At 47.2% G+C, this 57,671-nt stretch carries 52 protein-coding genes (1 of these 52 only partly in view); 16 read left to right on the top strand and 36 right to left on the bottom strand.

The features are described from left to right. The 12 genes from ebgA to ABN764_RS07785 all read right to left on the bottom strand — a co-directional run. Window positions 1–1,890: the 5' portion of a beta-galactosidase subunit alpha gene (gene ebgA / locus ABN764_RS07730; protein WP_446671480.1), read on the bottom strand. It extends 1,185 nt beyond the left edge of the window; the window shows 1,890 of its 3,075 coding nt (coding positions 1–1,890); its start codon is at window positions 1,888–1,890; the stop codon falls past the left edge of the window. A gap of 327 nt (window positions 1,891–2,217) precedes the next feature. Next, window positions 2,218–2,793 carry a putative ABC transporter permease gene (locus tag ABN764_RS07735; RefSeq protein ID WP_174807626.1) on the bottom strand — a complete coding sequence of 192 codons (576 nt, stop codon included), beginning with the start codon at window positions 2,791–2,793 and terminating at the stop codon, window positions 2,218–2,220. Window positions 2,794–2,886: 93 nt separating this feature from the next. Beyond that, window positions 2,887–3,540: a hypothetical protein gene (locus tag ABN764_RS07740; RefSeq protein ID WP_072729155.1), complete on the bottom strand. Its 654-nt coding sequence runs from the start codon at window positions 3,538–3,540 to the stop codon at window positions 2,887–2,889. A gap of 267 nt (window positions 3,541–3,807) precedes the next feature. Next, window positions 3,808–4,908, bottom strand: a complete 1,101-nt coding sequence (locus ABN764_RS07745; RefSeq protein WP_446671481.1) for an AI-2E family transporter — start codon at window positions 4,906–4,908, stop codon at window positions 3,808–3,810. Between the two features lie 130 nt (window positions 4,909–5,038). Then, window positions 5,039–5,437, bottom strand: coding sequence for a DoxX family protein (locus tag ABN764_RS07750; protein ID WP_174807625.1), 399 nt, complete (start codon window positions 5,435–5,437; stop codon window positions 5,039–5,041). Window positions 5,438–5,534: 97 nt separating this feature from the next. After that, window positions 5,535–6,383, bottom strand: a complete 849-nt coding sequence (locus tag ABN764_RS07755) for a M56 family metallopeptidase (RefSeq protein ID WP_021262303.1) — start codon at window positions 6,381–6,383, stop codon at window positions 5,535–5,537. 3 nt (window positions 6,384–6,386) lie between these two features. Further along, window positions 6,387–6,800, bottom strand: a complete 414-nt coding sequence (locus tag ABN764_RS07760; protein WP_021257316.1) for a BlaI/MecI/CopY family transcriptional regulator — start codon at window positions 6,798–6,800, stop codon at window positions 6,387–6,389. 77 nt (window positions 6,801–6,877) lie between these two features. Further along, on the bottom strand, window positions 6,878–8,329 hold the full coding sequence (gene cls, locus ABN764_RS07765) for a cardiolipin synthase (protein ID WP_446671482.1): 1,452 nt from the start codon (window positions 8,327–8,329) through the stop codon (window positions 6,878–6,880). Between the two features lie 74 nt (window positions 8,330–8,403). Further along, on the bottom strand, window positions 8,404–9,669 hold the full coding sequence (locus ABN764_RS07770) for a GerAB/ArcD/ProY family transporter (RefSeq protein WP_446671483.1): 1,266 nt from the start codon (window positions 9,667–9,669) through the stop codon (window positions 8,404–8,406). 54 nt (window positions 9,670–9,723) lie between these two features. Then, complete coding sequence (locus tag ABN764_RS07775; protein WP_021257319.1) at window positions 9,724–9,942, bottom strand: hypothetical protein; 219 nt, start codon at window positions 9,940–9,942, stop codon at window positions 9,724–9,726. A gap of 5 nt (window positions 9,943–9,947) precedes the next feature. Continuing rightward, window positions 9,948–11,153, bottom strand: a complete 1,206-nt coding sequence (locus ABN764_RS07780) for a Ger(x)C family spore germination protein (RefSeq protein ID WP_446671484.1) — start codon at window positions 11,151–11,153, stop codon at window positions 9,948–9,950. Between the two features lie 36 nt (window positions 11,154–11,189). Further along, on the bottom strand, window positions 11,190–13,535 hold the full coding sequence (locus ABN764_RS07785) for a spore germination protein (RefSeq protein WP_446671485.1): 2,346 nt from the start codon (window positions 13,533–13,535) through the stop codon (window positions 11,190–11,192). A gap of 252 nt (window positions 13,536–13,787) precedes the next feature. Between ABN764_RS07785 and ABN764_RS07790 the strand changes: the two genes are divergently transcribed. Both ABN764_RS07790 and ABN764_RS07795 read left to right on the top strand, forming a co-directional pair. Further along, complete coding sequence (locus ABN764_RS07790) at window positions 13,788–14,330, top strand: cob(I)yrinic acid a,c-diamide adenosyltransferase (protein ID WP_072729162.1); 543 nt, start codon at window positions 13,788–13,790, stop codon at window positions 14,328–14,330. A 312-nt stretch (window positions 14,331–14,642) separates the two neighbouring features. Further along, a complete protein-coding gene (locus ABN764_RS07795; RefSeq protein ID WP_446671486.1) occupies window positions 14,643–16,262 on the top strand; it encodes a PTS sugar transporter in 1,620 nt (539 codons plus the stop codon). A 163-nt stretch (window positions 16,263–16,425) separates the two neighbouring features. On the opposite strand, the gene ABN764_RS07800 is transcribed toward ABN764_RS07795, so the two are convergent. From ABN764_RS07800 to ABN764_RS07850, 11 genes are all read right to left on the bottom strand, one after another. Next, window positions 16,426–17,652 carry a multidrug effflux MFS transporter gene (locus ABN764_RS07800; protein ID WP_446671487.1) on the bottom strand — a complete coding sequence of 409 codons (1,227 nt, stop codon included), beginning with the start codon at window positions 17,650–17,652 and terminating at the stop codon, window positions 16,426–16,428. Between the two features lie 255 nt (window positions 17,653–17,907). Next, window positions 17,908–19,437 carry an alkyl hydroperoxide reductase subunit F gene (gene ahpF, locus ABN764_RS07805; RefSeq protein WP_021257325.1) on the bottom strand — a complete coding sequence of 510 codons (1,530 nt, stop codon included), beginning with the start codon at window positions 19,435–19,437 and terminating at the stop codon, window positions 17,908–17,910. Window positions 19,438–19,451: 14 nt separating this feature from the next. After that, window positions 19,452–20,015 (bottom strand): alkyl hydroperoxide reductase subunit C, encoded by a 564-nt coding sequence (gene ahpC, locus ABN764_RS07810; RefSeq protein ID WP_021257326.1) that lies wholly within the window; start codon window positions 20,013–20,015, stop codon window positions 19,452–19,454. 479 nt (window positions 20,016–20,494) lie between these two features. Next, the gene (gene cydC, locus ABN764_RS07815; RefSeq protein WP_446671488.1) at window positions 20,495–22,258 is read right to left on the bottom strand and encodes a thiol reductant ABC exporter subunit CydC; all 1,764 of its coding nucleotides are present in this window, start codon (window positions 22,256–22,258) and stop codon (window positions 20,495–20,497) included. Then, window positions 22,255–23,985: a thiol reductant ABC exporter subunit CydD gene (gene cydD / locus ABN764_RS07820; protein WP_446671489.1), complete on the bottom strand. Its 1,731-nt coding sequence runs from the start codon at window positions 23,983–23,985 to the stop codon at window positions 22,255–22,257. The genes cydC and cydD overlap by 4 nt, the downstream gene beginning before the upstream one ends. Next, entirely contained in the window at window positions 23,985–25,001 is a 1,017-nt protein-coding gene (cydB, locus tag ABN764_RS07825; RefSeq protein WP_072729168.1) for a cytochrome d ubiquinol oxidase subunit II, read from the bottom strand. The genes cydD and cydB overlap by 1 nt, the downstream gene beginning before the upstream one ends. Next, window positions 24,988–26,391 (bottom strand): cytochrome ubiquinol oxidase subunit I, encoded by a 1,404-nt coding sequence (locus ABN764_RS07830; RefSeq protein WP_446671490.1) that lies wholly within the window; start codon window positions 26,389–26,391, stop codon window positions 24,988–24,990. Before ABN764_RS07830 ends, cydB begins: the two co-directional genes overlap by 14 nt. Window positions 26,392–26,764: 373 nt before the next feature. Continuing rightward, window positions 26,765–27,454 (bottom strand): ABC-2 transporter permease family protein, encoded by a 690-nt coding sequence (locus ABN764_RS07835; protein WP_446671491.1) that lies wholly within the window; start codon window positions 27,452–27,454, stop codon window positions 26,765–26,767. Then, on the bottom strand, window positions 27,447–28,370 hold the full coding sequence (locus ABN764_RS07840) for an ABC transporter ATP-binding protein (protein WP_446671492.1): 924 nt from the start codon (window positions 28,368–28,370) through the stop codon (window positions 27,447–27,449). Before ABN764_RS07840 ends, ABN764_RS07835 begins: the two co-directional genes overlap by 8 nt. A 247-nt stretch (window positions 28,371–28,617) precedes the next feature. Then, window positions 28,618–29,553 carry a sensor histidine kinase gene (locus ABN764_RS07845; RefSeq protein WP_446671642.1) on the bottom strand — a complete coding sequence of 312 codons (936 nt, stop codon included), beginning with the start codon at window positions 29,551–29,553 and terminating at the stop codon, window positions 28,618–28,620. Window positions 29,554–29,562: 9 nt separating this feature from the next. Continuing rightward, entirely contained in the window at window positions 29,563–30,267 is a 705-nt protein-coding gene (locus ABN764_RS07850) for a response regulator transcription factor (RefSeq protein ID WP_142544928.1), read from the bottom strand. 317 nt (window positions 30,268–30,584) lie between these two features. Between ABN764_RS07850 and ABN764_RS07855 the strand changes: the two genes are divergently transcribed. Continuing rightward, a complete protein-coding gene (locus ABN764_RS07855) occupies window positions 30,585–31,793 on the top strand; it encodes an MGDG synthase family glycosyltransferase (protein ID WP_446671493.1) in 1,209 nt (402 codons plus the stop codon). Window positions 31,794–32,039: 246 nt separating this feature from the next. On the opposite strand, the gene ABN764_RS07860 is transcribed toward ABN764_RS07855, so the two are convergent. Continuing rightward, window positions 32,040–32,369 carry a hypothetical protein gene (locus ABN764_RS07860; RefSeq protein ID WP_446671494.1) on the bottom strand — a complete coding sequence of 110 codons (330 nt, stop codon included), beginning with the start codon at window positions 32,367–32,369 and terminating at the stop codon, window positions 32,040–32,042. 41 nt (window positions 32,370–32,410) lie between these two features. Between ABN764_RS07860 and ABN764_RS07865 the strand changes: the two genes are divergently transcribed. The 6 genes from ABN764_RS07865 (at window position 32,411) to ABN764_RS07890 (ending at window position 36,390) form a co-directional block, all read left to right on the top strand. Further along, on the top strand, window positions 32,411–32,782 hold the full coding sequence (locus ABN764_RS07865) for a hypothetical protein (protein ID WP_446671495.1): 372 nt from the start codon (window positions 32,411–32,413) through the stop codon (window positions 32,780–32,782). 101 nt (window positions 32,783–32,883) lie between these two features. Next, window positions 32,884–33,015: a DUF4023 family protein gene (locus ABN764_RS07870; protein WP_021257338.1), complete on the top strand. Its 132-nt coding sequence runs from the start codon at window positions 32,884–32,886 to the stop codon at window positions 33,013–33,015. 262 nt (window positions 33,016–33,277) lie between these two features. Then, the gene (locus ABN764_RS07875) at window positions 33,278–33,991 is read left to right on the top strand and encodes a GNAT family N-acetyltransferase (RefSeq protein ID WP_446671496.1); all 714 of its coding nucleotides are present in this window, start codon (window positions 33,278–33,280) and stop codon (window positions 33,989–33,991) included. 113 nt (window positions 33,992–34,104) lie between these two features. Beyond that, a complete protein-coding gene (locus ABN764_RS07880) occupies window positions 34,105–34,650 on the top strand; it encodes a PadR family transcriptional regulator (protein ID WP_174809070.1) in 546 nt (181 codons plus the stop codon). After that, a complete protein-coding gene (locus ABN764_RS07885; RefSeq protein ID WP_446671497.1) occupies window positions 34,634–35,842 on the top strand; it encodes a cytochrome P450 in 1,209 nt (402 codons plus the stop codon). Before ABN764_RS07880 ends, ABN764_RS07885 begins: the two co-directional genes overlap by 17 nt. A gap of 179 nt (window positions 35,843–36,021) precedes the next feature. Beyond that, entirely contained in the window at window positions 36,022–36,390 is a 369-nt protein-coding gene (locus ABN764_RS07890; RefSeq protein ID WP_174809072.1) for an MmcQ/YjbR family DNA-binding protein, read from the top strand. Window positions 36,391–36,502: 112 nt separating this feature from the next. Here ABN764_RS07890 and ABN764_RS07895 read toward each other — a convergent pair whose 3' ends face one another. Continuing rightward, entirely contained in the window at window positions 36,503–37,450 is a 948-nt protein-coding gene (locus tag ABN764_RS07895; protein ID WP_446671498.1) for a prenyltransferase, read from the bottom strand. Window positions 37,451–38,135: 685 nt separating this feature from the next. Between ABN764_RS07895 and qoxA the strand changes: the two genes are divergently transcribed. The 4 genes from qoxA to qoxD are packed head-to-tail and all read left to right on the top strand — an operon-like array spanning window position 38,136 to window position 41,965. Further along, the gene (gene qoxA / locus ABN764_RS07900) at window positions 38,136–39,110 is read left to right on the top strand and encodes a cytochrome aa3 quinol oxidase subunit II (RefSeq protein WP_021260887.1); all 975 of its coding nucleotides are present in this window, start codon (window positions 38,136–38,138) and stop codon (window positions 39,108–39,110) included. 29 nt (window positions 39,111–39,139) lie between these two features. Continuing rightward, complete coding sequence (gene qoxB, locus ABN764_RS07905) at window positions 39,140–41,083, top strand: cytochrome aa3 quinol oxidase subunit I (RefSeq protein ID WP_021257345.1); 1,944 nt, start codon at window positions 39,140–39,142, stop codon at window positions 41,081–41,083. Then, window positions 41,080–41,676 carry a cytochrome aa3 quinol oxidase subunit III gene (gene qoxC, locus ABN764_RS07910; protein WP_446671499.1) on the top strand — a complete coding sequence of 199 codons (597 nt, stop codon included), beginning with the start codon at window positions 41,080–41,082 and terminating at the stop codon, window positions 41,674–41,676. The genes qoxB and qoxC overlap by 4 nt, the downstream gene beginning before the upstream one ends. A 1-nt stretch (window position 41,677) precedes the next feature. Beyond that, window positions 41,678–41,965, top strand: a complete 288-nt coding sequence (gene qoxD / locus ABN764_RS07915) for a cytochrome aa3 quinol oxidase subunit IV (RefSeq protein WP_005545125.1) — start codon at window positions 41,678–41,680, stop codon at window positions 41,963–41,965. Between the two features lie 189 nt (window positions 41,966–42,154). On the opposite strand, the gene ABN764_RS07920 is transcribed toward qoxD, so the two are convergent. The 5 genes from ABN764_RS07920 to ABN764_RS07940 form a co-directional block, all read right to left on the bottom strand. Continuing rightward, entirely contained in the window at window positions 42,155–42,463 is a 309-nt protein-coding gene (locus ABN764_RS07920) for a hypothetical protein (RefSeq protein WP_065292333.1), read from the bottom strand. 318 nt (window positions 42,464–42,781) lie between these two features. Then, complete coding sequence (locus ABN764_RS07925; protein WP_446671500.1) at window positions 42,782–44,332, bottom strand: extracellular solute-binding protein; 1,551 nt, start codon at window positions 44,330–44,332, stop codon at window positions 42,782–42,784. Window positions 44,333–44,361: 29 nt separating this feature from the next. Next, entirely contained in the window at window positions 44,362–45,228 is an 867-nt protein-coding gene (locus tag ABN764_RS07930; RefSeq protein WP_021257349.1) for a carbohydrate ABC transporter permease, read from the bottom strand. A gap of 12 nt (window positions 45,229–45,240) precedes the next feature. Next, a complete protein-coding gene (locus ABN764_RS07935; RefSeq protein WP_174809354.1) occupies window positions 45,241–46,176 on the bottom strand; it encodes an ABC transporter permease in 936 nt (311 codons plus the stop codon). A 181-nt stretch (window positions 46,177–46,357) separates the two neighbouring features. Further along, window positions 46,358–48,544 carry a helix-turn-helix transcriptional regulator gene (locus ABN764_RS07940; RefSeq protein WP_446671501.1) on the bottom strand — a complete coding sequence of 729 codons (2,187 nt, stop codon included), beginning with the start codon at window positions 48,542–48,544 and terminating at the stop codon, window positions 46,358–46,360. A gap of 251 nt (window positions 48,545–48,795) precedes the next feature. On the opposite strand from ABN764_RS07940, the gene ABN764_RS07945 reads away from it, so the two are divergent. Together ABN764_RS07945 and ABN764_RS07950 are read left to right on the top strand one after the other, a co-directional pair. Next, window positions 48,796–49,923, top strand: a complete 1,128-nt coding sequence (locus tag ABN764_RS07945; protein ID WP_446671502.1) for a stalk domain-containing protein — start codon at window positions 48,796–48,798, stop codon at window positions 49,921–49,923. Between the two features lie 145 nt (window positions 49,924–50,068). Further along, window positions 50,069–51,196 carry an ATP-binding protein gene (locus tag ABN764_RS07950; protein WP_446671503.1) on the top strand — a complete coding sequence of 376 codons (1,128 nt, stop codon included), beginning with the start codon at window positions 50,069–50,071 and terminating at the stop codon, window positions 51,194–51,196. A gap of 111 nt (window positions 51,197–51,307) precedes the next feature. Here ABN764_RS07950 and ABN764_RS07955 read toward each other — a convergent pair whose 3' ends face one another. Together ABN764_RS07955 and ABN764_RS07960 are read right to left on the bottom strand one after the other, a co-directional pair. Beyond that, a complete protein-coding gene (locus ABN764_RS07955; protein WP_446671504.1) occupies window positions 51,308–51,622 on the bottom strand; it encodes a DMT family transporter in 315 nt (104 codons plus the stop codon). A 1-nt stretch (window position 51,623) separates the two neighbouring features. Next, window positions 51,624–51,887, bottom strand: a complete 264-nt coding sequence (locus ABN764_RS07960) for an SMR family transporter (RefSeq protein WP_446671643.1) — start codon at window positions 51,885–51,887, stop codon at window positions 51,624–51,626. A gap of 237 nt (window positions 51,888–52,124) precedes the next feature. On the opposite strand from ABN764_RS07960, the gene ABN764_RS07965 reads away from it, so the two are divergent. Next, the gene (locus ABN764_RS07965) at window positions 52,125–53,450 is read left to right on the top strand and encodes a PepSY-associated TM helix domain-containing protein (RefSeq protein WP_446671505.1); all 1,326 of its coding nucleotides are present in this window, start codon (window positions 52,125–52,127) and stop codon (window positions 53,448–53,450) included. Between the two features lie 417 nt (window positions 53,451–53,867). Here ABN764_RS07965 and ABN764_RS07970 read toward each other — a convergent pair whose 3' ends face one another. The 4 genes from ABN764_RS07970 to ABN764_RS07985 form a co-directional block, all read right to left on the bottom strand. Continuing rightward, window positions 53,868–54,296: a threonine/serine exporter family protein gene (locus ABN764_RS07970; RefSeq protein WP_021257356.1), complete on the bottom strand. Its 429-nt coding sequence runs from the start codon at window positions 54,294–54,296 to the stop codon at window positions 53,868–53,870. Window positions 54,297–54,355: 59 nt separating this feature from the next. Then, window positions 54,356–55,114 (bottom strand): threonine/serine exporter family protein, encoded by a 759-nt coding sequence (locus ABN764_RS07975; protein WP_021257357.1) that lies wholly within the window; start codon window positions 55,112–55,114, stop codon window positions 54,356–54,358. Between the two features lie 224 nt (window positions 55,115–55,338). Next, on the bottom strand, window positions 55,339–56,628 hold the full coding sequence (locus ABN764_RS07980) for a sensor histidine kinase (RefSeq protein ID WP_268624200.1): 1,290 nt from the start codon (window positions 56,626–56,628) through the stop codon (window positions 55,339–55,341). Between the two features lie 23 nt (window positions 56,629–56,651). Further along, entirely contained in the window at window positions 56,652–57,347 is a 696-nt protein-coding gene (locus ABN764_RS07985; RefSeq protein ID WP_065292353.1) for a response regulator transcription factor, read from the bottom strand. Window positions 57,348–57,671: the final 324 nt, after the last annotated feature.

Raw genomic sequence — 57,671 nt, forward strand, 5'->3', positions numbered from 1 at the left:
CAATTGATCTAGCGATGCAAAATCGTACTTGTTGCTGACACGGATCAAGCCGCGCTGCAAATCAACCTCATGCGTATGAACAGGCTCAATGACCTTCTTATATTCCAGTAATCCCGGTGAAGGGGTACGATCAGGCATGACAAGTCCGTCAATACAGAAAGCTCCATTCGTCGGATCGTCACCGAAGTCTCCGCCATAACGGTAATAGACGCGGCCCTGCTCATCGATCGTCTGGATGCCATGATCACACCATTCCCAGACGAATCCGCCTTGCAGCTTATCATGTGCGTAGAATAGATCTTGATACTCCTGCATATTGCCTGGGCCATTGCCCATCGCATGAGCGTACTCGCACAAAATATGCGGCTTTGTAGAGTTCTCAATAATATACTGCATCGTCTTCCGCTCCGGATGATCCAGCCACGTATACATCGTCGAGTACACGTCCGCAATATCCGTATCTCTGTCCCCTTCATAGTGAACGAGGCGTGTCGGATCCATTTCCTTCACACGGAGACCCATCGCTCTGAAGTTGCGGCCATAGCCTGATTCGTTGCCAAGCGACCACATGATAATACAGGGATGATTCTTATCCCGCTCAATCATGCGCTCAATACGATCGACGTATGCTTTCTCCCATGCCGGATCATCCGTAATCCAATTAAAGTTGTCTGTCAGCTCGAAGCCGTGGCACTCCAGATCCGTCTCATCGATCACATACATGCCATACACATTGCACAGCTCATATAAGCAAGGCGAATTCGGATAATGCGCCGTACGGATCGCATTAATATTGTGCTGCTTCATGAGGCGAATATCCTTCTCGATATCATCGCGCGATACAACACGTCCTGTAATCGGATGCGCATCATGACGGTTAACACCCTTCAGCTTGATGGCAATCCCATTGACTGTGAATGTGTCCCCCTTCAATTCAACGGCACGGAAGCCCACCTGCTGTGGAATGACCTCAATGACCTCATCCCCGTCAGTTAAGGTGAAGAGAAGGGTATATAAGTACGGCGTCTCTGCACTCCATAAATTCGGAGCTGCAATTGGGACAGCAGTCGCGATGCGTTCGCCCGCAGGCATATCGCCGCAGGCTACCCGTTGTCCAACTGCATCAAGCAGCTCGTAAGACAGCGTGTGTCCCTGCTTCGCACCACGAATATCTGCGCTCAGGCGCAGGATCGCATTCGTAAAAGTAGAATCCAGCTCTGTGACCACTGTAAAGTCTTCAATCCCCGCAAGCGGCTGGGCATACAATTCGACATCACGAAATATACCGCTAAGCCACCACATGTCCTGATCTTCAATGTACGTTCCATCCGACCATTGATACACGCGGACACACACTTCATTCTGCCCTGCTTCTACATAGCTTGTAATATCAAATTCACTCAGCAGTCTTGCCCCCTTGCTGTAACCGACTTCCTGCCCGTTCACCCATACATGGAATGCGGAATCAACGCCATGGAATCGCAAAATCACCTGCTGATTGTCCAGCCATTGCGGGCTAATCGCAAAGCTGCGCTTATATATTCCTGTCGGGTTGTCTGTCGGCACATAAGGCGGATTAATCGGGAAGTTGTACCATAGATCCGAGTAATGCATATTGCCATAACCCTCAAGCTGCCAGTTGCTCGGCACCGTAATGTCGTCCCAGTTCGAGCAATCAAATGATGGCCGCTCGAATCCCGGCGGCGAATACTCAGGCGCTTCCAAATAAGCGAACTTCCATGTACCATTCAAGCTCTTCCATTGATGCGCATACTTCGGCTCGTCTAGCAAGGCTAGTTGTCGATTCGGATAGGAGCGAAAGTACACTCTCCCTTTCATACGGTTACAATTTGTAACAGCCACATTTTCCCACTGCTTCATCACACGCATAGTATGGCCTCCTGCCCACAGGGATTCCTCACAAGAACGATGTCCATTTCCATCCGCTTCACCATTCGTTCTGTATGAGATGTTGGATGAATCACATCTTCACTTTCTAATAAAATTTTACCTGAGCTTAGTAAAATTCACAATCGTTTTAGTAAAATATTTTACTGATCATTTATTTTTTTACTAACTATTGCATCGTGTTAGTAAAACTTTTAGTAAATACATGTTTTCCCTTTAAAATGGGTAATATCAACAAAAAGAAGAGCGGAGACGTTTTGTCTCCGCTCTCGCAACCTTGATTTTACTATTATTTTACCTAAGTTTTACTCAACTTCGACTGTCTGCCATCGACTTTCCTTCACGTCTTCGCGACCATACGGTCCACGCCATGTCCACCCAGAAATAAATGACGAACATCGGGCATACCATATTCCAGATTGCTGAAATTCGCACGTAGCCAGCCTCTAGCAAGGGATGCAGTCCGTACACAACCGCTAGCGATAAAAACATCCAGCATAGTGAAAAGGATAGACAAACATGGCCTTGAAGCTGTATCCGATATGAAGAATAGTCCCACCATTTGCGATAAAATACCTTCTCCAGCATTAAGCCGCTCACATATTCAACAGCCGTCGGAATGACGAAGCTCAGCAGCAGAATGAGGATCCAATTGCCACCTTTTTCGACATAAGGAAGCAAGAGAAGGGGAGCAACTCCATACATAGGTTTGAATGGCCCTTGCAGGAATCCCTCCTTCCAGAAACGGCCCGTTGTTAACTTACTGTATATGTTCTCAAGCAGCCACCCTCCGAACGAGTAGACCATAAAATAAAAAACGGCAGCCAATGCATCATTGGCTGCCGCTCCTGTAACTTGCAGCGGAACTGGCACATGTGCCACCATAACGCATAACCTCCTTATGCCTGCATCAGCGGCATATCTCAAGCTACACGTAGTATGGTTGTATTCCGCACCACATATTCCCTGTTGTCTCGATTATTCAACGATAATAAGGCTAGCGTGCGACTGTCCTGGAAGGGAGAAAGTCATTGCCAGAGAGTGGAAGGCCTTCACTTTCTGCCCTTCCTTCAAATCCGCCAATTTCAAAGCTACACCTTGCTTGTCCATAATGTATGTTTCTTTCGAGATATTCAAAACGACGTCATTATTGATATTGCCATCATTATCTACATCGACATGAACACGACCATTTACATCGCCTTCTGTCTTCGTTACGCTAAGCACTTTGCCTTCCTTAGCCGTTGTTTCGCCTTTGACAACAATTTTCTCGGCTCCGACTGTTCCCGGGAAGGTCATGAGCATAATCGGTCCAAATTGAACCTCAACAATTGCACCCTCTTTCAAGGCATCTTTGCTGAGCGTCTGTCCCTTCTCGTTCACGATAACCGTGTTGTCTTGTACATTAATATGCAAATATTGTTGACCACGGAGAACAAATTTACTTCCGTTCCCCGACTCAATAATTCCTTGTGATGTCACATGTTCTTCTGGCAATGTCGAGCCCTCCTCTACAGGGTGAGACGATACGACATGACCTTGAATGGCCTCAGCAGCTACTGCTCCAGCGAATGGTACGCTAAGTACCGCCATAATTGATGCAATTGCCAAGCCTTTGTTCCATTTTTTCATTTTAAATTCCTCCTCTAATCTCATGTTGTTGGGGCACACCTATGTACCTACTTCTTGATGCCTTACGATTATTCGGTTTGTCTTCATAGACGGAGGAAGTATGCATAATGTTGCATAAAAAATAATTTGAATATGTATTCAATCCTATATGTGTCTTGCTTATTTCCAGTCTGCCCCTACTAGATTTACCGCTAGCATATAAAAAGGTGCCAGAGGGAGAGCACACGCCCCCCCTTTGGCACCTTTTTCCTTATTATCTGTTCGTTCTTACTGTTCACCAATACGACGTTGAATAAATGAATCCACCGCCGTCTTAAGCACTGCGACAACTGGGACGGCAATGAACATACCCAAAATGCCGAACATAGCGCCTCCAATAATAATCGCAAAGATAATCCAAATGGGACCTATCCCCACTTTATTGCCCACAATTTTCGGACCGATATAATAACCGTCGAACTGTTGGACGATGAAAATAAACAACGTAATCCATAGCGTCTGTTCTGGTGATACAAACAACGTAATGATACCGACGAACAACATCCCCATAAATGGACCGAAGTACGGGATCACATTCGTTATGGCCACGAGCAGAGCAGACAACAGCGCATATGGCGCTTGAATAATTAGGAGTCCAATGAATACGATGCTGCCTACGACCGTTGCATCCAAAATGACCCCTACAAAATATTGCGAGAAAATCATGTCCATTTTTCTCACGAAATCAATGACGCCTTCAGCCCGTTCCTTCTTAAGCAGGCCGTGCAAAGTGCGCTTCGCGCCTGTCCCGATCTTCTCCTTGTCCTTCAGCAAGTAGATCGAGACGATAAAGCCGATAACGAGATTCAACAGCGCAGACGTAAAGGTAAACAAGCTGGACAGCAAATTATTCAGCATCAGCTTCAAGAAGTCACTAATTTGACTGGAGACAGAGCTGAAATGCTCGCTAATGCTGCTCGAGATTCCGGATTGAATGAACCATTCCTTACTCATGACATTGGCCTGCAGCCATATCTTCGTACTCTCCATATAGATCGGCATATCAGCCAGCAATGTGCTTACACTCTCAATCACCCGCGGTGTAATAACCGTAATCAGCAGTACAATAATGCCGAAAAACAAGGTATACACGGCTATAATACTAACGAATCGCCTCGATTTTGTCCTAGCTAGCAGTCTCTTCTCCAATAGATTGACAAGTGGGCGAAGAAGGTAGGCAATAAAACAAGCGATAAAAAACGGTGTAAGCATAGACAATAAGGCTACGACTCCACTAAGCACATAAGCAATATTGTCGATGAGCTTGTACACTATCACTGCAATGGTGAATAGCCCCAAATAGCGCAGTGTTCTTCGATTCTTAAGCATGTCATCCCCCTGTTTGCGAATTCATACACGTATTACTTAGTATAGCGATTTTCACAAGAAATGAAATAAATATGAAAAAAAGCATTTCCCCATCGACATCATCGATGAGAAAATGCTTCATATTGCGCTCTTATTGAGCTGCTTTACCGCGGCGGAACAATACACGGTCTAGCGAGTAGTCCGCGCCTCCACTTACAACCAAGTACAACGACATGGCTGCAAGCGCAACATCCAATTCATAGCCGCCTACGAAGCCCATTTGCAGCTTCACCGTGAAGATAGCCATAAGCATAATGACGGTAAACGCCGCCCCAATCCATCTTGTACCAAGACCAACGATGAGCAAAAGGCCTCCAATCAATTCAGTAGCCGCGACAACATACCCCATGAATCCCGGAATACCCAGACTTTCGAAGAAGCCTGCTGTATTGTCGAGACCCCCTTGGAACTTATCCAGCCCGTGAATGAAGAAAATAATCCCTAACGCAAGCCTGATGAACAATGTACCTAATCCTTGATTTACTGACATAATAGAACGCCTCCTATTAACATAATATGTGTTAGTATGGTTGATTCATGAACCTTTAATTAAAACTACGCATTGTAGTGTAAAACTCTAAAAAAAATTAAGGCATAGCAGCAAAGAACAATAAACATAATGCAAGCAATACTTGCAGTGACACAATAGCCGGCGTAAACGGCAGCTTCATCGGAATATCTGTATCTGGCTCCAACAGCTGGCGAATCCGGTAATTAATCGATGTATCTGCGAATGAGACGTACGCAAATGGCATGCGCGGCGCCTTGCCTTGCTTCAACATCTTGAGCAATGCGCTCCCTAAGTGTGCCGATGTTCCGAGACGTCCAATGGCATAATGATCGGCCAGTACTTCACGGATGATGTTATACTGCTGCTTCGACCATCTCATAATTGGCATATACCACATGACCGAAGCGAGAAGAGACAGAATGAACATCCGCAATGGATCTCGGTGCATCTGATGGAAAGCCTCATGATGGACAACAGCTTCCAGCTCATCGTCATCAAGCATTTCCATTAAGCCGGTCGATACAACCACGATTGGCAACCATAGCCCCATCGTGAAGGCGATCGGGGAAGCATGCTCGACAATCATCATTCGCTGCTTGCCTTCATAGAACCGACTATTCATCTGAAGCGTCAGCTCCTGACTGCGATACGCATGCAGCTTCCAGTATGCTTTGCGAGACAGCCACATCTGCCGGATGAACAGGATCAGTACGCTAATAAGCGTACAGAACACATAGGCATCAAGCACGTACACGAACTTGGACAATCCGTAGTTCTGCATGAGCGTGGAGCACGCCTCGACGAGATTGAAGTGCAGTTCCCATCCGGCAAGCACCTTCATCGCATATAGTACCATTTGACAGAACAACACGGCTGCAATTAGAAGCATCGAACTGAAAATGAACGTAGATCGATTTTTCCACATTGTCTATTTATCCTTTTTCAATTGCTTGATTTTTTGTTCCAATTTGTCCAGCAGCCCCTCATCTACATCCTCCAAGGCATCCAGCATGTGATTCACGACAAGCGGACCGAATTCATCCATCAGCTCATGCGTTAATTCCTTGGACTGCGTATCGAGGAAGGCATCCCGACACAATACTGGTCGGAATAAGGAAGAACGCCCCTCCGTGCGCTTGACCAGGACTCCCTTATCCACGAGTCGGTTCATGACCGTCATGACGGTGTTGAAGTTGACGCACTTCTCTGCCTCAAGCTTCTTCTGCACGTCCTTAATCGTCATTTCAGAACCTTCCCACAGGACAGACATAACCTTGGCCTCCAGCGGCCCGAAGAACCGGTTCAATCCACTCTCGTGGAATTTGAAGTTATGAATTTTCATCGTGGAATTCCTCCCACTACAAATTGTAGTGTGATTGCAACTCGATGTCAAGTATGTCCATAATTAGGTATTACACATTATAATATCGGCGACACCAGCCGTGCGATGGATTCTACAAATCGGTGACGGATTGACCGCTTCTGGTACGTATCCCAATTTAACGCGATAGACTCCTTCATATCCTGCTCGAACAACTTGTCGAGCTCTCCCGCTACCGCTTTGTCATAGAGGAAGGCATTAACTTCGAAGTTCAAGCTGAAGCTGCGATGATCCAGATTCGCCGTACCAACCGTAGCAGCCCATCCATCTACAACCATCGTCTTGGCATGCAGGAAACCCTTCTCATACCAATAGCACTTAGCACCAGCACGAAGCAATTCACCAAGATACGCATTTGATGCCCATTGTACCAACTGACTGTCCCCCTTCTTCGGAATCATGATGCATACATCAACCCCAGATTGTACGGCAACCTTTAACGCGATGAGCACACTATCATCTGGCACGAGATACGGTGTCTGCACATAGATGCGATCCTTGGCTTCAAATATTAGCTTAAGCAGTCCATTTCGGATTTGCTGCTTATCTGAATCCGGACCGCTGGATACAATTTGAACGGCCGTATTCCCTGTATGAACTGGTGTTGGAAAGTATCTTTCATTAAAGGCCAGATACTGTTCAGACGCGATGGACCAATCAAGCAAGAACTGGCCCTGAAGGCGATGAACAGCCCCTCCTTGCAGCTCAAGATGAGTATCGCGCCAATGTCCAATCTTCGGATCGAGTCCGACGTACTCATCACCGATATTAAATCCGCCAACAAACCCAACTTTGCCATCCATAACCGCGATTTTTCGGTGATTGCGATAGTTGACACGCAAATTAAGATACGGGATCCGCGATGGGAAGAAGCGGAATACTTCTCCGCCTGCTTCACGCAGAGCTGCAAGATCCCTATCCTTCAAGGCAGGCGATCCAATATCGTCATACAGCAGCCTTACCTCGACACCATTCGCAGCGCGCTCCGTCAACGCGTCAATGATTCTGCGTCCGGTCGCATCCCCAGCAAGCTTGTAATACAGCAAATGGACATGATCTTCAGCATTTTGAATTCGATCAACTAGCCGATCCATCATCTCGTCCCCGTCTGCAATGACATTCACCTTGTTGTCCTGTGTTAAAGGAGAGTAGCTGCTTACCAAGTTCATATAAATAAGCGGTTCATAGTATTTCACGCCATCATCCTGATATTCGAAGGTTCCCTCCCGAATTCGCCGCACTTGAGCTGCAATTTCATCTCGAACAAGACGTTCATTCCGAGGCTTGATTCGATAGACCTTCCGTCGAGCCAGATTCTGACCGAACAAAATATAGAATAGGAATCCGATGAATGGGAGCAGCAAGAGGAGCATTAACCATGCCCACGTCCCCCCTACATTGCGTCTCTCTAGAAAAATAACGATTGCCGCAAATAATAAATTAATTATCGGTATCCATATCGCCGCCAGCTCCAATAGATGTGTCCACATAAATAAGCCGCTCCTGTTCCTTAAGATGACTCCATTGTACCATGAGAGAGGTGTATGCTCAGTCATTCATGTACTTAGCGTTCAGGAGGAGATGTTCGTCCACTGCTTGGCCGAAGAGCAGTAGGAGCATCATCCATGGGCACATCACTTCCGCCTCCTTTATCAATGAAGGTGGATCCGTTCTCAATCGCATCCCCTTGCTCTTTGCATGATTCATTCTGAGGAGCACTCTCTTCTTGCTGTGTCTTCGCCTGAGCGTTGGATCGGTACGTATCAACTAACAGCAGGAGCAAGGGCAGGACAAGCCCGGGCAGAAGCGCATAGGTCGCCCAATGATCGAGCAGTTTGCTAAGATAGGAAGAATTCGGGATGAATAAGATCGACCAGCTGACCGTGATCATCCCTAGCGGAATGATGAGGAAGCGGTGTTCAGCTAGCTTCAAGGATTGGGCGAGGCCTACCGCGGTCGCATACAGAAGCAGCGCCATTCGGAAGTAGGTCGTCAAAAACCAAATGACCGCCATCACCGCCTCGATCCGCTCCAAGAAATTACCGATGCTGATTTTTTTGGCCAGCGCATAGGTCGGATACATATGCCGTGCCGTACTATCGGCTCCAAGGGTCAATATAGACAATAACGTTGTAATGATCAGGAACGCCCCGCCAATTATGCATCCCCACAGTAAAGCATTTGCCACTTTGCCTTGGTTCTTAACTGAAGGAAGAATCAGCAGCAAGATTGCCATGTCGAGGAAAGGAAAGCTGAAGAAGGTCAATCCCCCGCGAATGACCGGCACAAATCCACGTTCGAGAACCGGCAACAACTGCTTCACTTCAACTTGCGGCATTACAAACAAAATAAAGCAAATAAATAGAAGCAGTACCCATGGGAAAAATATCTCAGCTCCTCGCGCAAACACTTCAATTCCAAGATAGGCACCGAAAATGATGATGAACATAAAAACAATATGAGTCGCCACAGCCGGTGTCTCCGGCATAATCTGCATCGTTATGAAATCGCCGATATCCCGCAGGGTAAGCGCCGCTGTGGTAAGTGCAAATCCGATAATGAAGCAAAGCGAAGCTGCCTTGCCGAGCACCTTGCCAAGGATCAACTCACAATATTCTGCTATCGATTGTCCCGGGTATCTTCGGCATAGGGCGGAGTACAGGGGGACGACGAGCAGGCCAAGAACTAAGGACAATAGAGCGGATAGCCATCCATCCTGCCGGGCTTCTTCCGCTAGGCTCGATGGGATAATCAAGATCGCACTTCCGATAATAAATAGTGCCGTCAAGATTGTCAGCTGACGAATACTTATGATGGATTGATCCTTCATCCGCCCTATCACCTCCTTGATGCAGCATCTCACTAGCTTGCTTGTCGTTATTTACTACAGAAATCGCCTCAAAGGCTTAAACACCATCATGATCCAATCCATAGGATTCGGTATCCTCATTTTCATCCCAAGGATGATACCAAACCCAGCAGCGATGAGCAGCATGATCAGCAGCACCCAGCGTTCCTTGGATAATTGCTGCCGCTTCATACGAGAGGATTCAGACAGGAAGGTGATCGCCGCGATTACAATTGAGCCAATACTGATCCACATCTCCCCTACTCCTTCACGTCACGTAAGAATGAGTTGCCAATTGTCCCTGTCCGTACGATCTTCAGATCCACTTGAATGTTGACAGGTAGCTCCTTGAACAGTTCCGACCACCGTTCCTTATGCTGATTCCAGTAACCCGGGTATGCCCGGTGGACAGCTTCGCCGAATCCGAATATATCTGCACCTACTGCCTGCGCTCGCTGCAGTGATTTGGTTGAATGGCTAATCATCACTTGTTCTGCCGCCTGCTCCAATTGATGTAAGGTAGACTGCTGGCTAGTATCCATTTCGCATTCAACATCCGCAACATTAGCCTCTGTTCGTATGAAGACGTTGATTTCTGGTCGATTATTCGTAACCTTTGCCTTCACCTTGGTCTTGGAATGAATAACCTCCACCCCCGCCTTCCCCCCAGACTTGCAGGGAATTTGAACATAGGTGTTCTGCAAATTATCTGTCAGGTTGCTGTATCCCTTGCTCTCCACCTCGTTCATCCATCCCATGAGCTTGTCGCCCTTGAAGATAGCTATGCCTGAATACTTTAATAGCGCCTGAGTCTCGATTAGCTCTACATTCTTCTTCTTTTTCCCTGCCTCACGATCCCCTTGAATCAATATACCTGTCAGCACTGCATCCTTCCCGTAACTGGTCATATTCGTTATCAAATCATCCAACCGAACACCAACCGTCGGTGCCCATGTCTTATCCGACACCTCTAGCGACTTATACATTTTATTGGCAGGTATTTTATCGAGCGGCGTATAGAAGTTCAATATATCCCTCGCCGTAGTCCCCTTAGCAACCACGAGATAAAAATCAGTACGCAGCTCTTGATCACGCGATAAGAAATCAAGCGGCTTGCTGATGCCCTCACGCGCCATTTCTTCTCCAAAAACAAAAATTCGCAGATGCGAGAAATACACCTTGCGAGGTGTAATCGTGGTCATGCGTCGTATCGCTTGGAACACCGTACTTCCCTTTGCGCTATACAGCGTTACAGGCGCTCTGTCGCCGCTAGGCTTGCGTGCCGACACCCCGCTTGGATCCACAACCTGTACAAATACCTCATACTGTCCATTGTCCGCTTTATCAATTCCCATTCCTACCGCAATGGCCAAATCATTCATCTCACGCCGATTCCAACAGCCGGAGACGAGCAGACCAAGCAGCAGAAGTAACAAGCAGCTGAGGAGAACGGATCTCCGCTTCATGACTGACGCCCCCCTTTTTTTCACTTGATGGTGTTGTTATTTTGTTGGCTTGGGCTTAGCTTGTTCCGGAGGCTGCTGCCGATTCTTATTGTTCGGGCTCATATAGCTTGGTCTTGTCCGCATTGCCCACTGCGGGAGCCGAAAGATTGTGTCTTTCTGATCTTTGATAATGATGGGTGCCAGCGGACTCATATAAGGGACACCAAAGGAGCGCAGGCTGCACAAGTGGAGCACAATGGCGACCAGACCGATGCATACCCCGAACAGCCCAAAAGATGCAGCGAGCAGCATGAGTGGAAAGCGAAGCATACGGAACGCATTCGACATGCTGTATGCAGGAAATACGAAGCTGCAAATCGCCGTCGTCGACACAACGATGACCATCGCAGCAGAGACGATACCCGCATCGACCGCAGCTTGTCCAATGACGAGCGTTCCCACAACTGACACTGCTGGCCCAATCATTCTTGGCATTCGGATTCCTGCTTCCCGAAGCAGCTCGAATAGAATCTCCATCATAATCGCCTCGATGACAGCAGGGAAAGGGATCCCTTCCCGCTGTGCCGCCAAGCTGATCAGCAGCTGCGTTGGAAGCATCTCCTGGTGGAATGTCGTAATTGCAACATATAGTGATGGCCCTAACAGTGCGATGAAGATACCGATATAGCGAAGGATACGAACTAGACTGCTGATGTCCGATCGGAAGAAGTAATCCTCAGCCGCATGGAGGAAAGATACGAATAGCGCAGGAACTACAAGCACGGATGGTGTGCCATCTACGAGAATCGCAATCTTCCCTTCCAGCAGCTCTGCTGCAATGACATCTGGGCGTTCTGTATTGTACACGGTTGGGAAGGGCGTGAACGTCTTGTCCTGAATCAATTCTTCGATGTATCCACTCTCCAGAATGCCGTCAATATCGACTCGAGCCATACGGTCTCGTACCTCTTGTACGACCTTGTCATTGGCGATCCCTTGAATGAACATAATTGCGACATTCGTTTGTGTGAGACGACCGAACGACTTCGTCTCCACGCGTAAATCCTGATGCTTGATCCTTCTCCGAACCAGTGATGTATTCGTTCGTAGTGTCTCAGAGAACGCCTCACGAGAACCTCGAACAGATGGTTCTGTTGTTGCCTCTACTACACCGCGATCCTTCCATCCCTGTGTGCAGGCCGACAATCCCGTTGTATAACCATCCAGGAGCAATACTGTATTGCCGGACAGCACCCCTTGGAATACATCGTCGAAGCAGGTAACAGGCTCAATTTTCCCCACTGCAAGCACTCGCTCTTGCAATAGATTAATCATATCTGAAGACCCACCCGCCCCAGGCTGCGTGCCTTGTTGCGAACCTTGTTGCATTCCTTGTTGCAAACCTTGCTGCGAGCTTTGTTGCGTGCCTTGTTGTGAACCTTGTTGCGTACTTTGTTGCAAACCTTGTTGCGTGCCTTGTTGTGAACCTTGTTGCGTGTCTTGTTGCGAACCTTGTTGCGAACCTTGTTGTGAACCTTGTTGCGAACCTTGTTGCGAACCTTGTTGCGAGCCTTGCTGCGCACCCTGTTGCCAGCTTTGTTGCGGGTCTTGTTGCATGCCTTGCTGCGAGCCTTGTTGCGGGCTCTGCTGCGAGCCTTGCTGCGAGCTTTGTTGCGTGCCTTGTTGCATGCCTTGTTGCAAACCTTGTTGCGTGCCTTGTTGTGAACCTTGTTGCATGCCCTGTTGCGTTCCTTGTTGCATGCCTTGTTGCGTGCCTTGTTGCGTGCCTTGTTGCATGCCTTGTTGCAAACCTTGTTGCGTGCCTTGTTGTGAACCTTGTTGCATGCCCTGTTGCGTTCCTTGTTGCATGCCCTGTTGCGTTCCTTGTTGCATGCCCTGTTGCGTTCCTTGTTGCGTGCCTTGTTGCGTTCCTTGTTGTATGCCTTGTTGCGTGCCTTGTTGCGTACTTTGTTGCGTACCTTGTTGTGAGTCTTGTTGCATGCCTTGTTGCGAACCTTGTTGTGAGTCTTGTTGCATGCCTTGTTGCGAACCTTGTACTCCGCTAGTGGAAGCAAAAGTTGGTGCATATCCAGACCATGCAGCCCCCGATCCTCCCGACCAATCCGGCGTACCGTTTGCGCCCATGGAGCCTTGTGATGCAGCCGAATCTGATTGTTGCGTGGAATTATCACCTTGCAAAACTTGGCTGTCACCCAAGAGCGACTCCATCATAAAGTCGATAATAATCGCCTGATCGACTAGTCCATCCGTATATATTAATGCGATTCTTTGCTCGCCCTTGCCCCCGACTCGCAATTCACGAATCACAATATCAGAGCTATTGCCGAGCTTCGTCCGAATATAATCCAGATTGCGTTGTAAGCTTGCTTGCAGCTGATCCATAGACGTCCTTCCTCACTTCTGCAGTTGATCGCATGCCTGCTTGTTGTGCTGCTGGCTTTCCGCCGACAGCCATAGATTCTGTTTTCCAGTATTGCCGTGCGTTCAGCCAGATAAACCGCCAGTCGGTTCATCCCCTCCCTCTTAGTCGACAGGCCTTCCCCTCAGTGATACTATGGGAGTAATATATGCTACCAAGATTATGCCAGCACGCTGGAAAGATGCATGCCGGCTCATACAGGAGGGACAGCCAACATGGCGACACGAACCAGAGGAATGACGCTCGTATATACAGGTGATGGCAAAGGGAAGACGACAGCAGCAGTCGGGCTATGCGTCAGAGCGGTTGGACATGGCTTCAAGGTACTGATGCTCCAGTTCATCAAGAGTCCCAAGCGCTCTTACGGAGAACAGGCTTCGTTGGAGAAGCTGGGTGTTGAAGTAAGACAGCTGGGGATCGGATTTACTTGGCTGAAGACACCGGAGGAGCACCGTGAAGCATTCAAGCAGGCATGGGCGATTGCGAAGCAGGAAATCCAGTCTGGTGATTATGATCTCATCGTACTGGATGAATTGAACAACGCACTTGCAATTACAAGCTTCCCGATTGATGATGTTCTGCCAAGGGCTGAGATCATCGAAGTAATTAAGAATCGTCACGAGCATCTGAACATCGTGATAACAGGACGTTCAGCTTGTCCGGAAATCATGGAAATTGCAGATCTCGTATCGGAAATTCAGCCCGTGAAGCATTACTACGAAGAAGGCATTCCTGCCGTGCTGGGACTTGAATTTTAATTCATTCTATCTATCTCTCGATTATTCCCTTCATTAAGGCTGCATGTCCCTACGATCTCTACCTGGAGACAAGCAGCCTTATTCTATTACCTGCGTCCCTCTTAGCAAACCGCGGCAACACTCCGATGACCCTGACTTACTTTCCAACATTCCTCATTGCACAATTTGCCTATTTTTTTATTGAAATGAGGCTAATTATTCCTCTTTTTTCCATGCCATATAGATTGTTACTTCAACCATTTACCACTTTACTATAATATAGAAAAAAAAAGATGGAACAGCTTCTTTCCACCGCAGACAGGAGGATCGTTTATGGCAAAAACAATCGCAATCATCGGAAGCAGCGGAGGCAACCTATATAACTTAGGAGGCAAAGACCCTCTTAAACTGCTCCAAGAACTTGTCATCCAATTGGAGAGTGCTGGGATCGGCTGTGGAGCGATTCAGTTCGTTGGCGCAGACGCATCAATGGACAACGCCAAAGGCTCTACGCAGGCTGCCCTGTATGGCTGGGATGAGTCGCTCCAGACTCCGAAGCCACTTGCAGAAGGATCACTAGATGAGATCAATCAGGTTGCCACGCAATTGGATCAAGATATTGCGGCGCAAATTCGCCAGGGTCGTATTGGCGCACTCATTATGATGAGTGCAGATCCTACCCGCACCAACGCATATGCCGTGGAAGCAGCGATAGATATGAATCTGCCGATCACAGGAACTGGCGGCACGTCCATGGCTCTCACCAGTGCCAAGGGAGCGAATGTGCTGGCCGTGTCTGGCACGACCGGAACGACGAATCGTACAAGAGCAGTCACGTTCGTGACCACACTATGTCAGCATTGGGGATTGACCTATCGGCCAATTATCGGCGCAACTGCTGATGCCTCATCTGGCAGAACAGGAGAGGGCTCACCTTGGAGACGCATTAGCATACGCGGCATTATGCTCGCCTCTCTGCCCGGCTTTATTGCGATGGCACTGCTGCTTGCCTTAAGCAAAATCCCTGCTCTGGCCGGACTTAGCGAGATATTCGACATTATGATTAAAGCACTCCCTATCATTCTGGCAGCTATTGCAGCGAAGCAAATCTCGGATCTCGATGAGGTATCCATCGTCTCAGGTATCATCGCCGGAGTCATGTCCGTCGAGGGCGGCATTATTGGAGGAATCATTGGGGGGATTGGGGCTGGACTGCTCGGGCATGTTCTCTTTCGTAAATGTGTACAGTGGCGCTTCCCTGCTACAACTGTCAACATTGTCGCCGGCGGACTCTCCGGTTTAATTTCTGGGCTTATCGTCTATTTCATGGTTGCTCCGATCGCCCTTCAAGCCGGTGAAGGTATTCGCTGGCTGCTGGAAGCAGCTGTATCTACAAGCTCAATACTAGCCGGACTGCTCGCTGGACTGCTCATATGGCCTGCCATTCTAGGCGGTGTATATCATGCAGCCATCCTGCCCATTGTCCTGCTCGAAATGGAGCGGACCGGTAATAGCTTCCTTGGAGCCGTAGACATGGCTGGACTTGTCATGGTGTCTGCCGGTATCACGTTAGCGAATATAATTGCCCCTCGCGATAAGGGAGAAGCAGCCGTCGCCGTACCTGGCTTTCTGATTAATATCGGGTTCGGCACATTCGTAGAAGCAGCGTATCCGTTCATGTTCTCGAACAAATTCATCTTCGGCGGTGCTATCATATCCGCAGGACTGGGCGGCTTATTGGTCGGAATGTTCGAAGTACAAGGCACCGCATACGTTCCTTCGTTCATGGCGCCTCTGTTATCCAATAACATGACTGGATTCATCGTTGCGATGGTCGGGAGCCTCTTATCTGCCTTCATGATTACTTTGACCGTCAACCAACTGTCACGCAGATCCAAGCGGCTTGAGCATGTGACCAAGCAAGAGGTACATACCGACAATCTTGCCGGATAAGCCAAGCATTCATATCACAACCTTCAACCCATCATCAAACTAAAAAGCGCTGGAGACTTCGCGAACCATTCCGCTTGCTCCAGCGCTTCTGTATGTGGACATACATATAAATAAAAGTTACATGATATGAGTTCAACTGTGCACAAGATACAAGTCTATGACGTTACCGCTTGCGAATCATGAACAAGTAGCTCATTACCGCGCCAAGTCCGCAGCACGCAATAACAACACCCATCGGAACGGCTGTATGGCTGCCAGCAATGCCGACAAGCGGAGCAGCAAGCGAGCCTGCAATGAAGGACATCAAGCCCAGCATAGCCGATGCGCTGCCCGCTCTCTCCCCTTGGCTCTGCATCGCTAGAGAGAAGCCTGCCGTATTGACCACCCCTGTACTCGATACAACAATGAACAGGGCGATGACAACTGCAATTAACGGTGCCTGCAGCAGTATCGCAGCTAAGAGCAGCAGACCACCGCTAACGGTTTGAACAATTCCTGCAATGAAGAGCCGCTTCTCATGGAAGCGAGACGCCAAGCGGCCCGTAATTTGTGTCGCAATGATGAGCCCAAGGCCATTGAGTGCGAAAAACAGGCTGTATGCTTGCGGGGATGCGCCGTAAATTTCCTGCAGCACAAAGGGTGATCCCGATATATAACCGAACATCGCAGCGAAAACGAAGCCTTGTGTGCAGGCATATCCCATGAACTCACGATCAGATAGCAGTGTACGGAAGGTTGCCATCGTCGTGCGCAGACCGCCGGTAGAACGGCGCTCAGGCTGAAGTGTCTCCGGCAAACCGAACCATGCGGCGATCATCATAAGCAGACCGAGCAAGCCGAGCACGATAAACACCCCATGCCAAGTCGTAAACTGAAGCAACTGTCCGCCAGCAATCGGGGCTAATATCGGCGCCAACCCGTTAATAAGCATGAGCAGCGAGAAGAACTTCGTCAATTCACTGCCGGAATACATATCGCGCACCATGGCACGGGCAATGACAATGCCTCCAGACCCAGCCATGCCCTGAATGAAGCGGAGGGCAATCAGGCCCCCTATGGACGGAACAACAGCACATAGAAGAGAAGCTATCACGTAAATGGCGAGTGAGAGGATCAGCGGCTTCCGGCGCCCTCTTGCGTCACTGAGGGGTCCCAGCATCAACTGACCAAAAGCTAAGCCCATGAGACAGGCAGTTAAGCTCAATTGCGCGAAGGAAGTGCTCGTCTGCAAGTCACTCGCCAACATCGGCAAAGAAGGCAGATACATATCAATTGACAACGGACCAATCGCTGTCATCGATCCAAGAATAACGGCCATGGACAGCCTCTGCTTCCGAGTAGGTGCAGACATGGCTGAGGCCGTATTACTGTGTTGCACAGGTATACTCATAGATGGTTTTTCAATTCCTTTCTTCAATCGTAATCACGGCTGCAACCAACAATACAAGATGTGTCAATTTCAACCTACATACATGTAACCATTATAGTTACAACATTACAACGAATCAACCCTAAATCCTGTAAAGCTCTCTGTCCCGTATTGATAGGCAAATAACAACAGCCCCCACTTCATGTAAGAAATGAGGGCCGCCGCTCGCTTGACCTGCCACGAGGCAAGAAGCGTATCTATTCATGATGATATCAATTAATTGCGAATGAGATAATCGAATGCACCCAATGCTGCTGTAGCACCAGATCCCATCGAGATGATGATCTGCTTGTATGGGCTATTCGTACAATCGCCGGCTGCAAATACACCAGGTACGCTTGTTGCACCATGGCTGTCTACTACGATTTCACCCATGCGAGTGCGCTCAACGGTATCAGCTAACCAGTCTGTGTTCGGCACAAGACCGATTTGTACGAATACGCCTTGCAGCTCAACATGCTTCGTCTCACCTGTAGCGCGATCGATATAGGAAATGCCGTCAACCTTGTCTGTACCGGTAATTTCAGATGTTTGCACGTTCTTCAATACCGTTACATTCGGTAGGCTGTACAAGCGGTCTTGCAATACAGCGTCGGCTTTCAGTTCTGGAGCGAACTCAAGTACCGTCACATGTTTTACAATACCCGCAAGATCGATTGCTGCCTCTATGCCAGAGTTGCCGCCGCCAATGACTGCCACATCCTTGCCTGTGAACAGAGGTCCATCACAATGCGGGCAGTAAGCTACCCCTTTGTTCTTGAACTCTGCTTCACCAGGGACGCCTACGTTCCGCCAACGAGCACCTGTCGATACGATGACGGTCTTACTTTTCAGTACAGCACCGTTTTCGAGTTCAATTTCGATAAGGTCCTTCTTCTCCAAGCGTTTTGCACGCTGAAGCTTCATGACATCGATATTATACTCTTTCACTTGATTTTCAATATTCGCTACGAGCTGAGGACCTTCCGTGTATTTCACACTGATAAAATTCTCAATGCCGAGCGTATCGTTGACCTGACCACCGAAGCGCTCTGCAACGATACCTGTGCGGATCCCTTTGCGTGCTGCGTAAATCGCCGCACTTGCACCTGATGGTCCACCGCCAATAACAAGAACATCGAATGGCTCTTTATTATCGAACTCGGATGCATCTGGAGCAGTACCAAGCTTAGCCAGAATTTCTTCAACGGTCATACGTCCGCCGCCGAAGAATTCGCCGTTCAGGTATACGCTAGGCACAGACATAACGTCCTTGCTCTCTACCTCTTCCTTGAATACGGCACCATCAATCATCGTGTGCGAAATGCCAGGGTTGAGGATGCTCATCAAGTTCAGCGCCTGAACAACATCCGGACAGTTATGGCAGCTCAGGCTGATATAAGTTTCAAACTTATATTCGCCGCGAATGTTATTAATTTGATCAATCACACTCTGCTCTACCTTAGGAGCTCTACCGCTCACTTGCAGCAAAGCCAATACCAAAGAGGTAAACTCATGTCCGAGCGGAGTACCGGCAAAAGTAACGCCTGTATCTTCACCTACACGGTTCACACTAAAGCTAGGAGTGCGGGACAACTGTGTCTTCTCCACAGTAATCCGAGACGACATGCCAGCGAGTTCCTCCACCAAGGACAGCATCTCCGAAGACGCATCATCAGAGCCAGCGCTGACCTTGAGAACAATATCTCCCTCAAGAAGCTGGAGATATTGTTCTAGTTGTGCTTTGATATCTTGATCTAATGCCATTGTAAGGACACTCCTTAGATTTTACCCACGAGGTCAAGGCTTGGCTTCAATGTTTTGCCGCCTTCTTGCCATTTCGCTGGGCAAACTTCACCTGGATTGTTGCGAACATATTGTGCCGCTTTGATCTTGTTGATAAGAGCACTTGCATCACGACCGATGCCGCCAGCGTTGATTTCAGCTGCTTGAATGATTCCATCTGGGTCGATAATGAACGTACCGCGGTCTGCAAGACCTGCTTCTTCGATCAATACGTCGAAGTTGCGGGATACGATATGGGATGGGTCGCCGATCATAATATATTCAACTTTGCCGATAGCCTGGGAGCTTTCATGCCAAGCTTTGTGCGTGAAGTGTGTATCTGTGGATACGGAGTATACTTCAACACCCAATTTCTTCAGCTCTGCATATTGGTTTTGCAAGTCTTCAAGCTCAGTAGGGCAGACAAATGTGAAGTCAGCTGGATAGAAGCATACTACGCTCCATTTACCTTTGAAGTTCTCTTCTGTAACTTCGATGAATTGACCTTTTTGGAATGCATTTGCTTTGAATGGTAGTACTTCTTTTCCGATAAGTGACATAGTTACTATCTCCTCTACTTTGATTTATGGTTTATTTAGAGCATGTCGGTAACAACACACTCGGTAACACACTTTATAATAATTATTATTAACTAAACGATTCAATCTGTCAAGCTATTTTATAATAATTATAATATGAAAATGATATTCTTTCTCAATTAGGTCATAATTCAGACATACCTTCTTCATTATGCTGTTAAATAAGGCGAAGTATTCATTTCTCATTCTTAGGTGAATGCCGAGCTGCAGTTCAATGCTACTTATTTATTACCCTAATTGAACCGTTAGCAATCTCCTTCATTAGAAATTCGATTACCCTGTCCATCTTCCTTCCTGTTTACGAAAAACATCGGGAACGATAGCAAAGAAAGTACTCATATTGAAAAAATAGCACCAGAGTCTCACCCTGATGCTATCCTGACCTTTTCTATTTCTTCTATATAGAAGCATAAAAAACAAAACCTCAAACGCTATGAAGATTACAGTAACCCTTTGCCTGGGCGATCTAAATGATACAAGTTGCGGTAACGCGGATATTGCTCCATAAGCTCGGCATGCGTACCGCGCATTTCCACCTGACCATTTTCGATAAAGACGATCTCATCCATCTGTTCGACACCAACAAGATGGTGGGTAATCCAGATGAGCGATTTGCCCTTCATCGTCTCGAACATGGTCGCCAGCAGCTCCCGCTCCGTCTTCGGATCGAGACCAACTGTCGGCTCATCGAGGATGACGACTGGCGTATGCTGAAGCAGTACGCGCGCCAGCGCGATGCGCTGCCGTTCACCACCTGAGAAGCGCTGTCCGGTCTCCATCATCGCCGTATCATACCCTCTCGGAAGCGAAGCAATAAGTGTATCCAGCTTCACTTGTTCCGCTACCTGACGAATCTCTTCATCCGAGGCACTGCGCCGTCCTAGACGAATATTGTTCGCTACTGTCGTATCGAATAGATGTGGACGTTGATTTAGCACAGACAGAATCTCTGGGATATGCTCACCATACTCGTCAGCGCGAACATTATTGATCATGACGCTGCCAGACTCCGGCATAAGCGCACCTTGAATTAAGGTAGACAATGTGGACTTACCGGCACCGCTTCGTCCGATAAGCGCAATCTTCTTGCCTTGCGGCACATCAAGTGATACCCCATCAATCGTTAAGGATGCTGAGCCTGTATGACGGAAGCTGACTTGATCCAAACGGATATGGGCAGACTCACGCACTTGCTGCAGCAGCTCTGGCTTCACATTCGCTGCGCTGCCAGCAGTTTGCTCAACAGGCGCCTCTCCCATGCTCGACAGGCGTTCCAACGAATCTTCATACTGAGGAAGCTTCTCTACCGCTTCCGATACCGGCAGGAAAGCGTCCATCAACGGGAACACCACAAGACCGAACGCCGCAATCATGACGGCAGGCATATTCCCATCAGCCGCTTGGCCGCCGGCCCAGTACACCATCGTAATGACCGTCAAGCCGACGACAGATTGTGCGATTAGCGTTCTCCACCGCGCCCACATCCGTAAATCTCGGTCTATACGAGCCACTCGCGCCTCATCTGCTTCATAGGAGTCGACAAATTGAGAAGCGCGTCCGCTAATGACCCAGTCGCTCATACCAAGTACCGCATCCGTCAGCTTCCGATATAGCCCGCTGCGCTCCTGCTTCATTAGGCGGTGCTTCCGACGTGTGAACCATAGCGATATCCATGGCAGAATGAAGACGAGTACGGCAATATACAGTGCCATCAGCAGTGCGAACGGAAGATCGAACCAGCCGAGGGCTGCGATCCCTGCCGCATACATTACAATCGCGACAATGCTTGGAAAAATAGTACGTACATAGACATTTTGCAAATGTTCAATATCATCTGCCAGCACGCCCAGCACATCGCCTGTACGGAATCGGGAGCGAATAAACAAAGCTTGCGGCTCCAAAATCCGGTACAGACGAACGCGCATCTTCGATAAGATGCGAAGCACGGCATCATGGCCTACAAGCCGTTCTACATAATGCACGACGGCTCTGCCAATACCAAATGTGCGCACGAGAACAATCGGCACATACACCATGAGAATGTTCTCTGGACGCGCTGCGGATTTGGATATCAAGAATCCGGAGGTGAACATGAGCGCACTCGCGCACAGTACTGTCAGCATGCCGAGGAAAATAATGAGCGCGAAGCGACCGCAGTAGCGCCGCAAATAAGGACGCAGCCATTGATTCTGTTCACGTGTCACAATATCCCCTCCTGCTGCGAAATCAACATGCTGTAATACACGCCTTGGCGTTCAAGCAGCTCCTGGTGCGTACCTGCCTCTGCTATCCTTCCATGATCCATAACGATGATCCAATCCATATCTTCCATCCAATGCAGGCGATGCGTCGCAAGGAAGACCAGCTTGCCTTCGAACAGCGATAGCATCGTCTGCTTCAGCTCATATTCTGTCTCAATATCCAGATGTGCCGTAGGCTCATCCAGCATCATAATCGGTCTGTCGCTCAGGAATGCACGAGCAAGTGCTACACGCTGCTCCTGTCCGCCACTAAGAGAGCGGCCTCCATTGCCAGTAAGCTCATCCCGACCATTTGGCAGCTCAGCAGCCAATGTAGACAAGCCAGCTGCTGCAAGGGCGCGATCCACTTCTTCATCAGAAGCTTCAGGCGCATAGAATCGGATATTGTCCGCGAGCGATACGTTGAAAAGATACGGATGCTGCGGAATATAAGTCGTCAGCTGACGCCAAGCTTCCTCATCAAGCGATGACACGTCCGCGCCATTCAAGGTGAACTGTCCTGATGTCGGACGAAGGAAACCGCCAAGCACATCAATGAGCGTAGACTTGCCTGCCCCGCTCTCGCCGACAATGCCGACTTTCAGAAGCCCCGTCACCTCACATGTTACATCATCCAGTGAAGACGGTCCATCCGCTTCATGCTTCACACCTATGCCGGACAAGGCGATTGTGCTATCCTTCGTCCAAGCAAGAGAGGATGGAAGCTGTGAGGCACATTCCCCTACTTCAGTTTCATGTTTAATGATCGCATCAATTGCTTTCCCCGCTTCTTTCCCGTTCAATGTCGCGTGATAATCAGCGCCAACCATGCGAACAGGCAGGAAATACTCAGGGGCTAAAATCAGCACCGTAAGTCCCGTCACCAATGTCATTTCTCCATTAATAAGACGAAGACCCAGGCCGACTGCTACAGAGGCCACGGATAACATCGTAAAGAAGTCAAGGGCGAAGGAGGAGAGAAAAGCAACACGCAGCGTGCGCATTGTCGCAGAGCGGTACTTGTCACTCACTTGCCCAATCGTATCGCTGTGCTTGCGGCTCTGCCCCAAGAAGCGAAGCGTCTCCAAGCCCCGAAGCGCATCGACAAAGTGGTTCGATAAAATGCGGTATGACTCCCATTGTCGATCCATCTGCTTGCGCGCAGCAAGCCCAACGAGTATCAGAAATACAATCAAAATCGGCAGCGTCACAATCAAAATAATACCGGACGCCGTATCTAGCGTGAGTACATAGAGTAGGATGAGAATTGGCGTAATGCCCGTACCCATCATCCGAGGAAGAATCAGTTCCACGTACGTGCGGAACTGGGAGACCCCTTCAAGCACAAGAGTTACGAGATTACCCGTACCTTCTGACTTGGCAAAACGAGGTCCATACTGGAACAACTTATCCATCAACTGACGCCGCAAGTTTACCCCTGTCTTCTCGGCGAAGTTGTAGGCTACCTTCTGCATGAGCAAGGTCGTCACTTGACGGACGGTAAACGCAAGCAGGAACAGACCCATATTTGCGGTTTGTTCCTGCAACGGCGCGCCGGCAAACAGGGCGGAGATAACCTCCGCCAGCTTGATTGCCAGACCTATGATGGATAATGTTTGCACGAGAGTAAGGACGGCAATGATGAACATTGTCGACCTTGCTCCCTCATACTTGAGCAAATTTTTATCCATTAGTATTCTAAATGCTCCTTCTCATGAAGCCGTTTATGGAAGACGAAATAACTCCAAATTTGATATCCTAGCACGAACGGCAGTAAGGTTAAGGCCACGATCGTCATCACTTTCAATGAGTATTGCCCGGAAGCTGCGTTATGAATCGTTAAGTCGAATGCCTTATCAATCGAACTGATCATAACACGCGGGAATAACCCGATAAAGACAGACGCGATCGATAGAATGATAACTCCGCCCGTCATGCCGAATGCCCAGCCATCGCGCTTCTTCGCCATGAAGTAGCCAGCGAGCACATAAACAACAACCCCAACTACAGCAACAGCTGTTAAGATCCCACCGCGAACCTCAAATACATCCGTCTTGAAGTATGTCATAGCACCGAAAGCAACAAACAATACCGCCAAAGGCACTAGCAGCATCTTCGCTTGCTTACGTGCACGTTCCTGCAAGGAACCAATTGTGCGCAGCGTTGTGAACATCAAGCCATGCACGAGGCACAGTACCGTAACGGTTACCCCGCCAAGCAATGTATACACATTCACCATATCGAACAGTCCAGCCTTCATTTCCATCTGGCCGTCAATTGGCAAGCCTTGAATCAGCCCTGCGAATACAACCCCGCACAGGAATGGAGGAAGCAGACTTCCTAAGAAAATCGCCCAATCCCAAGACTTCTTCCAGCGTTCTGTCTCTTTCTTGCCGCGGAATTCGAATGCGACACCGCGTCCAATCAATGCAAGCAGCAAAACGACAAATGGCGTGTAATATCCGCTAAACAGCGTAGCATACCAGTTCGGGAACGCAGCGAACATCGCCCCGCCAGCCGTAAGCAGCCATACTTCATTGGCATCCCAGAACGGACCGATCGAGTTGATTAATACGCGTTTCTCCCCGTCTGTACGAGCCAAGAACTTCGTCGACATGCCGACACCGAAGTCGAAGCCTTCCAAGAAGAAGAATCCGACAAATAACACTCCAACTAGTAGAAACCACAATTCATTAAGAGATAACATGTTGTCCCTCCTGATCAAACGGGTCATTCGAATGTTCTGCCTTCAACACTTCATTCGGACCCTTTTTGATGACACGAACGAACAAATACACAAGCACGATAGCAAGTACGGTGTAAATTGTCGAGAATGCGATAAGCGAGAATAGCACTTGACCGCCCGACACGCTCGGCGAAATACTGTCTTCTGTCCGCATGAGACCGAATACTGTCCATGGCTGACGACCAATTTCCGTCATAATCCAACCTGCTGTATTCGCAATGAACGGCAATGAGATTGCATAGAGCATGAAACGCATAAACCACTTATTCGGATTGCCCAGCTTCTTGCGTGCTGCCAAGAACCAGCCATACATGCCAAGCAGAATCATAAATGTTCCGGCAAGAACCATGATGCGGAAGCTCCAGAATGTTGTCTTCACCGGCGGAATGTAATCGCCTGGGCCATACAGTTGTTCATATTCCGCTTGCAATTCCTTCATCCCGCGGACTTCGCCGGAGAACTTACTATAAGATAGGAAGCTAAGCAAGTATGGAACTTTGAATTCCATGCTGTTCTCTTGCTTGTCTGTATTGATTGCTGCAAATACCGTCCACGGCGCAGGGTCGCCACTTGTTTCCCACAAGCCTTCACTTGCCGCCATCTTCATTGGTTGGGTATGCATCAAATATTGTGCCTGCTGGTGACCGAAAACCGCAACCAGAATGGAAGAGACCGTAGCTACGATAACACCAATTTTGAACGATTTTTGGAAGAAAGAAACGTCCTGCTTCTTCAGCAGTTTATAAGCACTCACCCCAGTGATGAGGAACGCTCCTGTTGCAAATGCACCGAAAATCGTATGCGGGAATTCAACAAGCAGCTGACCATTTGTCAGCAGCGCGAAGAAATCGTTCATTTCCGCACGGCCATTGTTAATCTCGAATCCGACCGGACGCTGCATGAAGGAGTTCGCCGCCAAGATCCACAAGGCGGACAACGTTGTACCGATGGCTACAAGCCAAATGCACAAGCAGTGCACCTTCTTCGATAAGCGATCCCATCCAAATATCCATAATCCGATAAACGTTGATTCCATAAAAAATGCCAGCAATGCTTCAATCGCAAGCGGCGCACCGAACACGTCCCCAACAAAGCGAGAATAGTTCGACCAGTTCATCCCGAACTGGAATTCCTGAATAATACCTGTGACAACCCCGACACCGAAGTTAATGAGGAACAGCTTCCCCCAGAACTTCGTCATCTTCTTGTACTCTTCATTTGCCTTGACGACATACATCGTCTCCATCATTGCAATGAGCAATGCTAGACCAATCGATACCGGTACGAAGAAGAAGTGAAAAATCGTCGTCGATGCAAACTGAATGCGCGATAATAAGATCGTATCCCACATATCGTTGTCCTTCCACCTTTCTATTTATACTCTCATTCCTATGCTGAATAGGCTGTAATGCCTGCGTCGAACACGGGATCAATGACGTTGATTACATGTTCCAGTTGTATTCTGTCAGATACAGAAACGCTGCAATGTGATATTAATCACAATTTTAAAGCAATTACTTGATCAAAATAAGAACATTGTGTCAAATTTCACAAATATGTCGAAAAAAAGTGAAAAAAAGAAGAAAAAAGACATTGTGCCTTCTTTCCTCTTTACAAGCAGCCCGCAATGTGCTGCACCTTTTTTCCAGAACCCTTCTGAAATTTGTCACCAATTTGGGCATGTCACATCGCTGTCACAACAAGGTATTTCGCTGCATCTATTTTTATTTATACAGGTCGATCGTGTCAATCTTGCGAATCGTCAAGTAACCAATCACTACACCAAGCGCAGCAAAAGCAAATGGCACTGCGATAATGGACCACAAGGTAAATCCACCAGTCGACGAGCCTAGAAAGCCTGCAATTAGAATGGAGCTCGTAATGGTCGCCGCCGCTGAATATTTGCGCATGCCGAACCATAATGGAATCAGACTTAAGCAGCTTGCTGCTAAGGAGTTGATAACACTAGTTGCCACTTGATGCGTAACCATACTCATTGTCGCCGTCCCGGGTACAGTGTGCGCATAAGAATTGTATAAAAGGAATCCACTGATTAGTACAATATTTGATAGAATAATGGCGATGAAGGTGTACAAGACCACAATGATCAGCTTGGCTGTTATGAGCTTCTTCCGTGGAATCGGGTACATGAACATGACCGTGATAGACTTGCTCTTAAACTCATCAATAACCATTCGGCTTAGCAATACCGAGGCCGTAATAATGAAAGCTACCTTCACAAACGTATCGATGATGCCTAATACCTCGGGCAAGTTCTTGAACGCGATATCGCGTGTATCTCCATAGATTCCAAGCAAAATAAAGAGGAATATCCCGATCGTGATATACATGGCCGTACGTATATAGGTAGCAAACCGGAATTTCTTCAGTTCCAGTCGAATGAGCTTATTCACGAGCAGCCCCTCCATTCAACAGCTTCATAAAGTAATCCTCCAAGGAATGATGCTTCTTATGGACAGACTCTACCATGACATCGTTCATAACAAATGCCTTCGTAATATCTTGCTGAGACACCCCCGATTGATAGATGCGGATGATCCGGTTGTCCGTAATGCGGAAATTCGAAATATGCATGACTTCTTCAAGCACATAGGCTGCCTTGCTCGCATTATCAGTGATGACCTCAATGAATTCGGACTGCTGCGCCCGAACCCGCTCCATTGGCACTTCCTCCAACAGCACCCCATGGTTAATGACACCGATCGTGTCTGCAACCAGCTCCATTTCCCCTAAGATGTGGCTGGAGATCAAGAGCGTAATGCCGAACTCGCGTGACAGCTTCTTGAACAGGTCACGTATCTCCTTAATCCCTATTGGGTCCAGACCATTAATCGGCTCATCCAGGAGCAGCAGCTCTGGCTTGATCGATATGGCCCGCGCGATGCCTAGACGCTGCTTCATCCCGAGGGAGAAGTCCTTCACCTGCTTGCGTTCAATGCCGTTCAGTCCTACCAGTTCCAGTGCTTCTCCAATCGCCTTCTTATTATGGTAGCCCATGTATTCGCAATGAAGCTCCAGATTCTCCTGCGCAGTAAGACGATCATAGAAGATTGGCTGCTCAATAATTGTCCCCATGCGAGATAGCAAGGAATAGGATGAGGGTGTCATCTTCTCGCCGAACATCTCAATCTCACCGCTCGTTGGCTGCAAGAGATTCGTCATCATTTTCATAATCGTCGTCTTCCCCGCCCCATTCGGGCCAAGGAATCCGTATATCTCACCCTTCTTAATATTCATGCTCACATTCGATACGACATCTTTGCCTTGATAATTCTTCGTCAAACGATGCGTCCGTACAAGGAAGGTCATTTCATTTACCCCTCTCATCTCTTCTGATGTCTTCATTGTATCGATTAGCTATTTCTTATTTCTTACCTAATCCTTACGAATTCCTTACGTTCTTTCCGTCTTGACATACAAATAAGGTCCGCAGAGTGCCATACTGGTTACAGCACAGCAAAATCTCTTCGAACCTCGTGACCCTTCCTTCGACGTCATCAGACCTGAACCGTCTATTCATTCACAGCCAGCACTGACCGGTTTCTCGTAGAATACCTCAAGACATTCGCAGGAGCTTAATTGTAAAAATCGTTTTCTTAAAAGGCTTACTATGGAGTTCTATCGATCCGCCCATTGATTCAGCGAGCCGCTTCGTGATCGTTAACCCCAATCCGCTGCCTTCGTAATTTTTGTTGCGGGAATCCTCCAGTGTATACATGCGCTCAAAAACACGGTCTTGGTGCTGTTCCGGAATCCCCTTGCCACGATCCCATACATCAACGAACAGATGCGTATCATCACTGCGCAGAGCTATGCCCAGCACACGGCCATCAGCCCCATACTCTATCGCATTGGAGATGAGATTGTTCAGTATGCGATCCAGTGCGTCTTCATTCCCTCTCGCATAGAGAGAAGCTTCCGGAATCTGAATATCAACCTCGAACCCCCTCTTTGTAAGCCGCTCATAAAATTGGAGAATATTTTTGCGGCATAGCTCGCTCATATCGACTCGAGTCAGCTCGACATGCTTGTCCCCAGATTCTAGCTTCGCTAAATCAAAAAAGGTATGTATAAGCTCTATCACTTCTACCGTCTTGCCATGCACCCGTGTGAGCAGGCGATTCCGTTCTTCGTCACTGATGCGCTCACTGCTCAGATTCAGAGTCTCCAAGTAACCAAGTACAACGGTAAGCGGGGTCTTCAGATCATGAGAGATGTTCGATATCATCTTCCTCATCGCGATCTCCGTCTTCGCATAATTCGCCAGTGCCTTCTCATGATCGACCAGTAATTCATTTATTTGCTCAATGACCCCAATAATCTTCTTATCATCTGTGAACAGCAGGAGCTTCTCCGCAGATTGTGTACGATGAATTTGTTCCAGCTTTTTTTGAATTTCTGTTAATTGCCGATTGCGTCTTGAATGATTCGCATGCTGCGTGTAGACTACGATCAACAGGATTACCATACATATAGATAAAAGGCCCGTTATCATCATTGCTCAACCTTCCCACTTGTAGCCAATCCCCCACAAGGTCTTAATATGGATAGGATTCGACGGATCGTCCTCAATCTTCTCCCGCAGCCGGCGAATGTGAACGTTAATGACATTTTCATCGCCATAGTATTCATCGTTCCATACAAATCCATATATTTGTGCTTTTGTGAACACACGATTCGGATTGGTTACGAATAACTTTAAAATATCGAATTCTTTGGAAGTGAGTTTCATAGTTTCTTCTTGCTTCTGTACAAGATAATTATCAAGATCGATTAGCAGTTGACCTGCCTGAATGACATTCTGTTCGGGCATTGGCTTCACCGTATCGATCTGAACGTACTTCGTAGCGCGTCTAATTGCCGCCTTGATTCTCGCAGAGATCTCTATCATCGAGAAGGGCTTCGCGATATAATCATCTGCACCGAAGCCAAGTCCGAGTGCCTTGTCTACATCGCTGTCCTTCGCGGACATAATAAGAATAGGGATTGCGCTCCGCTCTCGAACAAGCTTAATCATCTCAAATCCATCTAGCTTCGGCATCATCAGATCGACAATCATCATATCGTATGTGTCAGAGGTGAACTTGGCCATGCCTTCTTCACCATTGGTTGCGGTCACTACATAAAATCCTTCCCTACTCAAATAATCCGATACCATTTCTACAATAGAAGCGTCATCTTCTACGATCAACAGCTTATGCTGCATGCCAGACTCACACCTTTCTCAGACCTTCTCGTTCATTATAGAACAATTACTTAATTTTGGGTCAAATCCCATTGGAAAAGGTAAGTAATAAAAAAAGCTGAAAATCCCCATAAATAGGACCAATAGCGGATAGAACTGGAATAGAGTCCGGACAGCATGCCCGACTCAGGTCTAGGATATAACCGAACTGAGGGCCATTTTCATGAATGGGGAGTTAGGATACGATATTAGTACCAGATAACAAGGAAACGATTGGCAGAACAGCGCAATCGAATATATAGACGAAGACTCAACTACGGCGAAGGAGTGTTATGAACATGTTCGAACGGATGGAAGCACCGTCCACACCGGGCAGGGCGAAGGTGCTTGTACTATCAGGCTCGATTGGCCACGGCCATATGCAGACTGCACAAGCAATTAAAGAAACGGCTGAACGTTGGTACGGCACAGAAGCAGATGTACACGTTGTTGATTATATGGAGCAGGTATCTCCTCACTTGCACAGTGTCGGCACGTATTGCTTCGTACAATGGGTGAAGCTGTTCCCTAGCATGTACGGGTATTTGTTCAATATGACTCGCAAGGATCGTAAGCTAGCACAGTTATTGAAGGGAGTCCGCTTCACAAGCTTACGCCCGCTGATCAAGCTCGTAGAGCAGATGAAGCCAACTGTCATTGTCAGTACGTTCCCTGCTGCCAGTGCAGCAGTATCGAAGCTGAAGGAGCGCGGCATGATTGATTGCCCAGCTGTCACGGTCATTACTGACCATACAGATCACAGCTTCTGGCTGCATCCCTATACAGATTTATATTTAGCTGGCTCTGAAGATGCCAAGACGCAATTGATTGAGCAGGGTGTTCCTCAATCCCGCATTCAGGTGACGGGAATTCCGGTTCGTCCAGCCTTCTATGAATCCTATTCGAGGACAGAACTGCGCAAGAAGTATGAACTTGATTCCTCCAAGCTGACCGTTCTTCTGATGGGCGGTGGCTGCGGTTTGATGGATCCATCCATGTTGGATGTCATTGAGCAAGCTGGATGGGCACAGGATATGCAATTTATCATCATTTGCGGCAGCAACGATAAGCTTCGTTCACAATTAGAACGCTGGGCCGAATCCAGCCCGCTGCATGTTCGTATTGAAGGCTATGTGAAGCCTGTGCACGAATATATGGCGATGTCCGACCTAATGATTACGAAATCCGGCGGTGTTACTACCTCCGAGGCAGTTGTCCAACAGCTGCCACTGCTCGTCTATAAGCCACTTCCTGGTCAAGAACAGGATAACATTCGCTACTTGCTGCGCAGCGGGGTTGCCTGCTGTGCGGAGGATGCAGAAGAATTGGTTGCGCAGTTGTCGATCTTCTCCCGACATCCGGAGACACTGCAATGGATGCGAGAGCGCGCGCAAGAAGAGGCTCCACGTTCCCCATTCCATGCGATGGATGCGATCGTGAATGCCCAGAGATACTCCTTATCGCGACGCCACACAATGGATCAATGGCTGAACGAGACAATTGTGTAACTTTTTAATTTGCTTTCTTCACCTACCGCATAGGGCTATTCGCTTTATACAACGTATAAAGCAGAATAGCTCTTTTTTTAGAGCCATGCACCTGGCATTTTGCTTTATACTGCACGATCACATATCATATGAGTAACCATCAGATTCTATCTTTCACGAAATTTGTTAGGAGTCATATAGAGACAGTGTAATAATATGATCTAATAAAAATGGAGGGAGTGTGATTTGATCGGATAAAAATAGACCTCACCGCTCTTGCACACCCATTTTGATAGCCTCCATCGTAGACAAGCCCATTCCTTTGGCCACTTTGTAGGTTTCCAGCACTTTTGTCACGAACTTCACAGTTCCGCCAGCTGCCTTAATGGCGTCTTTTATTTTGGTAATCTTAGCTGGTGCAAAAACAAGAGCTGCCACAGCCAATCCTATTGCAGACGCGCAACCAACAATTCCGCTCGTTCCATACTCGGAGATGCGAAATTCCGTATTCATATTGAACCATTCCATGATCGCATCAGAGCCGCGCTGAATGACATCGTCAGGTATTCTTTCAATTGCAGCAAGAGCTCTTTCCACTTCAGCGAAATTCGGACCGGCTCAAACAGGAGTGATTTAAATTGAAAAAAACTACAGTCAATTACATTCTGTTGGCGGTCATCGTAGTATTTGCCGTTTTTGCGTACTTTTTCATCCCCAATCCGCTCATACAGGAGATTGCCGTTTCTGGCGCCATTTTATATTTCGTAATTATGATGCTCCTACTCAGAATAAGGGACGATAGGGAGCAGCCAGATAGAGCGAATAAAAAGACGGGGATTTACTCCGAATTTTACAGAGGAGTTTACGTCGGTTTCGGTATCGTTCTAGGCATTAATTTTTTCATTCACCTATTTGCCGATGATGGAACCATGAAAGTTACATCTAGAGTGTTCACATGTACCTATGCCGCTATTTTAGGCATTTTCTATTTGACAACGAGGAACAAGTAACAGGAGCCGCAATTCAACAATAAATACGACTTATGTGGACATGATTTTCCCTTCAACCGGTTATAGTATCAATGAATGCCTAACAAGGAGGGATCTGTTCAATGGAAGACACCAAGCAATTCGTGGATAAGCTGCATGAAGACCAGCAGAAGGCAAAGCGCAACCAGCAGCGCCATGGCGAAGGCAACCCGGGTTCGAGCTTGCCAGGAAAGCAGCACAGCACTAACAAATAAAAAAAAGAAAAGCCGCGCAAAAGATCCCGAAGCCGCATTCAATCGCGGTAAGGAGTCATGCACGGCTTATTTACTATATTAGGGGATATCATTCAACCTGCTGCACACTCGAACTTCATCCACAACGGCAAACGGGAGTAAGGGCACATGCGTTGACTTAGACGAATGCGCAGCAGTACGATAGACAGGAGGTTTCCGAAATTCGGCCGACTAAATGAACAGGCAAGGAAAGCCTAACGTGGAGCCTTATTTACATTGAATCATGATCCGAGGTGGAACCATTTGTAATTCAAGAGCAAGTCACGCTAACGTTACAACGAACAGAACTTCCGAACCCAACTACGTAAAACTACGCCGCACAGATATCCGCCAAGCTGCCGTCGTCCTTGCGCAAGGCTTCATGGATGACCCGCTATACGAGCACATGCTTCCGGAGCGGACAACCCGCCTTGAGGTGCTCATCATCTTCTTCCGCAACTATATTGCCATGCTGTATGAGGAAGCCGACCTGTATGCAACGTCCGAACGGCTTGAAGCCGTTGCCCTTGTGTTCCGCTCTGAGCGGGCAGGAGTGTCCCGGTTCTCACATGCACGGTACTTGTACCGAATTGCTTGTGCAATTATCAAGTCAATCCCGATGTGCCGTTATATCAGCTTCCATCAATTTCTACGTGGATTGTCGACGCTTAATTCCATGAGCTCCGCCTGGATATCCGAACTGAACGAGCAGGATTATATCCATTTGGACATGCTTGTCGTGCAGCCGCAATTCCGCGGTCAGGGTTTTGTCAGCCAATTAATGAGGCCCTTGCTCTCTGAGTGCGATGCGCGTGGCATTCCTTGCACGCTGGAGACGCATAACCCGAGCAACATTTCCTTGTATGGACATTATGGATTCGAAGTGGTGGATACAATCCCAATGCCCGGGAACAGCGTATCCCAACAATACTGCATGGTGTATCGTCCTGATAAATAGTTAATTCATACTTTTTACATGTATTTACATTTACTGAGCTGCATATGATCAATTATCCCTGAGCATAGGTTAAAATAACCTATGCTCTAATTTATATACGAACAGGAGGACATATGTACATCGATATATTGTTGCTTCATCATCTCATGATTAAGCCTAAGCACGGCTATGAGGTAAAGAAGCAGTTGGAGCGTCTGTTCGCCGACTCCATCCGCGTCAACAACAACATGCTCTATCCCTCCCTTCGCAAGTTCGAACAGATGGGAGCCATTACGAAGGAAGTGGACGCCCGGCCTGGAAAGCCTTCCCGCCACATGTACGCCATTACTGAGCTAGGAAAAAAGATGTTCCATAAGCTGCTGCGGGAATTCCCTCCGGAATTTGCAGCTCATGAGAATGAATTCATTGTTCGTGTTAGTTTGTTCGATTATTTGCAACTTCCCGAACAGCAGGCGATTTTGAACGCCCGAACCGTTTATCTTCGCAGCCAACTCGAAATCATTACCCAAGGACAGTCACTCACCGAAGGCAAACCTTTCGCCATGAGCACATTTCAATTCCTGATCAAGAAGCTTCGAGACGAACTGAACTGGATCGAAACTCTTAACGACCAGCTATACAATTACGGAGGAGGTAAATCAATTGAAAACAAAGGGTGAAATTTTTATTCATGAGATTACTGGGTTCAAAACGAAAGAGCAGTTGTGGAATCCGTATGCCTGGTTCCAGCATATGCGTGAAAAGAACCCTGTCTATTACGACGCAGAGCAGGATGTGTGGAATGTATTCCGCTATGAGGATGCAAAACGAGTTCTCTCGGATCATCAACTCTTCTCCAGCGTACGCGAGCGTAGTATCGTCCCCGTCCCGAGGGATAACAGCGGTATCAGCCTGACCCTCTCGGATCCGCCGATACATCGTAAGCGCCGTGCGCTTATTGCCAAAGCATTCGTTCCACGCAGCTTGGATCAGTGGAAGCCGAAAATTCAAGCAATCCTCGATGGATTACTTGACAACATGCAATCACAGAGCACGGTGGACATTGTGAAGGCATACGCTGTCCCGCTGCCTGTGACCGTAATTGCCAACCTGCTTGGCGTGCCGTCACGGGATTGGGAACAGATCAAACACTGGTCCAATATTTTGTTCATGGGCCATCATCGGGGGAGCATTGAGCAGCAGAAGCTTCAAAAAGACACGGCCATTAAAGAATTCTCAGCATATTTACTCCCCCTTGTTTTGGAGAAACGAGCACACCCTCAAGACGACATCTTGTCCGACCTGACCATGGCAGAATACGAAGGAAGCCGATTGACCGATGAGGAAATCGCAAGAACCGGTATCGGCCTCTTGGGTGCCGGAAATGAAACGACAACTACACTCATTACGAATTGTTTCTATAGTCTGCTCTATGATCAACCGTCTGCTTATAAAGAGCTGCGCCAACATCCTGAGCTTGCCCCACAAGCGATCGACGAAACACTGCGCCACCGGTTCCACATCTCCATTGATCGTACAATCACGCAGGATACGAATGTGTTCGGCCCGCCTATGAAGAAGGGGCAGATCGTGATCGCTTGGATGAGTTCCGCGAATCGGGACGACAGACAATTTGCCCATCCAGAGAAATTCGATATTCATCGCATAGGCAACGACAAGCATTTGACCTTCGGCAGTGGCCACCATTTCTGTCTTGGCGCACCACTTGCCCGGCTGGAGGCAGAATATGCGCTAACATCCTTCGTCAAGCGGTTCCCTTTCGCTTCCGCATCGGAAACCTTCCACATTGACGAGCATATGCCTGATCACAGCCACAAACTCTCCAGCCTACCGATCCGAATTCATGGATAGTCCATTTCCTTCTCCAACTCTACCTTTCCGCAACAAGAGAAATCTATCGCCGTATTTTTAGCAAATTCGACAAATTTTTTAAATGAACTTACAGAAGTCAATCCGCCCCGTTGCATTTCTATCAACCTTTCGATATGCTAAAGATAACTATCTTCATCTATGAAAAGGAATGTTTCGACATGCAGGATTGGAATGACTATTGTTTTGACAAACAAGGCGCTCGTCTGACCTACCCGTTCGGAGACGATGTCCCCGTATTCCGTGTAGGTGGCAAAATATTTGCTTTGTTCCGTGAAACGGACGGTTGTCCAAGTGTTACGTTGAAGTGTGACCCCTTCCGTGCCGAGTCCCTGCGCGAGCAATTCGCCGAGATTACACCGGGTTATCACATGAACAAGCGACATTGGAACACGGTGGCGCTCAATGGCAGCTTGAGTGATCAAGATATTCAGATGCTCATTGACCACTCTTATGATCTCGTCTATAAGTCTCTGACGAGAGAAGAGAAGGCCGTCATTACCGCAAATCAGTTGTTGGGGCGAGTGTAGGTGATCATTCACCTTTACGGTTCGGAGGACGTCAAGGTTCTACATGGATGACGTCTTTTTGCGGACAAATAAGACAAGGGATGTGCCAAGCGGCACATCCCTTGTCTTATGTTCAAGAGAATAAGATTGCTAATCCCAACACAAGGATACGAGCAGCATTCATCAGAATGAAGTTCTTCACTGCCAGTACAAAGGTATGTTCCTTCGTCTGCTTCGTTATGAATTTCTTCATATTTCTTCGTACAGGAATGAACGTCGCCACAATAAGCAGCAACAGCAAGGGGTGCACCCCGATGGCAAAGAGGACAATGACGTCCAGGTACGCCGCCACATACAACCATTGGAACAACAACAGTGCGCTCGGCTTTCCGATATATACAGGCAGTGTATACCGCTTGTTCGCCAGATCGTCCTCAATGTCGCAAATATTATTCGCCAGCATAATATTCGCTATGCTCAGAACAGCTGGAATCGATATCGCGAACACCAACAGCACTTCTATTAGATTGATATCGAGACGAGCCATCCGAAAGTCAATCGCCAGTGATACAAGCTGTTCCTTGTCTACATGTATGTATGTAGAAATGAAAATGATAACGAACCCCATAAACAATCCGGAGAACAACTCGCCAAGCGGCATTCGTGATATCGCAATCGGACCCAACGAATAGAGGAAACCTACAAGGAATGACAAGCCTCCTAACCCAAGAATAAGAATATCCGTCTGCAGCACCAAGGCAACCCCAGAGCTTATGGCCGTTACAAGAAGCGTAACAATGACCCCAACTACCCTCGACTCCTTGAGTCCATAGGATACAATCGCATTGTGTACTTCATAACCATACCCGTGTGTTTTAATCGCCTTTTTATAATCAATATAATTATTAATGGCCGTGGTCGCCATGTCGAAAGACAATAATGAGGCGAACATAAGTAGAAATGGAACTAGCCGAAATTCATGAAATCGATATAGCGAGTATAACGTTCCGATGAAGAACGGTATCATGCTCGCTACTTTCGTTTGGATTTCAACTAACCTAAGAAATTGCCCAACCTTCACCTCGTTACCCCCATGTTCCGCAAATAAATTGGTGTACCGCCACTGTTCTCGAACCCACATAAAAATATATCAAAATCCGCCTTCCTCGGATAGCGGATGATATATTCTACCTCATAAGGTGTCGTATTCTAGCGAAAACCCGCGAATTCACGAGTAATTAGAGCTAAAAACACTCTATCCTACTTAAAATTAGAATTATTTCCTAACAATCGTTATGAATGGTTATTCTGTGCTGTTCGTATACGATGTATTACAAAACGGAGTGAGCGTGCGCTAGAACGAGCAATTCGGATCTCACCATTGCTTATCTACCACGGTTTATACCAACATGCACATTTACATCTGCTGTACACAAATCCTTTAAAATTGAGGAATAATGTGGGTTTTACCGCCTTTGAAGGGCGCACAATTGTGACAGTATTGGTACACTTGATGGTCTTAGAGGCAATTATGAACAAATTTCAAAAACGGCGATTTTGGCGGAAATTCAATGATATTTATCACTTTTTCGGCTTTTGGGCTTAATTTGGGCAGGAAAACTTGATCCTTATATGGATATCTATGTCAACTAAGGATCACTATGTCATTTGTAATTCAGAGTGCTTCCTAATAAGATATAGCATGGTTACAATATCCCGATTTCCTACTATATATAAAGCCAACCAACAGAGAAAGGGGTACCTTGATGAAAAAGAAAGGGTTGTTATTCACCTTATTCGCAGCTCTTCTTGTCCTCTTGACCGGTTGTGATTCATTAGATGTTTTGAATCCGAAAGGTCCTCAGGCCAAGACGCAGTCCGACGTCATTATTTTCTCCATGATTATGATGGCAGGAATTTTGTTCGTCGTGTACGCACTTTATATTTTCATGTTAACGAAGTATCGCGCTTCAAAATCAGCACCTGATTATGAGCCTCCTCATGAGGAAGGCAGCAAGTGGCTGGAAATTACGTGGACGTTAATTCCGGTCATTATTGTAACCGTGCTATCTGTTGTGACGATTCGCTCTACTGTTGCAGTAGAATCGCCTCCAGAAGGCTATGACAATCAGAAGCCACTCGTTATCTATGCCGCATCATCCAACTTCAAATGGCATTTCAGCTATCCAGAAGAAGGCATTGAAACGGTGAACTATCTGAATATCCCTACGAATCGCCCAATCGAGTTCCGTCTCTATTCTTACGGACCGATTACAAGCTTCTGGGTACCGCAGCTTGGCGGTCAGAAGTACGCGATGAGCGACATGGTGACGACGCTTCACCTTGCAGCTGATCATGAAGGTTCATTCATGGGTAAAAACTCGAACTTCAGCGGTAAAGGCTTTGCGCACATGCAATTCGAAGTGCTCGCAATGTCCCCTACCAAGTACACAGAGTGGGTAAAAGAAGTGAAGGGTACCGCTTCTGAATTGACAGAAGAGGAATTCAACTCCTTGCTGAAGACCGAATTTGTAGGACGGAAATCTTATTCCTCCACACACTTGACATTCAGACCAGCACCAGAGGGCGAACATGGCGGCCACAATCATGGTGGATCGTCTCATGACGACTCTCATAAGGAATCGGATAAAGAAATGGATCACTCGAAAATGGATCATTCGAACATGGAACATTCCAACGATGAACACCAAGAGATGGATCATTCTCAACATGGCAACTAGATTGAACAAGAAAGGAGTAATTTGAGACTATGAAATGGGACGAATTTTTCGTTACCGGCGAACCGATGATTTATGGCGCTATGGCCAGCATCGTGCTCGTGACGATAGCCATCATCTTCAGCTTGACCTATTTCAAAAAATGGGGCTATCTGTGGCGGGAATGGCTGACAACCGTTGACCATAAGAAAATCGGTATCATGTACATCCTGAGTGCCCTGGTCATGCTGTTCCGCGGCGGTATGGACGCTCTGATGATGCGTACGCAGCTGGCTGCACCTGATATGAAGTTCCTGGATGCCCAGCACTATAATGAAGTATTTACAACGCACGGCGTTATTATGATTCTCTTTATGGCGATGCCATTTATAATCGGCTTGATGAACGTAGTTATTCCGCTCCAAATCGGGGCACGCGACGTCGCATTCCCTCGCCTGAACGCAGTCAGCTTCTGGCTGTTCTTCTGGGGAGCAATGCTGTTCAACATCTCGTTCGTTATCGGGGGCTCCCCGGATGCGGGCTGGACATCTTACTTCCCGCTTGCAGGTCCTGAGCTTGCACCGAAGATCGGGAATAACTTCTATGCGATCGCATTGCAGATTGCAGGTCTTGGTACTTTGATGACAGGCGTCAACTTCATCGTTACGATCTTGAGAATGCGCGCACCTGGCATGACATTGATGAAAATGCCAATGTTCACGTGGTCGGTTCTGATCACGAACGTTATCATTTTGTTCGCATTCCCTGTATTGACTGTAGCGCTTGCGCTTATGACATTCGACCGCATGTTCGGCTCTCAGTTCTTCTCGATGGCCAACGGCGGTATGGATATGCTCTGGGCCAACCTGTTCTGGGTATGGGGACATCCTGAGGTATATATCGTTATCTTGCCGGCCTTCGGTATATATAGTGAAATTATCTCAACGTTCTCTCGCAAGAACTTGTACGGTTACAAATCGATGGTTGTCAGTATGGTAGCCATCTCGCTCTTGTCCTTCCTCGTGTGGGCGCATCACTTCTACACGATGGGTCACGGCGCTATGGTTAACGGATTCTTCTCCGTTAGTACGATGGCGATCTCGATTCCGACCGGGGTTAAGATATTTAACTGGCTGTTCACCCTGCGAAAGGGTAAGATACAGTTCACAACACCGATGCTGTACTCTCTTGCCTTCATTCCAATCTTCACGATTGGTGGCGTAACGGGCGTTATGCTTGCAATGGCAAGTGCTGACTATCAGTATCACAATACGATGTTCTTGGTTGCTCACTTCCACTACGTATTGATTCCAGGTACCGTATTTGCGGTTATCGCAGGTATGTACTACTGGTTCCCTAAATTGTTCGGCTTCCGCCTGAACGAGCGTCTTGGTAAGATCAGCTTCTGGTTCATCGCAATCTTCTTTAACGTGACATTCCTTCCATTGTTCTTCTTAGGACTGAAAGGTATGACACGCCGTATGTACACGTACTCTGCAGAAACTGGCTTCGGCCCGCTCAACTTGCTTGCAACAATCGGTTCTGTCGGTCTTGCTATCGGCTTCGCGATTCTCGTGTACAACATTTACTGGAGCTTCCGCTACCAGCCTAGAGATACAACGAGCGATCCGTGGGATGCACGCTCGCTTGAATGGGCAACGCACAGTCCGGTGCCTGAATATAACTTTGCTATCGTTCCAAAGGTGAAGAGCCTTGATGCCTTCTGGCTCTGGAAAAAGAACAAGCAACCATTGTTCGAAGGTGAGCTTGAAGAAATCCATATGCCGAACAATAACGGCCAGCCGTTCATTCTCGGTGTTATCTTCTTCTTCTGGGGATTCTTTATGGTATTTATGTGGTGGACACCTGCCATTATCACAAGCTTCCTCATTCTGATTATGCTTGCAGTACGTTCCTTTGAACGGGATCATGGCCGCCATATCTCGGTGAAGGAAATCAAAAAGACGGAACAACAATTGCGGGGTGATAGAGCATGAAGATCGATAATACGCTGCCGCTAGAATATCAGACAGAGGAGAACCGTAACCGAATCTTCGGCTTCTGGCTGTTCCTCGGCGCGGAGATTGTACTCTTCGCGACTTTGTTCGCCGTTTACTTTACACTGTGGACTCGTACGGGCAACGGCCCGTCTGGCAAAGAAATCTTTGAAATCAAGCCTGTATTGCTGGAGACATTCCTACTCTTAACGAGTAGCTTCACTTGCGGACTTGCGATTCACAGTATGCGCATGAAGCTGAAGAAGCCAGCCATGGTCTTCTTCGGAATCACGCTGCTGCTCGGCCTAGGCTTCCTGGGCGTTGAGATTTTCGAATTCGTCACTTACGTGCATGAAGGTGCAACACTGCAAACTTCTGCCTTCCTGTCCAGCTTGTTCGTCTTGCTTGGAACACACGGTGCGCACGTAACGATGGGTCTTCTGTGGGGATCCGGATTGATGATGCAAATCAAGCGTGAAGGATTTACACATGATACAGCGAACAAGTCGTTCATCTTCTCGCTGTACTGGCACTTCCTTGACGTAGTATGGATCTTTATCTTCAGCTTCGTATACTTGAAAGGAATGATGTGATATGAAACAACTATTCCCGATACGTCATGTAATGGGTTATGTCTTCTCTCTCGTCCTTTCTGTCGTTGCGTTAGCCGTCATTGTATGGGATATGTCATTCACAACAGGACTTACAATCTTGATTATCTGCGCAGCTATCCAGGCTGCCGTGCAATTATTCCTGTTCATGCATATCGATGAAGATAAGACAACGAAAACAGCCAACTATACGAATATTCTGTACGCGTTATTCGTAGCTCTCGTAACATTGTTCGGTACATTGTTCACGATGATCTGGGGTTACTTGTAAGAAGAACAAAGAGGCTATCCTTGAAGTCGCAAGACTTCGGGATAGCCTCTTTTTATATGTGCTGTATTGTGGTTGTCATCGTATAAGTACAACCTAACCGTTCAACATAAGAGCTTCCACGTCCTAGAGTGGTTGCTTGGACCTTATGACTAGTATGGAACGTTGGTGCCTGTATGAAGAATAAATTCGTTATGCAGCGACCATGCCTTTTGCTTGCATTGCGGAGCGTGATTGCTCGTCAGCTGGATGATAGCCCTTTTCCATCAATTCTTTGATATACATTTTGTTGTAGATAAAAGAGAAGATTATTCCCGGAATCCACGCCCCAATCCCCAACGTGAATAATCCGAATAGAAACGAGCAAATAAACATAATGCACGCCCACTTCAAATCGCCTCTGAATAGTGCTGGGAAGAACGCGAAGAAGAGGGTTGTCCAACTGAAGCCCAGCTTTGCATTCTTTAATCCACCTGCAGCATTTTTCAAGGTAATCATCATCTTTACAATTTCCCCTTTCCATGATTTACATATACAAGGAATAATTATAGGTAAAAAGTATGATTTTGTCGATATTTTGTTTTTTACATAAAATTTTATCGATTATTGCGCTAAATCAGAAAAATTAGGTACCAAGATGTATAGAAGCAGCATCTGGCTGCAAATCGAAGATGCTTTCGTACTATCACATCCCCTACATCGATAATTAGAACTATAACGTTACTAATTCTGGAGTACCCTGTTTGTCGTTGATCTGATCAGTGAAGAGGCTATCCTGAAGGTAAGAAGAACTTAGGATAGCCTCTTCATTGTAATAAGCTACTTCTTTGCCAAGAAGGCATCGATTTGACGCTGCAGCTCCTGCTGAATCCGCTTGAGGGAAGGCCCTGCTTCAGCCTCGAATTTCTTCAGTGTCTCCTCAGGATCAAGGACGCCATTAAACAATGCAGGATAGTACTTCGCCTCGACCGTATTATATTGGCTAAGGTCATTCTGTACAGCAGAGGAATCGAATTCGAATCCCGTCAATATATCCTTCGTGAAACTGTCTGCATCACGAAGCACAGCATCAAAGTGTTCGTATGTTTTGTCTGCTCCCGCATCCGTCCGTTCATCGATAGGATTCCATACCCATACGTAGCCAAATTGTGAATACCCCTTCGTATCAAGCACTTTATATTCCTTGTCGCCAATAGCTTCCCAATGCTTCCCTTGTATCCCGTAGGACAGCAGATCATAGTTATCCTTCTGATTCGCCCAGTCCATAAACATAACTGCGCGTTCCTTATTTTTGCTTACCTTCGGAACAGCAAGGAAGTTCCACTGCTTGAAGTTCGAGATATTTGCCCCTTTGGTCGGATCGAAGAAGGTCACGGTCTCCAGATCACCGTTCGGAACATTGCTCTTGAACTGCTGATCGAAGGAGAGTCCCGTACCGAATGATCCCTTCGTCACGATAGCGGCTTTCCCGCTCATGAAAGGCTGAATGAAATCCTTCGCAGTCAAAATATCCTTGTATACGAGGCCATCTTTATACATCTGTCTGGCCTCCTTCAACCATGTCATAATCGGTTCCTTATCCTCGAACAAATTGAATACCTTGCCATCATTCTCTTTGTAATATAAGGTCAGACTGCTTCCAAGGGCATGGGTAAACCGTACATGCGTATCATAATCATGCAGACTGCGCTGGCTGACCATCGAATATGTCTGCTGCCCGGAGGTTCCTGCCGCCGTGAACGGGGCGATGCCTGGCTCCTTCTCCTTCACCTTGTAAGTAAAATCAATTAACTCCTTATAGGTCTTGATAGGCGGAACACCCAGCTTCTCACGAATATCCTTGCGCACGACATAAGCGTTGCCCGCCATGTAGACTAATCCAAGCGGCACTGCCATGATTTTGCCGTCATACTTGTTCGCATCCCACATTTGCTGTGGACGCTTCTCTAACACGTTCTTACCATACTGCTTGAGCAGATCATCTAGCGGCTCATAGTAGCCGTCTGCAATCATTTGATTGATATGCAGCCATGGTGCATCGAAGATCAGATCGATGTTTTCACCAGAAGCAAGGGTCACCTGTGTCTTCTGCCCCAAGTCAGCCCACGGCACGAATACGATGTCCAACTTGACGTTAATCGTATCCTTCATCCGCTTTTCTGCTTCTGCAATAACAAGATCCATATCTGGCGGCCGGTCTCCCGGGATCATGATCTTCAATGTAACCGGTTCCAATTTGCTGCCTAACGACTCGCTCCCCTTCGAGGCATCCGTGCTGGACGATCCTTCCGTCCCTTTTGAGCAGCCCACAATCAGAGACAAGGACAATAGCAACACAAGCGAGATGTTCCACCAGCGTTTCATTTTCATTTCTTCGTCCCCCTACAACAAGATATGAATTAGCCTTTCACGGATCCTAATGTCATGCCTTTAATGAAATATTTCTGTACAAATGGATATACGAACACAATCGGCCCAATTGTGATGCAGACAATAGCAAGCTGCATGCCGTAGGTTGGGACGACAATATTGTATTCCGTCCTGCTCCCGGCTACGTATGCCATGGCATTCAAGTTAGACATCAGCTGCCTGATCATCATCTGCAGCGGATGAAGCTTATAGTTATCAATAAATAGCAGCGACAAGTACCAGTCATTCCAATATTGCAGCGCATAGAACAGAGCAACCGTTGCAATGACCGGCAAGGAAATCGGCCATATGACACGGAAGAAGATACGAATGTCATTGGCCCCATCCACAGTGGCTGCTTCGTTCAACTCATAAGGCAGAGACCGATAATAGGACACAAGGATGAAGGCATAGAACGGGTTCAGCAGGTATGGCAGGACAAGAGCCCATAAAGAGTCTTTCAGATTAAGCCAGTTCGCAATAAGCATGTAGAATCCTACAAGTCCTGCGCCGAACAGCATCGTGAAGAAGGTCAGGAAGGACAGAATATTCCGATATTTCACCTTCGGATGACTCAGCACGTATGCATAGGAAGCTGTAAGGAGAACGCCAAGCACCGTTCCGGTAATGGTGACAAATAACGTGACACCATAGCTCCGGAAGACCTGATCTCCGGACAAGAGCATGGCGTACGCATCTAAGCTGAAGGACGTGGGGAACAACTGATATCCAGCAGTCTGGATATAGGATTCGTTCGCAAAGGAATTGATCAACACAATCCAAAACGGGATGAAGCAAATCAGGGCAAAACCAATTAGAAAACCATATACAATGACAAGAAACAATCGTTCACGCATGTTCATCACACCTTAGAACAATCTAGAATCTGGGTCAACCTTCCGTGTCAACCAATTGAAAAATACAACGGCGATGAGTCCCATAAGAGACTGATAGAGGATAATCGCAGAGGACATGCTGAAGTTGCCCATCTGCCGCAGCGCGCGATATGCATACGTATCAATGACATCCGTCGTTGGGAATAATACGCCAACATCTCCAATAATGGCGTATATCATACCAAAATCCCCGTAGAATATTCGGCCGATGCCAAGCAGCGTCATAATGATGATGATCGGACGCAATAGCGGAAGCGTGATATACATGATTTGCTGGAAGCGGCTCGCCCCTTCCATTTTGGCACATTCATAATATTCAGAAGAAATACTCGTAATCGATGCCAGAAAGATAATGGAGTTGTATCCCGCTACCTTCCATACGTACACGAAGGTTAGAATATACGGCCATACTCCAGGGGATAGATACCAATCCACCCCTTCAAAGCCAAGCGACGTCAATGCCTGATTCATCATTCCTTCTGTTGAGCTGAACATCGTCTGCACCATCATGCTGACAACGAGCCAAGAAATGAAGTAGGGCAGAAAGACAAATGATTGCGCGGTCTTCTTGAACCACTTGCCTGTGACCTCATTCAACAGAATGGCGAGCACAACTGCTGTCCCAAGACCGAACACGAGAAACAATCCGTTCAGAAATACGGTGTTCCATGTGACGCGCAGCCAGTCATTGCCTTGAAAGAAGAACTCGAAGTTCTGGAAGCCTATCCACTCACTGCCGAACAGTCCATCGGCAAGCCGGTATCTCTGGAAAGCCAGCAAGTGCCCCAGCATCGGCATATAAGCAAAGAGAAGCAGAAACAGCAGCCCTGGCAGAGCCAGTAAGTATAGGTAACGATTTTTCCTTATCTCATAAACAAATCCATGGCCTCCTCTTTTTGTACGTCGCAAAGCCTCCCCTCCTCACTATTCACAATCTATGTGTGGAACCATTGAGTAATAGGGTCATCGTAGCAGTTCACCTATGGATCTCACTAGTTCTCATTGGCCGAATCAGGTTCTGCTGTGGTATATGTCAGGGTTCTTATTTTGCCGATTTGGCTTCTATTTCGTTTACGACTCATTCCCTCCGCTAACCACTTGCCTCTTGCACCTGCTCCAGCCGGTACTGTGCTGGTGTCATCCCTGTTGATTTTTTGAAGGCGGTGAAGAAGTGGCTCTTGGTCTGGAAGCCTGCCTGCTGTGAAATATCTGCAACACTCAAATCGGAATGCAGCAGCAATTCCTTCACCATTTCGATACGCCTATTGAGTATGTACTGAGACATGGAGTATCCATAATGATCGAGAAATAGCTGGCGCACGTATTTGGCGGAGAGTGCAATATGGTCTGCGATATCATCGACAGACAGTGCTGGATCATGAATATGATACTGGATATATTCGACCACCTCTTGAACGATCTTCCCCTTGCGATTCAAGCTCTTCTGATTGCCAAGCAGCGACATGATGCGGACTATCTCTTCCTTCATCCACATATGGATTTCCTCCAGCTTCGTGAACCTCTTCAGGCGCTGCTCCATCCCCTCCACATTATCAATGGAAGTCAGCTTGCTGAAGGATTTGACGAAAGAGAAGAATAACAGCCGCAGCTGGAACTGACATTCTGAATACCTCATCGTCTGCAATCTTGCAAATAATTGCTCCAGCAGGTTCAAGGATTGCTCTTCCTTGCCGCTCCGAATAGACTGGATGAGCTGATCCAGCAATATATCATCCGGCTGACAGTGCAAATCTGCGTATCGTTCATACTCCTGCTCCGTATAAATGCGATCCTCGCCGCTAACGAACTTGAACAATGTCACCTCACATAGCTCATCATAGACAACACGCATATCATCGCGAACATGCTTGGCTGCACTATAAGCAACAGTGATGTTCATCTGCACATGCTCCTTAGCCTGACGACGGAGCTCCGTTAATTGCTCCATCACATCATCTGCAGGTTCGGCAACTCCAATCAGAAGCAGCAGGTGATCACCGCCAAAGTCGACTACTTCGATCGTTCGGCTCTCGCTGCCTAGAAGTTCTTCCGCAATATTGCCAACTGCATACTTGAGCAGCTTCCGGGACATAAAGTCATATTGCTCCGCAATGTCATAGAAGCCATCAATCTTCACGACAGACAGCCTAATCCATTCGTGTTGAAGAATCCTCGATTCACGAGCAAGCGCTGCCCGCGTGCTGTCTCCCAATCTGCCCTGAAGAATCCATTGACGCAGGTATTCCATCTTGATAAGGGGATAATGATCACGCAGCAGCGTGACACTCTGCTGAATCGCATCGTAATCGCTGACAGCATGAAGTCCAAGCTTCCCGTGAACCTGATTCGCCAGTCTTCGGAAGGGCTTGAAGAAGAGATGTGAATTCCAAAATACAACGATGAGCAGGACAACTAGCAGAAGTACCGAGTACAGCACGATCGTCTGCTGAAAAGTCGTCGCCTGCTGCCGGAATTGCTTCATTCCCGAGAGCGAATATAGGGTCCAGCCTTGCGCTTCTAAGTCGATATAGTTGATGTACAGTCTCTCCCCCTCGTTCTTGAGTTCGAGAGCACCATGTTTATCATTCGATCTAGACTGAATAACCTCAGGCATAATTGACTCATTGATTGCGCCAAGTACCTGTCTCCCCGACCGGTCTAATAACGCGACTTGATAATCCGGATCAGCGTCTCCCGCGATGAGGTACTGCTCCATTGCACGCTTATTCAACAATACAACGAGATAGCCATACTGCTCCTTACGGATATAGGAGGACGGAAGCAATAAGCCTATGTGGGATTTGTTTCCCACTTCATGATGAAAATATTGCAATAGAGTGGGAGCGCCTTGCTTCACTTTCTCGAGAATCGTATGGTCGGAGAATTCCTGAAAGTCGATCAGCCCTACATTGAAATCAATCACTTTTTCTCTGCGCATATTCAATAAGTAAGCGCCTTCAAAAAAGGGTTCTTTCGATAGGTACTTGGATAGGGTTTGGAGTGCTGCTGCATCCTGCAGTGGATCATCTTGATTCGAATACATCCAGTTCTGAATGGTCTGATCCCCGTACATAATCAGTCCATACCCTTTCAGCTTCGACAGAATAAATTCCGTCCGCTCTCTCGTCTCCTCAATTCTCTCCCGATTCATCGTACCTAACTGCACAGTGGCATAATCTGAGAAACGCTGAACAAGAAACAAGGAGAACGGAATAATGATGAGGGTGATAAATATGCCACTCCATACAAAAATGCGCAAATACGTAGATTTGAACATAACCGTAAACTGCCCCCCTCCTCGACGATCTGAACAGACAGTTGTCTGAAAACTTATGAGTACTATCTTAGCCGAACTTCCCCGCAATTGCCTAGTTCTCGATCTTCCGTCAAGTTCTCTTTCGCCCAATTTCCATGTGTCCAAGCTATATTCTCGCCTATTGATCGTGGTCGAATCCTTGACCTGTTGCCTTCCCCTTTCCAGATTCGTCCTGTAATATAGGATGTATATACCTATTTGGAGGGAGATCCTTGAAGATCCTAAAGTGGTTAAACTATGTTTTGGCCGCCGCCGTATTGTTGACAGCCGCCGTCTTCCTCTTCCGTCCCAAAATTGGTTTAGAGTCCGATATTACCATCCGGATTAACCATGCAGAGGCAGAACTAAACGGTAAACCCATATTTCAGTCGGGACGCATATACGTGCCGATGTTTTCACTTGGCCATTATTTATCCTTTTTCACCTGGATGGATAGTTCCAACGATTCCTTTCGCGTGCTTGTTCCCGGACAAGAGGTCTTCATGAAGGTAGGGGAATCTCAAGTCAAATCCTTCGGTAAAACGATACAGCTTGAGGGAGCCCCGATTATACATAACAACGCGCTGTATGTTCCGCTTCAGCTGTTCTCTTCCGTATTGCAAGTACCGATGTCTTGGGAAAGCAGGACTGGCACCGTGGATATTACGTATAACACGCCGTATATATTCGCAAAAGAGAAGGGTGCTGCATTTTGGTTTCGCAAAAGTATAGGTGACCTGTATATGAGTACAGGCAATAAGCCATTTTTACTTAAAAATATAAACTTGGAAACTTCGGATACCAGCATATTGACTGCATCCCAGATCAGTAATGACAGCTATATGCTGCAAATAGAGGATGACACTATTACAGGCTATGTTATCTATAAAGCGATCATCCAACATCATAAAGTGGCGATTTCGTCCTTAGCCCAGTACAAGAGAAGCGGAAATACTCTTAAAAGCATTGATAGAGTCGGAGACTTATGGGTTATGATCGATGACAGCACCTTGAAGCTCGTTGCGTCAGACGGGACAATCAAGACATCCTATTCTGCACAGGAGATCTTCGGAGAGAACGATACGTTTACGGTGGAGGAAGCCTTCGACGATTACTTACTCGTACGCCCATCCAGACAGAAAATCCTGTATCTCTTCAATAGGAAGACCAAAGAATCGATAGCTTTATACAAACATCTCATGACTAGCGAGGAACAAGCATCGATCGACTCCGCATTGGCCAACGGATTGAACAAGGATGGCGACAGTCTTTACTTCAATCGTATAAAGGGAGACGTGCTCTATTTTACTCGTCGGATCGCTGGCGCGAATCCAAACTCGTATACATATCAACTGAAGTAGTAGGACAAAGAGCCTCTGGAACTGACCTCATTTGGGCATCCTGAGGCTCTTATTAATGAAACATGCGATTGACATGAAAAACATTCAGTTTATAATTTACTTAAATACGTAATTACGAATTTCAATAATTGTTTTGGAGTGATGCATGATGGTATCTCCACGCAACGTGGAAGACGAGTTAGATGTACTGAAAGCTCAATTAGAAGAAGTACATCAGCTAGTCAGACGAATCGCATCAGACGGCGCTGTTCCGGGTCAGAGAGCATTCGAAATGCCCCTTACACAGTCTGTGCAACAAAGCTATGACCGAGAAGACCTCGGGGAATTGAATTACTCAGGTTCTTATTACAACAACACGAATGAACTCTACCATTTGCTTCCTTGTCAACGACGAGTAAGCCAATTGCTTACCTTAGACAGTGATAAGGCCGCCAAGGTACTCGGCGCGCTCGGGCATAAGCAGCGTCTTGATATTCTGATCTCCCTACTGCAAGGGCCGCAAACTGGATCGCAGCTTGTAGAACAGCTTCATATGGGGACAACTGGTCAATTGTATCACCATACGAAGGCTTTGCTTGGTGCCGATCTGCTCGTTCAGGAAGAACGCGGCGGAGCCTATTCCGTTCCCAAGCACCGTATCATGCCGCTCCTGCTGCTCCTATCAGCTGCCACCGACTTGAACAACGCCAGCGACTACATGGAGATGGCAGAGGCACGGAGTAATGCCGGTACTTACTTGGGAGCTCCTGAAGATGAATATGACCCGCATCTATTGATACATGCTGTCCTAGAGAACTGTATCCAAGAACACCAGGCAGGGTATTGCACAGAAGTGAACCTGTTTGTACATCAGGATAGAAGCGTTACTGTTGCGGACAACGGCCGAGGCATCCCAGTGAATGTTCTTCCCGGTCATAATATTACACAGGCACAATCCGTTCTAACGGATATGGGAAGGTTCTCAAGAAGCGCTTCGTTCACAGCTCCTGGAGGAGAACAGGGGATTAGCATGGCGGTCGTCAATGCGCTCTCATCCAACCTTTCTGTGGAGATTCGCCGTGAAGGAAGAGTATTCCGCCAAGATTATAAGCAGGGTATTCCACAAGGAAGATTACGGACAATCGGTATTACTCAAGATACAGGAACGAGCATTACATTCCTGCCAGACAATAAGCTTTTCTGCTTGGCAATCGAATACGACATACTAGCTACCCAAGTTAACATAATTAACGGAGCTTACCCCGATTTAAACATCCGTATTCATCATGAATAGCTGCACGCTTTAGGCATGATTCTGGCCAAGAATCCAATCACACATCTTGTGCTGTCGCGGTCTATAAAGGGATCTTGGCCCCCCCTGTCGGTCTGCTTGTCAGTGATCCAGTTATTCAAGCAGCTTCAAGCCGACCACGCAGCCAATGATCCCTAAAATGCATAACAAGCGAAATGGGCGCTTTGATTCCCGGTATACCAGCATCCCCACCAATGCCGAACCTACCGTACCGACACCTGTCCATACTGCATAAGCGGTCGATAGCGGTATCATCTGCATGGCTCCGATAAGCAATTTAAAGCTGAGGAGGAAAGCGGCAATCATCATCATATTATTTGGCCAATTGTTCTTCTCAGCAACCCGTTTAATACCGATGACACCGATGACTTCAAGCAGCCCTGCCGCAATTAATGCTATCCACGCCATCTCAGTGCCCCTCCTTCCCACTCGTCAGCTTCAAGCCCTTGATGAACAGCAGAAGCAGCAGTATGATTCCGATTTTGAGCGGATGAAACGTATTAGACATAACCGCTTCTACAACGACCGTTCCAACAGTCCCAATACCTGCAAATACGGCATACGTTGTCCCGATTGGAATGACCGCAGCAGCACGGATAATAAGGTCAAAACTAAGCAGCAGCGCTACAAGAACAACTAACGGTGGAATCTGCCCGTACTTGAAGCCGCTTATGGCGTTCTACTTATGACCTTCTACTACTTCATTTCCCCCTTTCTTCTGTCATTATTTTTCCTATATATACCATTATCTAATAATTCTCTACTACGATTATCTCGAAATTAAGTAACTAAATTTTCAATAAATGCGGTGAAATATAGCCCGATCGAGTCTTGTCCGCTTTTTCGCCTCCACATACAATGACATAGTATTGCAACCTAGCCCCTGTTTTTAGAGGAGGAACATCATAGTATGAAGACAAACAACAGACTTAGCCATATGTTTTGGCGATGGCATTTCTATGCGGGGTTGTTCATTGCCCCCCTGCTGATTACGTTATCGCTTAGCGGAATTGGATATCTGTTCAAATCGGAAATCGAGGATATCGCATACAAATCGCTTTACTTTGGACAGAGCACCATCACCCAGACCTTAACAACAAGTCAAGCGATTACAGCTGCAGAGCAAGCGTACCCGGGAGAACGAGTGACGAAGGTCAGTTACTTCGATGAAGAATCGCGCAACACCAGATTCTCCATGCGTGATGAAGCCGGTCAAGAAAGATATGTATTTGTAGATCGTAACAAACAACTCGTTGGTAGCATCCTTGCCGATGATACTTTTGGAAATATAACTCGGAATTTGCATAGTTCATTGCTAGTAGGTGGAACCGTCGTCAACTACTTGGTAGAACTAGCGGCGTGCTGGGCAGTATTTCTGATCGTCTCTGGCCTATATATGGGTTGGAAAAAGAGAGCGTCTGCAACTGGAACGAAGCGTGAGAAGGCGAAATCAAGGCATACCGTTTTCGGTATTATATTCACCATACCATTGCTTATTCTTATCGTTACGGGTCTGCCTTGGTCTGGCTTCATGGGTAACCAGATCTATCAACTGGCGGCAAGCAACGAATCGATCGGGTATCCAAAGCTGTATGTGAGCCCGCCGCAATCCGAGGCGAAGGAGCTGCCATGGGCTACTAGAAAGGAGAAAGCTCCTCAATCCTCATCCGGCTACCTGCCACTCTCTGTAGACGATATCGAGCATATGCTCCATCATTACGGAGTGACCAAGCCTTTCGTCTTGAGCCTGCCAGCAGACGAGAAAGACGTCTACACGGCATCAAAATCCGCAGGATCAGGCATTACCGGAATGGATGTTATCAAGCCTAGCGAGGAAATAACAGCTTACTTCGATCAGTATAGCGGCACACAGATTCATAAGATCGACTACCGCGATTACGGACTTATCGCCCAGTGGTTCACCTACGGGATTCCTTTGCATGAAGGGCATCTATTCGGTTGGCCGAACCAGATCCTATGCCTGCTGACAGTAGTTGCACTGCTTGCCATTGTATACTGGGGAGTTAAAATGTGGTGGATGCGCAGACCTCGCGGAAGACTTGCAGCACCTCCAAGACAGCCGTACACGAAATCAATGATCGGCTTCTATGTCATTTTAATCACTCTCGGTCTGCTCATGCCGCTGCTTGGCATGTCCCTGCTTGTGATTGCACTTATTGAATTGGTACGCTTCCTGTTATTCCGAGGAAAATCAGCGAAATCCGTAACCGGTTAATTGAAAATTAGAAAAGGGGACAGGCCTCGGCCTTCCCCTTTCTTTGCTCTACCCGGTTACAATAAAATAATCGTCCTGCCGCACACGTATGATATAATCCCCACAAACCTAATGTAAAGGAAGTGGTATTTCATGACTCTCTCTATAATGGGGGTTATGGCTCTATTATTATTCTACGCCTCGTTGACAATAGGCGTTATTATCCTAATCAGCAAACGAGCAAAGAACCCCAATCGTAAACTCGCTCTCCTCACGCTAACCATTACATGTGCGATTTTGCTCAATGAATTGATAACCAAGTTCTTATATGGACAGCGAATTAATCTATTTACAATATTTTCATTAATCATCTTAGCTGCCTCTTGTTCTATACAATTCAGAAAGAAAAATTAAGGGAGAGCGTACTTCATCATCACCTTATCCCTTGACTCGTCTACGCATCACCTGATGCAGAACTTCTGAAAAAATGATTCCGATCGCGATAGCGCCCGATATCATCGACGCCTTGAAGGCAAGCTGAATCGCCTGATCGTACTGATCTTCTACAATATTTCGCATCGCATCATATGCTATGCCACCGGGTACAAGCGGAATGACGCCGGCAACGTTGAACACAATAATCGGGGTGCGATACAGCTTAGCGAACAAATGACTCATCATCGCAATGACGAATGATGCGGCCAAGCTCGCAGGAATAGGGCCAATATTATTGTCCGTGCACAGAATATATACGAACCAGCCTGCCATGCCGACAAATCCACATTGAAGCATCAGCTTAGGCGGACTGTTGAATAGAATTCCGAACGCAGCCGAAGCAACGAAGCTCACAATGAGCTGCTCAATCATAACCAAGTGCCTCCCTCAGTCTATATGTCCATCATGTTGAGTTTTTTAGATATCAGATCCTAGGCAAATGACAAGACACAAGCTACCCCTGCTCCAATTGCGAAGGCAGTCAAAAATGCTTCCGCTCCCTTCGAGATCCCTGATACTAAGTGTCCCGCCATCAAATCACGAACTGCATTCGTAATAAGCAGCCCAGGAACAAGCGGCATCACCGACCCGATGACGATCTTATCGAGATCACGACCCAGACCATACTGCACACAGAAATAGGACACTGTTCCGACTACAATCGATGCTAGAAATTCAGAGAAAAACTTAATCCGCGATAAGCGATGGAAATAAAGAAAGAGTGAAAATCCAAGCCCGCCAGCAAGCAGCGAGGGAATGAACTCCGGCCATCCGCCCCGGAACATAATCGTAAAACAGCCGCTAGACAGCATCGCAGCAGCAATCTGCAGCCATACGGGGTAAGCCAGATTGGATACCTCAATTTTTTTCAGTAAACGATGAGCCTCTGTATAGGACAAGCTGCCGCTGCTGATCTTCCGTGAAATATCATTCACGAGTGTCACCTTCTTCAGATCAGTCGACCGCTCGGATATTCGATACAAGCGTGTAATCGGTGCTGAACCATCTATCGCGAAAATAATACCTGTCGGTGTCACGAAGCTGTGGCAATTCTCGTATCCATAGGAAGCAGCAATACGTATCATGGTATCTTCCACCCGATTCGTCTCTCCACCGCTCTGCAGCATAATCTTTCCGGCTAATAAGCACAGTTGTGTAATTTCATAGCTTTCATTTGCTTGTAGGCTCATCCGATGTCTCCCCTATGAATGGCATGAATTTCCCATATTGTAACCGACAGGACAATCTTTAGTCTATGCCTGCTGATTATGCGACTATTCGCAAGCCTTGGGGTATGCCCCTTGCGCATGAGCGACATCTCAAAAAGGCCCATTGAGTTTTCAATGAGCCTTGCCATACCGCTGAGCTCAAGCAGTGAGCTCATGCCTCAACGCCTTGTTGAACGCCTCCGCTATCACCTTGCGGAAGCACTTGAACGGGACATCGTTGGTGCTGTAACGATTACTCCATTGCTCGATGAATTCTTCGATACTGCTGGCAGTATCGTCTCGAATGTCGTCTGATACGGATTGCTGTATGCCGCGATTTGTCCTCCATGAACTTCGATAATACTTTTCGTAATGGCCAGCCCGAGCCCCGTACCGCCTGTCTCCTTGGAACGAGACTGCTCCACACGATAGAATCGGTCGAAGATGAATGGCAGATCCCGTTCCGGTATCGGCTCGCCATAATTGATAATACGAATAATTGCTTGTCCGTCCAGTGACTGTATCTCGATGTCGATATATTTCCCCTTGCGGCCATACTGAATTGCATTTGACAATAAATTCTCATACGCCCGAACGAGCCTGTCGCCGTCTGCCAGTACATTGAGCGTGTCCTTCTCTACATGCAATCTGCACTCCAAGCCTGCCTTTTCCAGACTAGGTACGAATTCCTCCACTAATTGACGGATGAAGCTCGTAATGTGCAGTTCCTGTACTTGAAGCGGAAGTCCGTTATTGATGCGTGTGTACTCGAACAAATCATCGATTAGTTTTTTCAAGTCGAGCGCTTTTTCATAGGCAATGTTGACATAATAACGAATCTCCACCTCGTCATGATAACGATCCTTCTCTATAAGCTCGAGGAAGCCGAGTATCGATGTTAGCGGTGTGCGCAAATCATGCGATACCCCCGTAATGAGATCGCTCTTTGTTTTCTCCGCCTTCCGCTCTTCCTCAATCGATTGGCTTAACTGTCGACTCATTTGGTTAATGCTCTCCGCCACATTGCCCAGCATTTGAGCTGATCTTACCGGTATTTCATGTTGAAGCTCACCCGTAGCGATTTCACCCAGTCCATGAGTAATCTCTTGCAGGTAGCTGTCCAATTCAGTTGCTACGCCATTGATCCTTTGTGCAATATCGCCTAGTTCGTCCGACGAATCTATTTGGATATTCACAGCGAAGTTCCCGTTCGCCATCTCCTGTAGCCCATTCGAGATATTCGTGAATTGACTTACTATAGGGCGACTCAGCTGATAGTAGCTAAATATAAATAATAGGCATCCCGACATGATAAGCACGGGCTGGGAGCCGACATTGTTGATCACCCATTTCAGCGCTATATTATACGGACTATGCTGCAGCAAGTAAGAGGCCAGCAGCTGTCCGAGCAGTAAAAAAATACCCGTGGCACCGATACTCGCAATAAATGTAATTAGGAATTTCCATCGAATCGAATTCAGCCATTTCGTCGTCATGTTTCGCTTCTCCATATCCGTTCTTATCCCATTTTATAGCCGATGCCCCAGACCGTCTTGATATATTGCGGGTTTTGGCGATCCTTCTCGATTTTTTCCCTTATCTTACGAATATGTACCATTACCGTGTTTTTAGATTCCATGAAGGGCTCGTTCCACACTTCTTCGTATATCTTCTCCATGCTGAGCACGATCCCACGATTGACCGCAAGCAGCTTCAATATGGCGAACTCCCGCGGCGTTAGCTTTACAGGAATATCATCTACCATAACCGTGTAGGTCGCTGTATTAATCACCATATCGTCAATGAAGATTTCATGTTCAGTATGCGGATTTTCCTCTTTCCGGAGCTGTTTCGTTCTCCGCAACAGAGATTTGATTCGCGCCATCAGCACGAGCGGATTGAACGGCTTCGTCTCATAATCATCGGCGCCAATGCTGAGCCCTGTAATTTTATCTATATCCTGATCCTTCGCGGACAGCATAATAATAGGTGTATTGCGTTCCTCCCGAATCTTCATGCATGCCTGAATGCCATCCATATGAGGCATCATCACATCCAGAATAATCAGCTGCACCTCATGCTTCTCCAGTAGATCCAAAGCCTCGATTCCATTGGATGCCTGAAGCAGCTCATACCCTTCATTCTTCAAATAAATTTGCAGCAGTTCAATGATTTCCTTCTCATCATCAACGACAAGAATCGTTTCCTTGCCCATGTGACTATCTCCCTTTCCATGTATGCTAATAAAACGCTTCTGCTTGAAGGAGCGTCTTCCCTTGGTACATATTAATTCGACTTCCAACTACTTACTCCTCTTCTAGCAGCGGGATGAGGACGAACCCCTTACGCCGTTCCAACTCTGCAGCTTACGTAATAAGCGATAATAAGCGATATATAATAGGACGCCCAGTTAGGGGGATTGTTCCTGCCGTTAAGTGAATGTTAAGAAATTAAGAATTTGATAAGGATTGACCTTCAACCAGAGACAAGAGACATCTGAATATGCCGTATTGCTGCACAGCCCTGAGAAGACAGCAGG

This window comes from Paenibacillus wuxiensis (assembly GCF_040195695.1).
In the GTDB taxonomy this organism is placed as follows: Bacteria; Bacillota; Bacilli; order Paenibacillales; family Paenibacillaceae; genus Paenibacillus_B; species Paenibacillus_B suaedae.

What these genes read in the sequence shown, in the direction of transcription:
- ABN764_RS07735 (WP_174807626.1), bottom strand. Translation starts at nt 2,793, where the DNA reads ATGGTGGCACATGTGCCAGTTCCGCTGCAAGTTACAGGAGCGGCAGCC.
- ABN764_RS07740 (WP_072729155.1), bottom strand. Translation starts at nt 3,540, where the DNA reads ATGAAAAAATGGAACAAAGGCTTGGCAATTGCATCAATTATGGCGGTA.
- ABN764_RS07745 (WP_446671481.1), bottom strand. Translation starts at nt 4,908, where the DNA reads ATGCTTAAGAATCGAAGAACACTGCGCTATTTGGGGCTATTCACCATT.
- ABN764_RS07750 (WP_174807625.1), bottom strand. Translation starts at nt 5,437, where the DNA reads ATGTCAGTAAATCAAGGATTAGGTACATTGTTCATCAGGCTTGCGTTA.
- ABN764_RS07755 (WP_021262303.1), bottom strand. Translation starts at nt 6,383, where the DNA reads ATGTGGAAAAATCGATCTACGTTCATTTTCAGTTCGATGCTTCTAATT.
- ABN764_RS07760 (WP_021257316.1), bottom strand. Translation starts at nt 6,800, where the DNA reads ATGAAAATTCATAACTTCAAATTCCACGAGAGTGGATTGAACCGGTTC.
- cls (WP_446671482.1), bottom strand. Translation starts at nt 8,329, where the DNA reads ATGTGGACACATCTATTGGAGCTGGCGGCGATATGGATACCGATAATT.
- ABN764_RS07770 (WP_446671483.1), bottom strand. Translation starts at nt 9,669, where the DNA reads ATGAAGGATCAATCCATCATAAGTATTCGTCAGCTGACAATCTTGACG.
- ABN764_RS07775 (WP_021257319.1), bottom strand. Translation starts at nt 9,942, where the DNA reads ATGTGGATCAGTATTGGCTCAATTGTAATCGCGGCGATCACCTTCCTG.
- ABN764_RS07780 (WP_446671484.1), bottom strand. Translation starts at nt 11,153, where the DNA reads ATGAAGCGGAGATCCGTTCTCCTCAGCTGCTTGTTACTTCTGCTGCTT.
- ABN764_RS07785 (WP_446671485.1), bottom strand. Translation starts at nt 13,535, where the DNA reads ATGGATCAGCTGCAAGCAAGCTTACAACGCAATCTGGATTATATTCGG.
- ABN764_RS07790 (WP_072729162.1), top strand. Translation starts at nt 13,788, where the DNA reads ATGGCGACACGAACCAGAGGAATGACGCTCGTATATACAGGTGATGGC.
- ABN764_RS07795 (WP_446671486.1), top strand. Translation starts at nt 14,643, where the DNA reads ATGGCAAAAACAATCGCAATCATCGGAAGCAGCGGAGGCAACCTATAT.
- ABN764_RS07800 (WP_446671487.1), bottom strand. Translation starts at nt 17,652, where the DNA reads ATGAGTATACCTGTGCAACACAGTAATACGGCCTCAGCCATGTCTGCA.
- ahpF (WP_021257325.1), bottom strand. Translation starts at nt 19,437, where the DNA reads ATGGCATTAGATCAAGATATCAAAGCACAACTAGAACAATATCTCCAG.
- ahpC (WP_021257326.1), bottom strand. Translation starts at nt 20,015, where the DNA reads ATGTCACTTATCGGAAAAGAAGTACTACCATTCAAAGCAAATGCATTC.
- cydD (WP_446671489.1), bottom strand. Translation starts at nt 23,985, where the DNA reads ATGGATAAAAATTTGCTCAAGTATGAGGGAGCAAGGTCGACAATGTTC.
- cydB (WP_072729168.1), bottom strand. Translation starts at nt 25,001, where the DNA reads ATGTTATCTCTTAATGAATTGTGGTTTCTACTAGTTGGAGTGTTATTT.
- ABN764_RS07830 (WP_446671490.1), bottom strand. Translation starts at nt 26,391, where the DNA reads ATGTGGGATACGATCTTATTATCGCGCATTCAGTTTGCATCGACGACG.
- ABN764_RS07840 (WP_446671492.1), bottom strand. Translation starts at nt 28,370, where the DNA reads ATGACCTTCCTTGTACGGACGCATCGTTTGACGAAGAATTATCAAGGC.
- ABN764_RS07850 (WP_142544928.1), bottom strand. Translation starts at nt 30,267, where the DNA reads ATGCAGCATAAGCTGTTGATCGTAGAAGATGACGCTTCTATTGTAGAA.
- ABN764_RS07855 (WP_446671493.1), top strand. Translation starts at nt 30,585, where the DNA reads ATGTTCGAACGGATGGAAGCACCGTCCACACCGGGCAGGGCGAAGGTG.
- ABN764_RS07870 (WP_021257338.1), top strand. Translation starts at nt 32,884, where the DNA reads ATGGAAGACACCAAGCAATTCGTGGATAAGCTGCATGAAGACCAGCAG.
- ABN764_RS07875 (WP_446671496.1), top strand. Translation starts at nt 33,278, where the DNA reads ATGATCCGAGGTGGAACCATTTGTAATTCAAGAGCAAGTCACGCTAAC.
- ABN764_RS07880 (WP_174809070.1), top strand. Translation starts at nt 34,105, where the DNA reads ATGTACATCGATATATTGTTGCTTCATCATCTCATGATTAAGCCTAAG.
- ABN764_RS07890 (WP_174809072.1), top strand. Translation starts at nt 36,022, where the DNA reads ATGCAGGATTGGAATGACTATTGTTTTGACAAACAAGGCGCTCGTCTG.
- qoxA (WP_021260887.1), top strand. Translation starts at nt 38,136, where the DNA reads ATGAAAAAGAAAGGGTTGTTATTCACCTTATTCGCAGCTCTTCTTGTC.
- qoxB (WP_021257345.1), top strand. Translation starts at nt 39,140, where the DNA reads ATGAAATGGGACGAATTTTTCGTTACCGGCGAACCGATGATTTATGGC.
- qoxC (WP_446671499.1), top strand. Translation starts at nt 41,080, where the DNA reads ATGAAGATCGATAATACGCTGCCGCTAGAATATCAGACAGAGGAGAAC.
- qoxD (WP_005545125.1), top strand. Translation starts at nt 41,678, where the DNA reads ATGAAACAACTATTCCCGATACGTCATGTAATGGGTTATGTCTTCTCT.
- ABN764_RS07920 (WP_065292333.1), bottom strand. Translation starts at nt 42,463, where the DNA reads ATGATGATTACCTTGAAAAATGCTGCAGGTGGATTAAAGAATGCAAAG.
- ABN764_RS07925 (WP_446671500.1), bottom strand. Translation starts at nt 44,332, where the DNA reads ATGAAAATGAAACGCTGGTGGAACATCTCGCTTGTGTTGCTATTGTCC.
- ABN764_RS07930 (WP_021257349.1), bottom strand. Translation starts at nt 45,228, where the DNA reads ATGCGTGAACGATTGTTTCTTGTCATTGTATATGGTTTTCTAATTGGT.
- ABN764_RS07940 (WP_446671501.1), bottom strand. Translation starts at nt 48,544, where the DNA reads ATGTTCAAATCTACGTATTTGCGCATTTTTGTATGGAGTGGCATATTT.
- ABN764_RS07950 (WP_446671503.1), top strand. Translation starts at nt 50,069, where the DNA reads ATGATGGTATCTCCACGCAACGTGGAAGACGAGTTAGATGTACTGAAA.
- ABN764_RS07955 (WP_446671504.1), bottom strand. Translation starts at nt 51,622, where the DNA reads ATGGCGTGGATAGCATTAATTGCGGCAGGGCTGCTTGAAGTCATCGGT.
- ABN764_RS07965 (WP_446671505.1), top strand. Translation starts at nt 52,125, where the DNA reads ATGAAGACAAACAACAGACTTAGCCATATGTTTTGGCGATGGCATTTC.
- ABN764_RS07970 (WP_021257356.1), bottom strand. Translation starts at nt 54,296, where the DNA reads ATGATTGAGCAGCTCATTGTGAGCTTCGTTGCTTCGGCTGCGTTCGGA.
- ABN764_RS07975 (WP_021257357.1), bottom strand. Translation starts at nt 55,114, where the DNA reads ATGAGCCTACAAGCAAATGAAAGCTATGAAATTACACAACTGTGCTTA.
- ABN764_RS07980 (WP_268624200.1), bottom strand. Translation starts at nt 56,628, where the DNA reads ATGACGACGAAATGGCTGAATTCGATTCGATGGAAATTCCTAATTACA.
- ABN764_RS07985 (WP_065292353.1), bottom strand. Translation starts at nt 57,347, where the DNA reads ATGGGCAAGGAAACGATTCTTGTCGTTGATGATGAGAAGGAAATCATT.